This window comes from Bradyrhizobium sp. NBAIM01 (assembly GCF_020194115.1).
Classification (GTDB): domain Bacteria; phylum Pseudomonadota; class Alphaproteobacteria; order Rhizobiales; family Xanthobacteraceae; genus Bradyrhizobium; species Bradyrhizobium yuanmingense.
In genome coordinates this window covers 1-56,689 of record NZ_JADYVU010000010.1, presented here as the reverse complement: position 1 = coordinate 56,689, position 56,689 = coordinate 1, and the positions used below count along the sequence as shown (strand labels likewise).

Here is a 56,689-nt window from a genome sequence, read left to right as displayed (position 1 = left end):
CTCGAGATCACCGAAGTGCACGCGCGCCCCGAAGGGGACACGCGTTTCGACATCGACAAGGCGGAATGGAACGAGGTCGAACGCATCCGCCATCCGGCCGGCCCCGACGACAGCGCCGACCTGTCCTATGTGACATATCGTCGGCGGCGCGGCCATTAACCGCTTTTGCCAATGTTTACATTGACTTTTTCGTGCCCGAGCATAGCTCGGAAGACGGTCAGGGCTGCGTTGTAAGGGACTTGCCTGTCCCCTATAAAGCCGGACCGGACAAAGCGGGCGGTGGCAATTCCACCCTGCCGAGGAGAACGTCGAATGCCGTGGAAGAATCAGGGCGGTGGCCCGTGGGGCTCGGGTCCAAAGGGACCGTGGGGCTCAGGCCCGCAACCGGTCGGGCCGAGGCCGCCGGATCTGGAAGACCTTCTGCGGCGCGGCCAGGACCGCCTCCAACAGATCATGCCGGGCGGTTATTTCTCCGGCATCGGCATCACGCTGATCATCCTGCTGATCGTCGCATTCTGGCTGCTGTCGGGCTTCTTCCGCGTGCAGTCCGAAGAGCTCGGCGTGGTGATGCGTTTCGGCAAGCACGTCCGCACCGTGCAGCCGGGTCTGAACTATCATCTGCCTTATCCGATCGAGACCGTGCTGCTGCCGAAGGCGCTGCGCGTCAACACCACCTCGATCGGCATGACGGTGATCGAGGATCCGGCGCGGCGCGGCCGCTCCATTCGGGACGTGCCGGAAGAGAGCCTGATGCTGACCGGCGACGAGAACATCGTCGACGTTGATTTCACCGTGCTCTGGCGCATCAAGCCGGACGGTGTCGGTGATTTCCTCTTCAACATCCAGAACCCCGAGGGTACCGTGAAGGCGGTCGCCGAGAGTGCGATGCGCGAGGTGATCGGCCGGTCTCAGATCCAGCCGATCCTAACCGGAGCGCGCAACGTCACAGAGCAGAACGTGCACGAGCTGATCCAGAGGACTTTGGACAGCTATGGTGCAGGCATTCAGATCACCCAGGTGCAGATGCAGAAGGTCGATCCGCCCGCGCAGGTGATCGACGCCTTCCGCGACGTCCAGGCGGCCCGCGCCAATCAGGAGCAGCTGCAGAACGAAGCGCAGACCTATGCCAACCAGGTTGTCCCCCAGGCGCGTGGACGCGCGGCCAAGATCCAGCAGGATGCCGAAGGTTACAGGGAACAGGCTGTCGCCGAGGCCAAGGGCCAGAGCGCGCGGTTCCTGAAGGTTTACGAGGAATACAAGAAGGCGCCCGACGTGACGCGTGAACGGATTTACCTGGAGACGATGGAGCGCGTGCTCGGCGGGGCTGACAAGCTCGTCTATGATGGTGGCCCCTCGGGCCAGGGCGTCGTGCCCTATCTGCCGCTTCCCGAACTGGCGCCAAAGCGGACACCTACGACTGGTCCGCAGTCGAGCGGAGGCACCCGATGAAGTCTCCAGTCACAGGTTTTGTCACGCTGCTCGCCCTCCTGTTCGTCGTGATCGTCGGCTATATGTCGTTGTTTACCGTGCAGCAGACCGAGCAGACGATCGTGCTCCAGTTCGGCAGGCCGGTCGACGTCGTCACCGCGCCCGGCCTGCACTTCAAGGCGCCCTGGAACTCGGTGATCAACATCGACAAGCGGATTCTCGATCTGGAGAACCCGTCGCAGGAGGCGATCGCCTCCGACCAGAAGCGGCTCGTGGTCGACGCCTTCGCGCGCTACCGCATCAAGGACGCACTGCGCTTCTATCAGAGCGTCGGCTCGATCCAGGCCGCCAACATCCAGCTCACCACGCTCCTGAACGCGGCGCTGCGCCGCGTGCTCGGCGAGGTGACCTTCATCAACGTGGTGCGCGACGACCGCGAGAAGCTGATGCTGCGCATTCGCGACCAGCTCGACCGCGAGGCCGATGGCTACGGCATTCAGGTCGTCGACGTCCGGATCCGCCGCGCCGACCTGCCGGAGCAGAACAGCCAGGCGGTCTACCTGCGCATGAAGACCGAGCGTGAGCGCGAGGCCGCCGAGTTCCGGGCACAGGGTGGGCAGAAGGCCCAGGAGATCAGGTCCAGGGCCGACCGCGAGGCGACCGTCATCATCGCTGAGGCCAATTCGCAGGCTGAGCAGACCCGTGGTGCGGGCGATGCCGAACGCAACCGCCTGTTTGCAGAAGCCTACGGCAAGGACGCCGACTTCTTCGCCTTCTACCGGTCGATGACGGCCTATGAGAACGGGTTGCGTGCGAACGATACCCGCTTCCTGCTCCGGCCGGAGTCGGATTTCTTCCGGTACTTCGGTAGCCCCTCCGGCAGGACGCCTACCGAGACGCAGGCGAAGCCGTAAGCCAGACGAAGGGCGGCGGATTTCGCCGCCCTTCGTCCAGACAAGAACAGCATAGCGGGAGGTTCCATTCCGATGAGGTCCATTGCGTTCGCCGACTTCCTCATCGGCCTAGGCATCCTGTTCGTCCTCGAAGGCTTGATGTTCGCGGCCAGTCCAAACTGGATGCGCAAAGCCATGAAAAGCGCCATCGCCACGCCGGACAACATCCTGCGGGCGGTCGGGATCGGCTCGGCTGTGGCCGGCCTGGTCCTGATCTGGGTTATGCGGCGCCCGATTTAGGCCTTCGGCCCAACGCCAAAGTGAAGGCGCCAGACTGGTTTTCGCCGTATTATCGGGCTCTTGAGGCCCGTTAAGCTCCGCGCTTGCGCCGCGCCCCCGTTCGAGCGCAGTCTGGCGCCGAATCCCTTTCGCCTGGAGATCACAATGACCGCTGCCACCAATGCCCCGTCCTGCTCGCGCCGCCGCGCGCGATTTGGTGTTCGACTTGGGCTGGTTGCGCTCGCCATCGGTGCTTGCAGCGCGTTCGGCGCGCCGGCCCATGCGCGTGGACCGGATGGCATCGCCGACGTCGCCGAGAAGGTGATCGACGCGGTCGTCAACATCTCGACCTCGCAGAACGTCGAAGCCAAGGGCGGGGGCAGCAACTCGATGCCGCAGCTGCCGCCCGGTTCACCCTTCGAAGAGTTCTTCGACGATTTCTTCAAGAACCGCCGAGGGCCCGGCGGCGGCAGCAAGGGCGGCGAGAACAGCGCGCCGCGCAAGACCAATTCGCTCGGAAGCGGTTTCATCATCGACACCGCGGGCGTCGTCGTCACCAACAACCACGTCATTGCGGACGCCGACGAGATCCACGTCATCCTCAACGACGGCACCAAGATCAAGGCCGAGCTGGTCGGCGTCGACAAGAAGACCGATCTCGCTGTGCTCAGGATCAAGCCGACGAAGCCGCTGGTCGCGGTCAAGTTCGGCGACAGCGACAAGCTGCGCCTCGGCGACTGGGTGGTCGCAATCGGCAATCCCTTCAGCCTGGGAGGCACGGTGACTGCCGGCATCGTCTCGGCCAAGAACCGTGACATCTCCTCCGGGCCGTACGACAGCTACATCCAGACCGACGCATCCATCAACCGCGGCAATTCCGGCGGCCCGCTGTTCAATCTCGACGGCGACGTCATCGGCGTCAACACGCTGATCATCTCGCCGTCCGGCGGCTCCATTGGCATCGGCTTTGCCGTGCCGTCGAAGACGGTGGTGGGCGTCGTCGACCAGCTCCGCCAGTTCGGCGAGCTGCGCCGCGGCTGGCTCGGCGTGCGCATCCAGAGCGTCACCGACGAGATCGCCGAAAGCCTCAACATCAAGCCCGCGCGGGGCGCGCTGGTCGCCGGTGTCGACGACAAGGGCCCGGCCAAGCCCGCCGGCATCGAGCCCGGCGACGTCGTCGTCAAGTTCGACGGCAAGGACGTCAAGGACCCGAAGGATCTGTCCCGCGTCGTCGCCGACACCGCGGTCGGCAAGGAGGTCGACGTCGTCATCATCCGCAAGGGCAAGGAAGAGATCAAGAAGGTCACGCTCGGCCGCCTCCAGGATCCCGACAAGGTGCAGGCCGCGGTGAAGACCGACGAGCCGGCGCCGGAGAAGCCGGTGACGCAGAAAGCGCTGGGCCTCGATCTTGCTACACTGAGCAAGGATCTGCGCACGCGCTACAAGATCAAGGACAGCGTCAAGGGCGTGGTCGTCACCAATGTCGACACCAATTCGGACGCCGCCGATAAGCGTCTGTCCGCCGGCGACGTCATCGTCGAGGTGGCGCAGGAGGCGGTGTCGAGCGGCGCCGACATCCAGAAGCGGGTCGATCAGCTCAAGAAGGACGGCAAGAAATCGGTGCTGCTGCTGGTCTCGAACGGCGAGGGCGAGCTGCGGTTCGTCGCGCTGAGCGTGCAGTAGTGGGCGCTGTTCGCGCCACATTCAACTGTCATGCCCCGCGAAGGCGGGGCATCCAGTACGCCGCGGCTTCTCGGTTCTAGCTTCGCTGTCTCTGGAATACTGGATCGCCCGCCTTCGCGGGCGATGACAGAGAGAGGGGAGGCTTTACCCCTCCACGAACTCGTCCCGCCGATACCCCTGCGCATACAGCAGCGCAGTGAGATCGCCGTGATCGATCCGCGCGGCCGCGGCGGCCGCCACCGCCGGCTTGGCGTGATAGGCGACACCCAGACCCGCGGCCTGGATCATCGCAAGGTCGTTGGCGCCGTCGCCGACCACGACCGAGTCGATGTCGTCGAGATCGAACGATTCCATCAGGTCCACCAAGGTGGCGAGCTTCGCCGCGCGGCCCAGGATCGGCTCCTTCACTTCGCCGGTGAACTTGCCGTCGCGCACGACGAGCTCGTTGGCGCGGTTCTCCTGGAAACCGATCTTGGCGGCGACCGCGCGCGTGAACAATGTAAAGCCGCCGGAGACGAGGCAGGTATAGGCGCCGTTCGCGCGCATGGTGGCGACCAGCTCGCGGCCGCCCGGCGTCAGCGTGATGCGCTTGGCCAGGACCTCGTCGACCGCGCTGGCGGGCAGGTCCTTGAGCAGCGCGACGCGCTCGCGCAGCGCCGGCTCGAACTCGATCTCGCCGCGCATCGCACGCTCGGTGATGGCAGCGACATGCGCCTTGACCCCGACAAAATCGGCGAGCTCGTCGATGCATTCCTGGCCGATCATGGTGGAGTCCATGTCGGCGAGAAAAAGCTTCTTGCGCCGGAAGCCGACAGGCTGCACGACGATGTCGATGGGCAAATCGCCGCGGAGCTCGCGGAGCCGCTGCTCGATGGCGTTGCGGTCGCCTTCGAGGTTACTGTCCGCGCCGAAGGGGATGTCGACCGCAACCCTGTCGAACAGCCAGTGCGCGGGCGCCGCCTGCGGCAGCACGGCGCGGGCGCCATCGACGATGGTCGAGTCGAGCGCGGGATTGTCAGGGTTGCAGATCAGCGTGGCGACGAGGGACATTTGAGGTTTTCGTGAGCGAGGGGTATTCCAGCAAGGCCGTGCTTATCGCAGGCCCGACCGCCAGCGGCAAGTCGGCGCTGGCGCTGGAGCTTGCGCGTGCCGCCGGCGGCGTCGTCATCAATGCCGATTCCATGCAGGTCTATCGTGACCTCCGCATCATCACGGCGCGGCCGACCGCGGCGGACGAGGCGCTCGCGCCGCATCGTCTCTATGGCCACGTCGATGCCGCCGTGAATTTCTCGGCCGGTGCCTGGGTAAGCGATGCGGCGAAGGCGCTCGACGAGGCGAGGGCGCAGCGACAGCTGCCGATCATCATTGGCGGCACCGGGCTCTATTTCAAGGCGCTGACCACAGGTCTCTCCGCGGTGCCGCCGATCCCCGCCGAGCTGCGCGAGGATGTGCGCGCGCGGCTGGAACGGAACGGCGTCGAAGCGCTGCACGCGGAACTCGCAGTCCGCGATCCGCGCGCGGCCGAGCGATTGAACCTGCGCGACCGCACCCGCATTGCCCGCGCGCTCGAGGTGATCGAGGCAACCGGCCGTTCGCTGCTCGATTGGCAGCGGGAGGGACAGCCACCGCTGCTGCCCAAGGACAGATTTCGCGCGGTCTTCCTCGCACCCGAGCGTGACGAGCTCTATGCCCGCATCGATGCCCGTTTCGATGCCATGCTGGGCGCCGGCGCGCTCGAGGAGGTCGAGCGGCTCGCCGCCAGGCATCTCGATCCGCTGCTGCCGGCCATGAAGGCCCATGGCGTGCCATCCTTGATCCGGCACCTGCGCGGCGAGCTCAGCCTGGAGGAGGCCGCCAGCATTGGCCGCGCCGATACGCGCCATTACGCCAAGCGGCAATTCACCTGGTTCCGGCACCAGCTGCCGGACTTCGAATGGGTGAGGCCGGAGCAAGCGAGCGGATGGCTCGCCGCGGCCGTGCCGACGGAACGGCGCACCGACTGACGCGCTTTTGTGCCGGGTTCCCGAATTTACCTCTCGCCGAACCCGGGGAACACCGCTACACTGCCGAAATCGCGCGGGAACGGCCGCATTGCCTTGACATCCAAGGTTTGGCCGCTATGTTTCGCGCAACCTTTGGGAAGCCGAGCGCCGCCATGCGTAACATTATTACCAAACTCCTTATCGCCGTCGTACCCAGGCACACCGCCGGGGGTGGCTAGCTGCCATCCACATGACAGGCGGTGTGCATGGGCCCTCTTCGGGGCCTTTTTTATTTCCCGAACCCGACACGAACGAAGCCGCTGACAACAGCGCATCCGGAGCAAGCCAATGAGCGACAAGAGCCACGATCCGAACCAGATGACGGGCGCCGCGATGATCGTCCGCGCACTCATCGATCACGGCGTGACCGACATTTTCGGCTATCCCGGCGGCGCGGTGCTTCCGATCTATGACGAGATCTTCCAGCAGAGCGAGGTCCAGCACATCCTGGTCCGCCACGAACAGGGCGCGGGCCATGCCGCCGAGGGCTATGCGCGTTCCACCGGCAAGCCGGGCGTTGCGCTCGTGACCTCCGGCCCCGGCGCCACCAACATGGTGACGCCGCTGACGGATGCGCTGATGGACTCCATTCCGCTGGTCTGTATCTCCGGCCAGGTGCCGACGCATCTGATCGGCAACGACGCGTTCCAGGAATGCGACACCGTCGGTATCACGCGTCCCTGCACCAAGCACAATTGGCTGGTGCGCGACGTCAACGATCTCGCCAAGGTGCTGCATGAGGCCTTCTACGTCGCCACCTCGGGCCGTCCGGGCCCGGTGCTGGTCGACGTTCCCAAGGACGTGCAGTTCGCCACCGGCACCTACCATCCCCCGCGCAAGTCCGACGTGCACCGCTCTTACGCGCCGCGCGTGAAGGGCGATGCGACGCAGATCCGCAAGGCGGTATCGCTGCTCGCGAACGCCAAGCGTCCCGTGATCTACAGCGGCGGCGGCGTCATCAATTCCGGCTCCGAGGCGACCCACCTGTTGCGCGAGCTGGTTGAGGTCACCGGCTTCCCGATCACCTCGACGCTGATGGGCCTCGGCGCCTATCCGGCGTCGGGCAAGAACTGGCTCGGCATGCTCGGCATGCACGGCACCTATGAGGCCAACATGACCATGCATGATTGCGACGTCATGCTGTGCGTCGGCGCGCGCTTCGACGACCGCATCACCGGCCGCGTCGATGCGTTTTCACCCGGCTCGAAGAAGATCCACATCGACATCGATCCGTCCTCGATCAACAAGAACATCCGCGTCGACGTGCCGATCATCGGCGATTGCGGCAACGTCCTCGGCGACATCCTCCAGGTGTTCAAGGCGGAGGCGAAGAAGCCCGACATCAAGTCGTGGTGGCAGCAGATTGCGCAATGGCGCGCCCGCAACTCGCTCTATTACAAGAAGAGCAGCGACGTCATCCTGCCGCAACACGCGATCCAGGCCTTGTTCGAGCAGACGCGCGGCAAGGATACCTACATCACGACCGAGGTCGGCCAGCATCAGATGTGGGCGGCGCAGTTCTACGGCTTCGAGGAGCCGCATCGCTGGATGACCTCGGGCGGTCTCGGCACCATGGGCTACGGCCTGCCGGCCGCGGTCGGCGTTCAGGTGGCCCATCCCGACAGCCTCGTCATCGACATTGCCGGCGATGCCTCGGTGCAGATGACGATGCAGGAGATGTCGACGGCGGTTCAGTACGAGCTGCCGATCAAGATCTTCATCCTGAACAACCAGTACATGGGCATGGTGCGCCAGTGGCAGCAGCTGTTGCACGGCAACCGGTTGTCGCATTCCTATTCCGAAGCGCTGCCGGATTTCGTCAAGCTCGCGGAGGCCTACGGCGCCGTCGGGCTTCAGGTGCACAAGCCGGCCGATCTCGATGGCGCCATCAAGGAGATGATCTCGGTCAAGCGCCCGGTGCTGTTCGACTGCCGCGTCGCGGCGCTCGAAAACTGCTTCCCGATGATCCCCTCCGGCAAGGCCCACAACGAGATGCTGCTGCCGGAGCAGGCCAACGACGAGGCGACTGCGAAGGCATTCGCCGGCGGCAAGGCGTTGGTGTGACGCCATGTTCGACCTGAACGAACTCGAGCGCGCACATGCGATCGTGGGGCAGGCGGTGCCGGCGACGCCAGCGCATGCTTGGCCGTTGCTCAGCCGCCGGCTCGGCACCGCGGTAGTGGTCAAGCACGAGAACCACACGCCGACCGGCGCCTTCAAGGTGCGTGGCGGCCTGGTCTATCTCGATCGGCTGAAGCGAGAGCGGCCGAACGTGCCGGGCATCATCTCGGCCACCCGCGGCAATCATGGCCAAAGTCTTGCTTTCGCGGCGCGGCGTCACGGCGTGCCCGCCGTGATCTACGTGCCAAAAGGCAATTCGGTTGAGAAGAACCATGCCATGCGCGCGTTCGGCGCCGATCTGGTCGAGCACGGCGACGATTTCCAGCTGGCGCGCGAAGAAGCCGGGCGCCGCGCGCAGTTCGAAGGCCTGCACATGGTGCCGTCGTTCCACCCTGACCTCGTGCTGGGGGTGGCGACCTACGCACTGGAACTGTTCCGCGCGGTGCCCGATCTCGACGTGCTCTACGTTCCGATCGGGCAGGGCTCCGGTATCAGCGCCTGCATCCTGGTGCGCGACTTGCTGGGCCTGAAGACGGAGATCATCGGTGTGCAATCGACCGAGGCGCCGTCATATGCACTTTCGTTCGCGGCCGGCAAGGTCGTAACGACCGAGACCAGTGACACGCTGGCCGATGGCGTGGCGACACGCTTTCCGGACGCGGAAGCTGTTGCGCTTGTTTGCAAGGGCGCCTCGCGCATCGTCCAGGTTACGGACGGTGAGATCGCGCTCGCGATCCGCGCCTATTGGACCGACACGCACAATCTCGCCGAAGGCGCCGGTGCTGCCGCGCTGGCGGCGGCGCTGCAGGAAAAGAGCAAGCTGAAGGGCAAGCGCGTCGGTCTCGTGCTGTCCGGCGGCAATATCGATTTCGATCTGTTCCGCCGTTGGGTCGGGACGGACGCGCCGGCGACGGCGTGACGGAGAGACAAGAGGGGACGACAATGAACCAGCCCGCATCCGCCTACTTCATCGAGGACCGTCACGATCCCAACGAGACGCATACGCTTGCGGTGCTCGTGCAGAACGAGCCGGGCGTGCTCGCGCGCGTCATCGGCCTGTTCTCGGGGCGCGGCTACAACATCGAGAGCCTCACGGTCTCGGAGACCGAGGCCCAGAAGCATCTGTCGCGGATCACCATCGTCACCACGGGCACGCCGATGGTGATCGCGCAGATCAAGAACCAGCTCGACCGCATGATCCCGGTGTACCAGGTCGTCGACATGACCCAGACCAAGCGCTCGATCGAGCGCGAGTTGGCGATGGTCAAGGTGCGCGGGCAGGGCGAGCATCGGGTCGAGGCGCTCAGGCTGGCGGATGCGTTCCGCGCCCGTGTGATCGACGCCACCACCGAGAGCTTTGTGTTCGAGATCACAGGCAATACGGACAAGATCAATCAATATATCGATCTGATGCGCCCGCTCGGCCTCGTCGAGGTGTCGCGCACGGGTGTTGCCGCGATAGGTCGCGGGCCTGAAGGGATGTGAGCCATGTTGGCGCGCGACTGGTACTACAACGAGCGGAACCGGATGGGGATCGAGCCCGCTGTGGCCTCGATCTACGACAACCATGACGATGCTGATCTGCGCGCGCGCGCCGCGCTGAAGATGCTCGGGGTCCAGCGCGGCTGGCGCATCGCCGATATCGGCTGCGGCAACGGCGTGCTCGCCACCGAAGCGGCGTTGATGGGGGCCGACGTCGACGCCATCGACATTTCCCCGGCCATGCTGGCGCTCGCCGAGATCTACGCCCGCGACCGCAAGGCGCCTGTGCGCACCCAATCCGCCGGCCTGCTGAGCTTCGCCTACCGGCCGGAATCCTACGATCTCATCGTCAGCGAGTTCACGCTGCACCACCTGCCGGATTTCTGGAAGGCGGTGGCGATGTCGCGGATTTTTCGCGCGCTCAAGCCCGGGGCGACATTTTTTCTCCGCGACATCGTTTACTCATCGATGCCCGACGCGATCGAGCGTGACGTCGAGCAATGGGCCGACTTCCAGATCAAGAACCACGATTTCTCCCGCGAGGGCGTGGTGACTCACATGCGCGATGAATATTCCACCTTCGGCTGGGTGATGGAGCGGATGCTGACCGACGTCGGCTTCACCCTGGTCGCGGCCGACTACCACGCGCCGATGCACGGCACGTATCTGCTGCGGAAACCGAAAGCCGGCGAGCAAGGCTAGACCAGAACAACAAACAGGGCTGCGAGACAAAGCAGAACCGGAAACAACAATGAAGCCGGCCGACATCCTCATCGCCGTCATGGTGGCGATCATCTGGGGGCTTGCCTTCGTGGCGAGCCGGATCGCGCTCGACGAGCTGTCGCCGGAGTTGATGACGGCGTTACGCTTCACCATCGCCGCGGTGCCGTGCCTGTTCATTTCCAAGCCGAAGGTCGCCTGGTCACTGCTGATCGCGATCAGCTTCACGCTGTTCCTCGGCCAGTTCCTGTCTCAGGCCTATGGTATCGCCCACGGCGTGCCGGTGGGTTTGACCTCCGTCGTGGTGCAGAGCCAGGCGCTGTTCACGATCGGCTTTGCCGCGCTCGCGTTCGGTGAGCGGCCGACGCCGGTGCAGACTCTGGGGATCGTCGTTGCCGCGGCGGGCCTTTTGATGATCTGCGGCACCGTCGGCTATGATTTCAGCGTCGGCGCCTTCGCGGTTCTGATGGTCTCGCCGCTCAGCTTCGCCATCGGCAATCTGTTGCTGCGCGGCGCCCGCGGCGTGCCGATGTTCGATCTCTTCGCCTGGCTCTGCCTCGCCTCGGCCGTGCCGCTGTTCGTGCTGGCGCTGATCGCCAACGGTCCGGCGCCGACCTGGACGTCGCTGACGCACATGTCGCTCACATCGGCGCTCTGCATGCTGATGCTCGGCGGCATTTCCACCAGCATCGCCTATTGGCTATGGGGCCGCCTCTTGCGCGACTATCCGGCTGCACAAGTGGTGCCGTTCGCACTGCTGGTGCCGTTCGTGGGCTCGGCGGCCTCCAGCATCGTGTTCGGCGAACGGTTCGGGCCGCTGCGCCTCGCCGGCATGCTGACCGTGATCTTTGGGATCGCCGTGATGGTGCTGGCGAAGCGCCCGCAAGTTCTACCGAAGACTGCGTGAGGGTGATGATGACGTACTCGCTGCTCTACGCCTTCCTCGTCTTCATGGTCGTGATGTATTTCACGCCCGGGCCGAACAACATCATGCTGCTGTCCTCCGGCCTGACCTACGGCTTCCGGCGCACCATCCCGCACATCGTCGGCATCGTGCTCGGTTTCGCCTTCATGGTCGCCGCGGTCGGCCTCGGGCTCGGCTCCGTGTTCCTGGCCTATCCGATCCTCCAGACCATCCTGAAATATGCCGGTGCCGCCTATCTGATCTATCTCGCCGCTGTGATCGCCATGGCCGGTCCGGCCAAGCCGGGCGAGGAGAATGGCCGCGGCCCCATGACCTTCTGGGGCGCGGCCATGTTCCAGTGGATCAATGCCAAGGGTTGGGTGATCGTGATCGGCACCATCACTGCCTATGCGGCGATCGCCCAATTCCCGCTCAACATCGCCATTCAGACCGTGATCAGCCTCGTCGTCGGCACGGTCTCGACGGTAGTCTGGGCGCTATTCGGTACCGCATTGCGGCCGGTTCTGACTTCCGAGCGGCTGGTCCGCGCCTTCAACATCCTGATGGCGATCCTGCTGCTGGCCTCCCTCTACCCCGTTTTCATGGATGCATGATGTCGCGGATTTCCATGCAGAAACGGGTTTCCCTCAGGGCTGAAAATGCTCTAGACAGCCCCCGAAATCCGCAAATTTCACCCTTCGGACACTGACCATTGGCCGATTTCGGCCCTGAACGAGGAAACGACCTATGCGTGTTTATTACGATCGCGACGCCGACCTGAACCTGATCAAGGGCAAGAAGGTCGCCATCGTCGGCTACGGCAGCCAGGGTCACGCCCATGCGCTCAACCTGAAGGATTCCGGCGTAAAGGAAGTCGCCATTGCGCTGCGCAAGGGTTCGGCTTCGGCGAAGAAGGCGGAAGCCGCCGGCTTCAAGGTGCTGGAAGTTGCGGAAGCTGCCAAATGGGCCGACCTCGTCATGATGCTGACCCCGGACGAGCTCCAGGGCGACATCTACCGCGAGCACCTGCACGACAACATGAAGAAGGGCGCTGCCCTGGTGTTCGCGCACGGCCTCAACGTTCACTTCAACCTGCTCGATCCGCGTGCCGACCTCGACGTGCTGATGATCGCGCCGAAGGGCCCCGGCCACACCGTGCGCTCGGAATATCAGCGCGGCGGCGGCGTGCCCTGCCTGATCGCAATTGCGAAGGACGTCTCGGGCAACGCCCACGACCTCGGCCTGTCCTACGCCTCCGCCATCGGCGGCGGCCGCGCCGGCATCATCGAGACCACGTTCAAGGAAGAGTGCGAGACCGACCTGTTCGGCGAGCAGGTGGTGCTCTGCGGTGGCCTGGTCGAGCTGATCAAGGGCGGCTACGAGACCCTGGTCGAAGCCGGCTATGCGCCGGAGATGGCCTATTTCGAGTGCCTGCACGAAGTGAAGCTGATCGTCGACCTGATCTATGAAGGCGGCATCGCCAACATGAACTACTCGATCTCCAACACCGCCGAGTACGGCGAGTACGTCACCGGCCCGCGCATCATCACCGACGAGACCAAGAAGGAGATGCGCAAGGTTCTGGCCGACATCCAGGGCGGCAAGTTCGCCCGCGACTGGATGCTCGAGAACAAGGTCAACCAGACCTCGTTCAAGGCGACCCGCGCCAAGCTCGCCGAGCACCCGATCGAGGAAGTCGGCGCGAAGCTGCGCGACATGATGCCCTGGATCAAGAAGGGCGCGCTGGTCGACAAGAGCAAGAACTGACGTCTGCGCCGTCATTCCGGGTTCGCGCTCAGCGCGCGCCCCGGAATGACGAGCGAAATTCAAGCTTCGCTCGCCAAGCCAAATCTTGGACCTTGGCGGCTATGGTCGAGCGAGATCGCAAACAGCGGTCTCGCTCTTTTCGTCTCGGCGAGACATCGCTCTCTCATTCTTTCCCCGGCCTGAAGCGCAGTTGAGCGGCTCGGCTCCTGCCAAATACGGCGTCGCATCAGCCCGCCGGGACGGTCTGCCCACGCGGATCGCGGGCCATCGCGATCATGCGCAGCGCCAGCACGATGAGCAGCGGAAGCAGGAAGGCGGCATAGAGCGGCATCGTCGGCACGCGCTTGCCGAACGAGACCATGAACTGGAGCCAGAGGTAATAGCCGCCCACAAGGTGCAGGGCCCGCCAGGCGCGCGGGCCGATCAGTGCGGCGGTGCGGTCGAACGATGTCGCGCCCATTGCGATGATGAAGCCGTAGCCGATGCCGCCGAAGACGTAGGAGGCTGCCGAGGTGGCCTCGGCAAATCCGGCCGGATCCATCCCGGCAAACGTCATGATCGCCGCCGCGTGGATGGCGTGGGAGGCCGCGAAGCTGAGGCCCAGATAGCGACGGTTGCGCTTCTGCCAGCGCGTCCAGGCATTGGGCCACAGCCGCGCCAGCGCCGCGGCGCTGAACGCGAGGCAGAACAACAGGAGCGAGCTTCGCGCCGTGAAGCGGATCACCGTGCGAACGCCCTCGACCTCGAACTGCCGCATCGAGGCGATCCATAGGCTGAGTGCGACGAGGCTCACGCAGAGAACGGCCAGCAGCCGCCACCCTTCGAGCCAGCTTCGACGTTCGGACATGGCGACCTCCCTCTCTATGTAATCATCGATTACATTCGGCGTGAATGCGCCGTCAACGGTGTAATCATTGCTTACATTCACGTTCGGGTGAGGCTAGAAGGATCCATGCCTGTTCGTCAGCCGTCCAAGCCGCGTGTCCGCCGCCCTGCCACGGAAGCCCGGCCGTACCATCACGGCGACCTCCGCCGCGTGTTGATCGATGCTGCGCTGCAACTCGCAGCGGAAGGCGCCGAAGTCTCGGTGCGGGAGGCCGCGCGCCGGGCCGCGGTGTCGCCGGGGGCGCCGTTCCGACACTTTCCCAACCGCGATGCGCTCATGGCGGCCGCGGCCGAGGAGGCGCAGCGGCGCTTTCGCGCCGAGATCGATGCGGCGCTGCGCGAGGCTCCGGCCGCCGACCCGCTCGCCCGCTTCCGCGCCTTCGGTCTCGCCTATTTGCGTTGGGCCATGCGCAATCCCGCGCATTTCGAGATCATCTCGACCGGGCGCTATTTTGCCCATGGCAGCTCGCCGGACCTGACACGAGACAACGCCGAGCTGATCGCGCTAACGGAGCAGATGCTGGTCGACGCGGCAGAGCAAGGCCTGCTGCGGTCGGCCGACCTCAAGCGTATCCAGGTCGCCGGGCGCGCCCTCGTCTACGGTTTCGCTCGGATGAATCTCGACGGCCATTTCCCGCGCTGGGGCGTCGGGGAGGGCGAGATCGAGCGGATGGCGGAGGGGGTGATCGACCTGTTCATCGCAGGTATCGCAAAGCCCTAGCGGGCCAGCGCTCTGGTCGATGCCGTACGGCGCAGCCCGCTAACATTAAGCGAAGGTCGGACCGCGCCGCGCGTTGCCTCTCCTTGACCATTCCGTTACAGTTTTATGACACGGTGCAGGCTTCCGGCTGCTCCGGACGCCCTGGCTGTTTTTGGGTCGGCCAGCCAGGCTTGGCATCACCGCGCCGGACCAGAAGTTGCGTGTCGTCGATGGCGTCCGCGCCCAATCCAGGTCCTTCTGCCACGACGACCGTGCTGGCGAGCGTCGCCGCGCTCGGCATCTGGCGGCTGCTCGCGGTTGCAGCGCCGCATCTGGCGGCACTCGCCCTGATGTACGAGACCGAGACCGATTTCGGCTCGCGCCTGTCCTTCGCGCTTGCCTGGGGCATCCTCAACTTCTTCTGGATCACGCTGCTGCGTCGCCCCGCGCTGTCGGGTGCGCTGTCGCTGACCATGGTGGTCGTGCTGGTGCTGCTGTCGCGGCTCAAGCACGACGTCGTGCAGATGACGGTCAACTTCATCGACCTGATGATGATCGACCGCGACTCCGTCGCGTTCCTGTTCACGATCTTCCCGAACTTACGCTGGTCGGTGATCCTGGCCGGTCTGGTCACGCTGCCGCTGATGTATGCGCTGTGGTGGCTCGATCCGTTCCGCATCCGCCGCCTGCCGGCGCTCGCCTGCAAGCTCGCCTGCCTTGCCGCCCTGGTCTGCTATTCGCTCTATCACCCGGACGAGGCCTGGCGCGGCTATTACGACGACGGCTATCTCTCGAAATTCTTCCGCTCGGGCGTCACGGCCGTCTCCGATTTTGCGCAATACGGCTTCATGGAGGCGTCTGCTTCGACCGGCGAGCGGCTCAACATGCCGCTGGTCGATGCCTGCCACCCGGCTGGCCGCCGGCCCAACATCATCATGATCCATGATGAATCGAGCTTCGACATCCGCGCCGCCCAGGGCATCAAGGTGCCGCCGCGCTATGGCGACTATTTCAAATCGTGGGACGGCAAGCAGCGCACGTTCCTCGCCGAGAGCAATGGCGGGCCGAGCTGGTTCACCGAGTATAACGTGCTCGCAGGGCTTTCCTCGCGTTCATTCGGCCGCTTCGCCTATTTCGTCACGCGCATCGCCTCGAACCGGGTCGAGCGCGGCCTGCCGCTGGCGCTGCGCCGCTGCGGCTATGACACGCTGTCGCTCTATCCCGCCCATGGCGGCTTCATGGGCGCGCGCAGCTTCCAGATGACGACGGGAATCGAACGCTTCCTCGATTCCAAGGATCTGGGCGCCAAGGGTGTCGAGCCCGACAGCTTCTTCTACGACAAGGCGCTTCAGCTGATCGGCCAGCAGCCGCCGAACAAGCCGCTGTTCGCCTTCATCTATCTCGGTGCCAACCACTTCCCTTGGGAGACCCGCTTCCGTCCCGATCTGCTGCCGAATTGGCGCGCGCCGGGCAATGTGCCGTCCATCGATGAATATCTGCGCCGCCAGACTATGAGCGCCGAACAGTACAAGGCGTTCGTTGCCGGTTTGAAGAAGACCTTTCCCGGCGAGCCATTCCTGATCGTGCGCTACGGCGATCATCAGCCGGAGTTTGCGGCTGCCATCCTCGAGCCCGGGCTCGACGAGGGCGCCATCGGCAAGAAGCTCGACGCCTACGATCCGCGCCTCTACGCGACCTATTATGCCATCGACGCCATCAATTTCGAACCGGTCGGAAGCCAGGCCGTGATGGACACGATTGACGGTCCCTATCTGCCGCTGGTGGTTCAGGAAGCCGCCGGCATCCCGCTCGACCCGTCCTTTGCCGAGCAGAAGGAGATCATGCTCCGCTGCAAAGGCATCTTTTACGGCTGCAAGGATGGCGCCGAGGCGCGGCGGCTGAACCGGCTGCTGATCGACGCGGGGATGATCCGGGGGCTGTAGCCTCTCGCTTGGATCGCGGACGCAACTCTTCGACCGTCACCCCTGAGGTGCTCATCAAGCGGCGGCGGACCTACTGTTTGATCTTCTCCCACAGCCACCTCGCCACCGCATCCGGTGATGAATTCGCATCATTGCCGCTGGCGCGCAGGTTCGCCTCGCGCATGGTGGCGATGTCGATCTTGCCGAGCAATGGCTTGAGCGCCGCCTGCAGTCGCGCGTCACCGGCGCGGTTCGGCGCAAGCAGCAGGATGGCGTCGTAGGGCGGGATCGCGCGTTTGGGATCGTCGAGCGCTGTGAGCTCGTATTTGGCGATCAAGCCGTCGCTGGTGTAGCCAGCGATGACGTCGACCTCGCCGCTGGCGACGGCCGCATACATGAAGTCCGGCTGCATCTGGCGCTGGGCGCGGAACTGCAGCCCATAGGCCTTTTGCAGGGCAGCCCATTCGGGCCGCGAGAAGAACTCGTAGTCGCCGGCAATCGACAGCGTGGCCGAATGTGCGGCGAGATCGGCGACGGTTCGGATGCCGAGCGCATCGGCGCGTCGTCTTGGCATCACCAGCGCATAGGCGTTCTCGAAGCCGAGCTCGCCGAGCAGGGTGATGTCGTCCTTGGCGAGCGCCGTCTTCAATTCCGCCACCAGTTCTGCGCGCGGCTTGATGTCGGTGCGATGCAGCTGGTTGGCCCAGAGCGTGCCGGAATAGTCGACATAGAGATCGATGTCGCCGGCCTTCAGCGCCCCGAAGATCACACTGGAGCCGAGGCCGGAGCGTGCGGCCGCCGAGAGGCCCGCCGCCTCGAGGCGGTCCCTCATCAATGCCGACAGGACATATTGCTCGGCGAAGGTCTTGGCGCCAACCACATAGCCTGACGACGAGCGCCCCATGGTCGGCACCAGCGTTGCTGCAACCAGCGCCGCGATTCCGAGCGCCCCGAGACCGCTGCGCACACGGCTGCGGCGGCGCAGGCCGCTCTCGATCAGCCCAAGCAACTGGTCGACTGCGAGCGCGAGGAGAGCGGAAGCCACGCAGCCGAACAGCACGAAGACCCAGTTCTGGGTCTGGAGGCCGGCAAAGATGTAATTGCCGAGACTGGTCTGCCCGATCGGCGTCGACAGCGTCGCGGTGCCGATCACCCACACCGCCGCGGTGCGGATGCCGGCCATCATCACCGGTAGCGCGAGCGGCAGCTCGACGATCAGCAGCGATTGCCGCGCGGTCATGCCGACGCCCTCGGCAGCCTCGATCAGCGCGGGATCGATGCCGTTGAGGCCGGTGATGCCGTTGCGCAGCACCGGCAGCATCGAATAGAGCGCCAGTGCCAGCATCGCCGGCAGGAAGCCGAACGCGGAGAAAGATACGCCGAACCAGGCCAGCGTGACGGAAGCAGCCAGCAGCAGCAGCGGATAGAACAGCGCGAGCAGCGCCAGCCCGGGTACGGTCTGCACGATGCTGGCCAACGCGAGCAGGATGCCGCGTGGCGCCGGACGGTTGCGCGTCAGGATCGCCAGCGGCAGGCTCACGGCGAGGCCAAGCGCGAGGGCGGCGAGGCTCACCCGCACATGGTTGCCGAGGTAGTCCGGCAGATGCGACAGCGCCTCGCCCCAGCGCGGATCGGTGAAGAGGCTCATGCCGCACCGCCCATCGGCAGCAACGCATTCAGCCGCTCGACCTGGCGCCGCGGGGTACGCAACAGCTCGAGCACGTAATCGTCGCTGCTGCTCGAGAGCTCCGCAGCCGTACCCTGTGCGAGCAATCGTCCCCCGCGCATCACTGCGATGCGGTCGGCGAGCAGGATCGCCTCGGTCATGTCATGGGTGATCATCACGGTGGTCAGGCCGAGCTTGCGGTGCAGCGCGCGATAATCGTCACCGAGCGCATCGCGGGTGAGGGGATCGAGCGCGCCGAACGGCTCGTCCATCAGCACGATGCGGGGCCTTGCCGCGAGCGCCCGCGCCACGCCGACGCGCTGGCGCTCGCCGCCGGAGAGCGCCTCGGGCAGCCGGTCGCGATGCGTTGCGCGGTCGAGCTGCACGAGCTCCAGCAGCTCGTCGACGCGGCCTGCAACGGCCGCAGCCGGCTCGCCGAGCAGCTTCGGCGTGATGCCGATATTGTCGGCGACGCTCAGATGCGGAAACAGCCCGCCGCTCTGGAAGACGTAGCCGACCCGGCGCCGAAGCGCGACCGGATCGACATTCCGCACGTCCTCGCCTTCGACGGTGATGGTGCCGCTATCGGCCTCGATCAGCCGGTTGGCGAGCCGCAGCAGCGTGGTCTTGCCCGAGCCCGAGCCGCCGACGACGGCCACAAACTCACCCTCGGCGATGTCGAGCGACACGTTATCGACGGCTGCAAGGGAGCCGAAGCGCTTGGTGACGTGCTGGTAGCTGATCGCCAGCTTGGAAGACATCGCAGGAGAGCTCTCTTTTCTCTTACCCTCCACTGGAGGGGAAGGGTCGATCGCGCGCAGCGCGAGCGGGGTGGGTGATCTGTCCACGCGGGCACTGCCTCTGTGGAGAGACTGTCACCCCACCCCGTCTCACATTTCGCTGCGCTCATGTGAGCCGACCCTCCCCCTCCAGGGGAGGGTGAGAGCACGGCAAGTACCCATGCGTAGCACGCTTGGCGGCTTGATTGAACTTGGCCGCACGAGCGGCTAAGGCATCGGCCTGAGTTGGAGGAAGCACATGACGACGCCCACGGCAGTGGCGCTGGAAGATGCCAAGGTTGCGTTCCGGCTGGGGGACGGCCGGGTCTATACGGCGGTGGAGAAGGTCCATCTCGCGGTGGCACAGGGCGAGTTTGTCGCCATTGTCGGGCCCACAGGGTGCGGAAAATCGACGCTGCTCAACGTCGCGGCGGGCCTGCTCAAGCCCGCCGCGGGCAGCGTCAGGATTTTCGACCAGCCATTGGCGGGGCTGAATCGGGATGCCGGCTATTTGTTCCAGGCTGATGCGCTGTTCCCCTGGAAGACTGCGCTCGACAATGTCGCGATCGGACTCGAGGTCAAGGGCACGCCGCGCACGGAGGCCTTGTCGCAGGCGCAGAAATGGCTGACCGCCGTCGGCCTCGGCGCCTTCGCGAACCGCTATCCGCACATGCTTTCGGGCGGCCAGCGCAAGCGCGTGGCGCTGGCGCAGGTGCTGATCCGCGATCCGAAGATCCTGTTGATGGATGAGCCGTTCGGGCCGCTCGATGCGCAGACGCGCCAGGTCATGGGCAATCTGCTGCTCGATCTGTGGAGTGCCGACCGCAAGGCCGTGCTGTTCGTCACCCACGATCTCGAAGAGGCCATCGCGCTCGCCGACCGCGTCGTGATCATGTCGGCGGGGCCGTCCTCGCGCATCATCGGCGACTGGCGCGTCGGCCTGGCCCGCCCGCGCGACATTTTCGAGGTGCGCCTCGACAAGGAATTCCATGCTCTCCATCGCGAGATCTGGAGCGTGCTGAAGGACGAGGTGATGAAGGGGTACGCACAGTCCACTCAGGCGGCGGAGGTGGTCTGATGTCGCGCACGACGCTGTTTGCGCTGCAGATCCTGGTCGCTGTCGTCGGCCTGGTGCTGTGGCAGGTGCTGTCGACCGTTCCCGTGTTCGGCAAGATCCTGCTGCCGCCGTTCTTCTTTTCCAACCCGTTGGACGTGTTCAGCCAGATCGTGAAATGGTTCGCCTCCGGCGTGATCTGGAAGCACCTCGGCATCACGCTCGCGGAATCGATCCTCGCCTTCGTGATCGGATCGCTTGGCGGCGTCCTGGTCGGCTTCTGGTTCGCGCGCCAGCCGCTGGTCGCCGCGGTGTTCGACCCCTATGTGAAGATGGTCAACGCCCTGCCGCGTGTCGTGCTGGCGCCGATCTTCGCGCTGTGGCTCGGGCTCGGCATCTGGTCCAAGGTCGCGCTCGGCGTCACCCTGGTGTTCTTCATTGTCTTCTTCAACGTCTATCAGGGCGTCAAGGAGGTCAGCCGGACCGTGCTCGACAACGGCCGCATGCTCGGCATGAGCGAGCGGCAGCTGATGCAGCATGTCTATTGGCCGTCGGCGCTGTCGTGGATGTTCTCGTCGCTTCATACCTCCGTCGGCTTCGCCGTGGTCGGCGCGGTGGTCGGCGAATATCTGGGATCGGCGGCCGGGCTCGGCTATCTGATCCAGCAGGCCGAGGGCATCTTCGATGTCGCCGGCGTGTTCGCCGGCATGTTCGTGCTGTCGGCCTTCGTCATCCTGATCGATTTCGGCGTCACCTTGGTGGAGCGGCGCCTCCTGGTGTGGCGGCCGGCCGCGTCGGACGGGCGGGGGTAGGAAGCAGGTCTATTTGATCGCGTCGATGCGATCGCGGACGTGTGTTGGGCACCGCTATTGCGCCGAGGGGCTGATGGCCAGCCCGCTCAGGCGGAGCTTCTCAAGCTAGCCCCGCTGCTCTATGGTGCCGGCGGCCGAATGGAGGAAACCAATGAAGAACACGATTGCCAGGCTCGCCGGCGCACTGCTCGCGCTGACGCTCACCACCTCGCTTGCCGCGGCGCAAAGCAAGGTCACCATCGCGGTCGGCGGCGGCTCCTGCCTGTGCTATCTGCCGACGGTATTGGCCAAGCAGCTCGGCGAATACGAGAAGGCCGGCGTCAGTGTCGAGCTCGTCGACCTCAAGGGCGGCTCGGATGCGCTCAAAGCCGTGCTCGGCGGCAGCGCCGACGTGGTCTCCGGCTATTTCGACCATTGCGTCAATCTCGCCGCCAAGAAGCAGGAGCTGCAATCCTTCGTGGTCTATGACCGCTATCCCGGCCTCGTCCTGGTGGTCGCGCCCTCGCGCACCAACGACATCAAGTCGGTCAAGGATCTCGCCGGCAAGAAGGTCGGCGTCAGTGCGCCCGGCTCCTCCACCGACTTCTTCCTGAAATACATGCTCAAGAAGAACGGGCTCGATCCCACCAGCGTCGCCGTGATCGGGGTGGGCCTCGGCGCCACTGCGGTGGCCGCAATGGAGCAGGGCCAGATCGACGCGGCAGTGATGCTCGATCCGTCCGTGACCGTGCTGCAGGGCAGCCACAAGGATCTGCGTATCCTCTCGGACACCCGTACCCAGAAGGATACGCTGGAGACGTTCGGCGGCGAATATCCGGGCGGCGCGCTGTATTCGACCGTGGCCTGGATCAACGGCCATGAGAAGGAGGCGCAGGCGCTCACCAATGCGATCCTCGCCACGCTCGCCTGGATCCATTCGCATACGCCGGAGGAGATCATGGCGAAGATGCCCGAGCAAACCGTCGGCAAGAACAAGGACCTCTATCTTGCCGCACTGAAGAATACGATCCCGATGTATTCCGAGACCGGCAAGATGGACCCGAAGGGCGCCGACGCCGTGCTTGCAGTGTTCAGCGTCGGCTCGCCCGAGGTGGCGAACGCCAAGATCGACGTCAGCAAGACCTTCACCAACAAATTCGTCGAGCAGGCCAAGAAGACAACGGGGAGCGCCAAATAGCCGACGCCATGGCGTGGTATCAGGCGTCATGACGTCACCGGTCATACATCGCGTCGCGACGCTCGATCTTGCGGTGCGGCCGATCGTGTGGCCGTTCGCCGAGGAACGGCGCGCCGAGATCGCGGCGCATTTCGCCGAGAAGCAGCGCGAGCGGCCGAAAATCTGGAACGGCCGCGTCCTGCTCGGGCGTGACGCCGTGTTCAACGACGGTCACCTGACCGCGACCTATTTCGAGACGGATTTCGCAAGCTTCCTCGCCTGGCGCGACTGGGGCTTTCCCGACAAGGCCGTGTTCAACGGCTTCGGCATGGGCGCGCTGCGCGCCTCCGACGGCGCCTTCATCATGGGCGAGATGGCGCCCCACACCGCCAATGCGGGCCGCATTTATTTCCCCTCGGGAACGCCGGATCTCGACGATGTCAGGGACGGCGCGCTCGACATTCCCGGCAGCGTCGTCCGCGAGGTCGGCGAGGAGACCGGCCTGACCGCGGCCGACTATCGGATCGAGCCGGGCTGGCATTGCGTGGTCACGGGCCCCACGATCGCGATGTTGCAGGTCATCAACCTGGACATTCCGGGCGATGTGGCTCGCGCCCGGATCGAAACCAACCTTGCGCGCGAGACCGAGCCGGAGCTGTCCGCTATTCACCTCGTGCGCGGGACCAGCGATCTCAGGCCGTCCATGCCGCGATTTGTCACGGCCTTCGTCGAGCAGCAGTTCGCAGCGCGCTGATGCGCGAGGCTTGACATCGCCGCGCGCAGCCCATGTGATGGGCCGAAGAATTGCACCAAGAATGCAATGCACAAATCGTCCAGGGAGGTTTTGATGCGCCTGCGCATGGCTGCCCGCGTGGTACGTGGGCTGTTGGTCGCGATATCAGCGACGGGCTTGGCGGTGTCTGCCGCGGCCCAAGACAAGGCTCAAGAGAAAAAGCTCAAGATCGGCGTCATCTACGACCTGACCGGCCCTCTCGCCGGCGGCGGTTCGGAGCTGCAATATACCGGCGCAAGGATCATGCTGGATCAGTACAGCGCGAAAGACGTCGAAGGCTACAAGATCGAGGCGATCTATGCCGATGCTCAGAGCAAGCCGGATATCGCCATCAATGAAGCGATCCGTTTGATCGAGCAGGAAAAGGTCGACATGCTGCTCGGCTTCTTCTCCTCGGCGCAATGCGTGCCAGTGGCAGCGCGGGTCGAGCAGCTGAAGAAGTTCATGTGGATCACGACCTGCATTTCGTCGGCGGTGCTGGAGAACAAGAACTACAAATACGTGTTTCGCCCGCAGGCCTCCGGCGACCAGTTCGGCATGATGACGATGGACTTCATCGCGCAGAACGCGAAGGAAAAGCTGGGCAAGGACCCGAAGGACCTGCGGGTCGCTATCATCCACGAGGACGGCGCCTACGGCGTCGACGTTGCCAAAGGCAACGAGGCCGGTGCCAAGAAGGCCGGCTTCAACATCGTGCTCAGAGAGGGCTATTCGGCGACGGCCCCGGATCTGTCTGCGCTGGTCACCAAGCTGAAACGGGCCAAGCCGGATGTGGTGTTCCATACCGGCTATAATCCCGACATCACCCTGTTGCTCCGGCAAGCCCGCGAACAAGGGCTGAAGTTCGGCGCATTGGTAGGACATGGCGCCGGCTACGGGGTCTATGAGAAGCTGAAGGAAGGCCTGGGCGCCGACGTAAACTATGTCTTCAACACCGATCCGATCTCGATCTGGCTCGCCAACCAGAAGAGCATGGATCCGAAGCTGCCGCCGATCATCAAGGCGGTCGGCGAGGAGTTCGACAAGCGCAAGCCGGGTGTCGCCATCCGTTCGGCCCATGTCGGCATGGCTGCGTCCAACACCTATTTGTTCCTGAACGACGTGCTGCCGCGAGCGATCAAGAAATATGGCGGCGTAGATCCCGATTCCCTGCGCAAGGCAGCACTGGACACCGACATACCCGAAGGCGGCACCATGCTCGGCTTCGGCGTCAAATTCCACGGCGAGGGCTCGCCAATGGCCGGCCAGAACGAGCGCTCGTTCCCGGTCGTGATCCAATACGTCGACGACAAGTCCTATGTGGTGTGGCCCAAGAGCCAGGCGCAGCGCGAGGCCGTGCTGCCGCTGCCCAAGGGCACCACCTACAGCAACCAATAGCGGGGTTCTGCGGTGTTGGAAGTCAGCGGATTGGTGAAGCGGTTTGGCGGCTTCACCGCCGTGAACAACGTCTCGTTCCGGGTCGATCAGGGCGAGATCCTCGGCCTGATCGGTCCCAACGGCTCGGGCAAGAGCACGATCTTCAACATGCTGTCCGGCACGCTGGCGCCGACCTCCGGATCGATCGTGTTCGCCGGGCACGAGATTGCGGGCCTTGCGCCGCACCGGATCATCAACAGCGGCATCGGGCGAACCTTTCAGATCCCGCGGCCGTTCCGCCGCCTCAGCATTTTCGAGAACGTCGCGCTTGCCGGCTTCTACGGCCAGGGCCGCCACAGCCGCGCCAAGGCGGAGGAGGCGGCCGAGCGGTCGCTGGCGATGGTCGGCCTGCCGACCGATCGCCATGCTAGCGTCGATGGGCTTGGCGCAGCGGGGCTGAAGAAGCTGGAGCTGGCGAAGGCGCTCGCCACCGCGCCAAAGCTATTGCTCGCCGACGAGAGCCTCGGCGGTCTCGACGAGGCCGAGATGGACCAGGCTGCGGACATGCTGCGCAACATCCGCGACGAGCTCGGCATCACCATCATCTGGGTCGAGCACATCATGGGCGTCCTGATGCGCGTGGTCGACCGCGTCATGGTGCTCGATCACGGCGAGAAGATCTCGGAAGGCCTGCCGAGCGCGGTCGCGGGCGATCCGCGCGTCATCGAGGTCTATCTCGGCACCGACGCCGAGACCACGCAGGCCGCGGCCGCCGAAGCGCGCCGCCGCGCAGGGGGCTAGGTGATGCTGGAGCTTCGCGGCCTCAATGCCGGCTATGGCACCTTCCAGGCGCTGTTCGACGTCAACCTCGACGTGAAGGCCGGCGAAGCCGTCGGCGTCATCGGCCCCAACGGCGCCGGCAAGACCACCCTGATGCGCGTCATCTCCGGCCTGATCCGTCCCTCGCGCGGATCGATCAGGATGGAGGGCGTCGACCTCGTCGCGACGCCGTCGCACAAGATCGTCAGCCTCGGCATTGCGCATGTGCCGGAGAACCGGCGGCTGTTTCCGCAGCTCACGGTCGACGACAATCTCAAGATGGGCGCCTTCATGAAGGAGGCGCGGGACCACTACGCCGAGCGGCTGGAGGTGGTGTTCGACCTGTTCCCCCGCCTGAAGGAACGCCGTCACCAGATGGCCGGAACCATGTCCGGCGGCGAGCAGCAGATGTGCGCCATCGGCCGCGCGATGATGTCCAATCCGAAACTGTTGCTGCTCGACGAACCCTCGGCGGGGCTCGCGCCGGTGGTGGTGCAGCAGGTGTTCGAGTTGGTGAAGCGGATCCGTGCCAGCGGGCTGACGGTGCTGATCGTCGAGCAGAACGTGCAGCAGGTGCTGAAGGTGGTCGACCGCGCCTATCTTATCGAGGCGGGCACGATCCGCGCCTCCGGCACCTCGGCCGAGATGCTGGCGAGCGACACGGTCAAGGAAGCTTATCTCGGGGTGTGATGGGCATGCAGGCGTTCCTGGACGTATTCGACATCTACCTGCTGGAGGCCGTCATCAACGGCATCCTGCTCGGCGGCGTGCTGGCGCTGCTTGCGCTGGGGCTCAACCTGATCTTCGGCGTCATCGACGTGACCTGGATCTGCTACGCCGAGCTCGTCATGATCGGCATGTACGGCATGTATTTCATGGTGCAGTATTACGGCGTCAGCTATTTCGTCGCTGCCCCGCTCACTATCCTGCTGGTCGCCGTGCTTGGTGCGGCGCTGCACTACCTCGTCATTGCGCCGCTGCTGACCGCGCCACCGATCAACCAACTGCTCGCGACCGGCGGGGTGCTGTTCGTGCTGCAGAGCTTTGCCACCGTGGCCTTCGGCATCGACTTCCGCAATCTCGGCATCCGCCTGCCGGTGCTCGCCTTCGGCGACATGAATTTCAGCTACGCACGACTGCTTTCGTTCGCCGCCGCGCTGGTCGGCATGGTCGCGGTCTATCTGTTCATGACGCGCACCTTCACCGGCACTGCGATCCGCGCCATCTCACAGGACCGGCAGATCATGGCGCTGATGGGCGTCGACACCAAGCGGATCTACTTGATCACGTCGGCGCTCGGCGGCGCGCTCGCCGGCCTCGCCGCCTGCCTCCTGGTGCTGCAATACGACGTGCATCCCTTCGTCGGTCTGTCCTTCGGGCCGATCACCTTCCTGATCTGCGTGCTCGGCGGCCTCGGCAATTTCATCGGCGGGTTCATCGCCGCCTTCGTGTTCGCCGAGATCATCTCGCTCGGGGGCCTGTTCTCCGACCTCGAATGGGGCTATGTGCTGGCCTTCGCGTTCTTCATCGTCATGATGTTCATCCGGCCCGCGGGCCTGCTTGCGAGGCGCCGATGATGGGGCAGGGGCGGCTTGCTGCATGGGGCGTGGGGCTGGCGGCGCTGGTCGCGCTGCCCTTCGTCTATCGCGATCCCTATCATCTGCACATCCTGGTGCTGATCCTGATCTGGTCGTTCGCCTATACGTCCTGGTCGATGATGGGGAGGTTCGGCCTCGTCTCGCTCGGCCATGGCGGCTTCATGGGGATCGGCGCTTACGTTACGGCGCTGTTGTGGAATCACGCAGGATTGTCGCCCTGGATCGGCATTCCCATCAGCATGGCGGCGGCCGGCGCGCTGGCGATGATCGTCGGCTATCCCTGCTTCCGCTTTCGTATCACAGGGCATTATTTCGTGCTGGTGACGCTGGCGCTGTCAGGCATCGTGCTCCAGGTCATCACCGCGACGCGCGACTATACCGGCGGCTCGCTCGGCTACACCCCGAACCGCGCGTCCGGCAACAGGCTGCTGGCGCTGCAATTCGACGACAAGACCACCTGGTACTTGATCGCGCTTGCGGTCTGGCTGTTCGGCATCGTGGTCTGGCACTGGGTCGACCGCAGCATGGCGCGTTATGCGCTGGAGGCGATCTCCGAGGACGAGGATGCCGCCGCCGCGGCCGGCGTCGACGTCACCGCCGAGAAGCTGAAGATCACGCTGCTCAGCGCGCTGATGACGGCGCTGGCGGGCGCGATCTACTGCCAGTACCAGATGTTCATCACGCCCGACACGGTCAGCGGCATCGCGGTCTCGCTGCAGATGGTGTTCGCCGCGATCGTCGGCGGGCTGTTCGTCTCGCTCGGTCCGACCGTCGGCGCCATCATCACCATCCTGCTGGCGGAAACGCTGCGCATCGGTTTCGGCACCAAGGCGGTCGGCTGGGACAATCTCGTCTACGGCGTGCTGCTCGTGCTTTTCATCATATTCCTTCCCAAGGGCATCCTTGGTAGCTTGCTCGACCGATTGAAGTTGCAACGCAAGGTGCCCCGCGCTCATGAGCAAAAAGTCGTCCCAGTCGCTCGCCCAGGAGCTTGACCGCTACATCACGCCGTTTCGCTACGATGGCTCGGGCAAGTTTCACCTCAAGGACCACAAGACCGACGAGAAGGGCGATCTCGACAAGGAGAAGGCGCAGGCGATCCTCGATGCCAACAAGAAGCGGCTGATCGCGTTTCAGGAGAAGCTCTACGCGCAGGACCGCTGGTCGCTCCTGATCGTATTCCAGGCGATGGACGCCGGCGGCAAGGATTCTGCGATCAAGGCGATCTTCGAGGGCATCAATCCGCAGGGCTGCGAGGTCACGGCCTTCAAGGCGCCGAGCAGCAAGGAGCTCGACCACGACTTCCTCTGGCGTCATGCGGTCGCGCTGCCCGAGCGCGGCCATATCGGCATCTTCAACCGCTCGCATTACGAGGAATGCCTGGTGACGCGCGTGCATCCCGAGATTCTCGCCAAGCAGAAGCTGCCGCCGAAGCTCGTCACCAAGAACATCTGGAAGGAGCGGTTCGAGGACATCTCCGCCTTCGAGCGCTATCTCTGCCGCAACGGCACCGTGGTGCTGAAGTTCTTTCTCAACCTGTCCAAGGAAGAGCAGCGCGAGCGTTTCCTCGCGCGGCTGGACGATCCGGCCAAGCAGTGGAAGTTCTCCATGGACGACATCAGGGAGCGCGCGCTGTGGCCGCGCTACCAGGCGGTCTACCAGGACATCGTCCGGCACACGGCGACGTCCCATGCGCCCTGGTATGTCGTGCCCGCCGACCACAAATGGTTCGCCCGCGTCGTGATCGGCTCGGTGATCAATGCCGAGCTGGAAAAGCTCGACCTGCGCTTCCCCCGCGCCGACAGGGCCTCGCTGGAGGAGTTCAAGCAGGTGCGCAAGGCGCTGGAGAAAGAAGGCACGGGAGGCAAGAGGCAAGCAAAGTGACAGCCGGCGGGACCACGAACTGCAAGAACGTCAACTTCGCGCTCCAGGGCGGCGGTGCGCACGGCGCCTTCGTGTGGGGCGTGCTCGACCAGGTGCTCGAGGACGGCAGGCTCGCGATCGAGGCGATCAGCGCGACCAGTGCCGGCGCGATGAATGCGGTGGCGATGGCCTCCGGCATGGCGCATGGAGGCGCGGAGGCCGCGCGGGAGAGCCTGCACGCGTTCTGGTACGAAGTGTCGCGCATGGACATGGCGTACGATCTGATGTCGCCGCTGAACCAGTGGATCCAGGCCCTGAAGCTGCCGCCGGAATATCATCCGGTCCATGCCTTCATCCATACGCTGACGCATACGCTGCCGCCGAACCTGCTCAATCCCTTTCATTTCAATCCGCTCCGCGCGCTGCTGCAGCGCGTGATCGATTTCGACCGGCTCAATTCCTCGCCGGAGGCGCCGCAGCTGTTTCTGAACGCCACCAACGTCCGCACCGGCAAGATCAAGGTATTCCAGAGCCCGCTGCTGACGGCGGAAACCGTGCTCGCCTCGGCATGCCTGCCGCCCTATTTTCAGGCTGTCGAGATCGATGGCGAGCATTACTGGGACGGCGGCTATCTCGGCAATCCCGCGATCTATCCGTTGATCTACCGCAAGGGCAGCCACGACGTCGTCATCGTGCAGGTGACGGCGATCCGGCGTGACGAGCTGCCGGCCAGTGCCGCCGATGTCCTGCACCGCATCAACGAGATCAGCTTCAATTCGTCCTTGATGCGCGAGATGCGCGCGATCGCCTTCGCCACCCGGCTGATCGACGACGGCGAGCTCGACAGCAACAGGCACAGCCGCATGTACATGCATTGGATCGGCAACGACGCGCTGATGTCGCAGCTCGGCACGGCCACGCAGTTCCACCCCGAATGGAGCCTGTTGTGCCGCCTGCGCGATGAGGGCCGCGCGGCGGCGCGCAACTGGCTGGCGCGAAACTTCGACCAGATCGGAAAGGCCTCGACGGTCGACCTCGCGGAGATGTTTCTCTAGATGGCCGGGCGGCCATCGACCAAAAGTGCGAAAACAACCCCATGCACAGTAGCCGGGCATAGCGGAATCAATGGCTTATCGGCCTTCATCATCCGCGATGCGGATTTTACGAAATTCGTTTGCATCGTCGGGCAAAACAGGGGCATGATGTCACCATACCGGCTGCCTTCGGAAATCCCTCACTTCGCGCGGAAGCGATTTGCACGGCGGAACTCGGATCGTCAAATGTGATCGTCAGATCATTGATCCCGCTTGACAGTTTTGCGACGCAGGAGGAGCATCATAGCGGTCGCAAACAAGCGACGCGCAACGTCCACCTCATGAGCAAGGGGAGGTCTATGACACCACCTCCGCAAATCCAGCCGCGGTAATTGCGATGGAGCTCGTTCGGACTATCGCATAGCGGCGGAAACCGCGAACGGCACGCCGGGACAAGGTTTAGCGGGCTGCATCAGTGAGGCAAAGCCCCTACCTTCCCGGCGCTGTATTTTAGTCGTGTCGGATGGCCGTGAAGGCCGCCGCACCAATTTTTTTGACACCCCGCTCGTCTCAATCCTGCTGGTTGATCCGCAAACGGTCTTTGCGCGCGCTGACGGGACGTCAGCTCCCGATCCTGCGCTGCGGCAAATGCCAAGAGAATGTCGTCCCAAAGGCCAACTTCCGACACAGGCGGGGGGCGAATAGCGCCGATCCGACATGACGGATGTGCTTCGGCGGGGGCGGTCACGCTACCTGCGAGCACATTCACTTTTCCAGGGAATCTGCGTGTCGCAAAAGCTTGTCCCGGCGCTTCTCGCCGCTCTTTTCCTTGCAATCTCTTCTCTCTCCTGCGCCCGCGCCGATGCGCCGTCCGCGAACGGTGCCGCGGCGCTATCGCCTGACGAGGCGAAGCGTGCGTTGGACACGCTTCAGGACGACAAGAAGCGCGCGCAGATGATCGATACGCTCCGTGCAATCGCCAACGCGTCTGGTCCGCAACAGGCCGCGCCGCAGCCGAATTCGCCGATCCCGCTTTCGGCCGACGGCCTCGGTGCGCAGCTCATGCTGACGGTCTCGGAGGAGATCGGCGAAATCTCGCGTGAGATCGCCGGCATCGCGCGGACGCTCACGCACTTTCCGGCGTTCTACTACTGGATCGTGCGCACCGCGAACGATCCCGCGGCTTACAATCTTCTGATCGAGATCGCCTGGAAGCTGGCGCTGGTGCTCGGCTGCGCCCTCTTGGCCGAATGGGTGATCTTCCGCCTGATCCGCCGGCCGGTCGCGTTCCTGGAGGGACGCGTGCCGCAAACCGCGCGCCTGCCGGCACCCGCGTGCCCGCTTGCCGATCCGCCATCGTCAGTCGCCGACGTTACGCCTGCACCTGAAATGCAGGAGCGACGCCACAGCCTTGCGCGGGTCTGGCAGATCATGCTGCGCCTGCCCTTCGTGCTCGGGCGTTTCGTGCTCGAGCTGCTTCCCGTGCTCGTCTTCGTCGGCGTCGCCACCGCGCTGCTCGGGACGGAGATTGGAGAACCGACAACCGTCCGCCTCGTGATCCTCGCCGTCGTCAACGCCTATGCGTTCTCGCGCGGGCTCATCTGCCTGGTCCGGGCGCTGGCGGGGCCGTTCGGCTTGTTTCCGGTGCGCGCGGAGACCGCCGCCTATGTCGAGATCTGGGCACGCCGCATCGTCGGCGTCGGCGTCTCCGGCATCGCCTTTGCCAATGTGGCGCTGCTGCTCGGCCTGCACCGCGCCGGCTACGCCGCGCTGCTGCGCATGGTGATGCTGGTCGTGCACCTCTTCATCGCCGTCATCGTCCTGCAATGCCGCCGCCAGGTCGCCGATGCCATCCGCGCCCCGGCCGAGCGGCAGGGGATCGCGGCTCGTTTGCGCAACCGCGTCGCCGGCGGCTGGCACTATCTTGCCATCGCGCTCGACCTCGCGCTCTGGGCGGTGTGGGCGCTCAACATCCGCAACGGCTATTCGCTGCTGCTGCAATATTTCGTCGGCACCATCGCAGTGGCGCTGGTCGCACGTGTCGTCATCATGCTGACGCTGAGCCTGATCGATCGCGGTTTCCGCATCAAGCCGGAGATCCTCCAGCGCTTTCCCGGCCTCGAGATCCGTGCCAACCGCTATCTGCCGCTGCTCCGCAGGATCGTATCCGGCGTGATCGCCTTCATCGGTTTCGTGGCGGTGCTCGAGGTCTGGGGCGTGGACGCGATCGTCTGGTTCTATGGCGGCCAGATCGGCAGCCGGCTGATCTCGGCCGTGGTGACCATTGGCCTTGCCGTGCTCATCGCCGCGGCGATCTGGGAAGCCAGCAATGCGCTCCTAGACCGCCAGATCAATACGCTGTCGCGGGACGGGCACTATGCCCGCGCCGCGCGGTTGCGCACCTTCCAGCCGATGCTGCGCACAGCGCTGCTCTGCCTGATCGCGACAATCGTCGGCCTCACCGCGCTCAGCGAGATCGGCGTCAACGTCGCGCCGCTGCTGGCGGGCGCCGGCATCGTCGGCATTGCGATCGGCTTCGGCTCGCAGAAGCTGGTGCAGGATCTCATCACCGGCCTGTTCCTGCTGCTGGAGAATACGGTGCAGGTCGGCGACAGCGTCAGCGTGTCGGGGTTGTCGGGCGTCGTCGAGAACGTCTCGATCCGCACCATCCGTCTGCGCGCGGGCGACGGCGCCGTGCACATCGTGCCGTTCAGCGCAGTCACGACCATCACCAATGCCAGCCGCGGCGCCGGCAACGCTTCGGTCAGCGTCAACGTCGCCTACAAGGAAGACACCGACCGCGCCGGCCAGATCCTCAAGGATATCGTCGATGAGATGCGCCGTGAAGCGGACTTCCGCGCGCTCATCCGCGGCGACCTCGAGCTGTGGGGCGTCGACAAGGTCGATGGCGCGATGGTGTCGATCGTCGGGCAGATCCGCTGCACCGAGGCCGGCCGCTGGCCGGTCCAGCGCGAATTCAACCGCCGCATGAAGCTGCGCTTCCAGCAGAACGGGATCGAGGTCGCATCGCCGGTGCAGACCATCCTGATGCACATCGCGCCGCCGGCGGACAGCGCTGCCAATCTGACGCCCCGGCGGGCGGCGGGATAAGCAGTCCCAAATTCCGGCCTGCCTTTATTTGCGGGTCCGCCAACGCGCGCCCCGGTTGGCGCGTTAAACCTTTTCGCGCGCAAGTGCCAGGCGTTTGCAAAATCTGCTGCGGTGCGAGATCACGATCGCGGCCGGAGTCTCCTTGATCTCGACTGAACGCTGGCCGACAATGGCTGTGGTTCAATAAGAAACTCCTTGGGGGAATCGTGAATAGACCTGCTCGGGTCAGCGCCCATTCGACATCATCCGACACCGCGCACGGCATGACGCTGCTGCGCGACCCCCTGCTCAACAAGGGCACGGCCTTCACGGAAGCAGAGCGCGCCGCACTCGGCTTGCGCGGCCTGTTGCCGCCCTGCGTGCTGACGATGGAGACCCAGGCTCAGCGCGTGCTCACCAATCTGCGCACGCTGCCGACGGACCTGGAAAAATATGTTGCCCTGAACGCGCTGCATGACCGCAACGAGGCGCTGTTCTTCCGCGTCGTCGTCGACAATATCGACGAGATCCAGCCGATCATCTACACCCCGACGGTCGGGCTTGCCTGCCAGAAATACGGCCTGATCTTCCAGCGGCCGCGTGGCATGTTCATCTCCTCGCGCGACCGCGGCCAGATCGCGGAGATCCTGAAGAACTGGCCCTACCAGGCCAGGCTGATCGTCGTCACCGACGGCGAGCGCATTTTGGGACTTGGCGATCTCGGTGCCAACGGGATGGGCATCCCGGTCGGCAAGCTATCGCTCTATTCGGCCTGCGCCGGCGTGCATCCGGAAGCGTGCTTGCCGATCGTGCTCGATGTCGGCACCAACAACGAAGAGCTGTTGAACGATCCCTATTATCTCGGCCTGCGCGAGCGGCGGTTGACGGGCGAGGCCTATGACAGCTTCGTCGACGAGTTCATGCAAGCCGCGCGCAAGACGTTCCCGGGCGTGCTGATCCAGTTCGAGGACTTCGCCAATCATTCGGCGTTCAAGCTGCTGCACAAATATCGCGACGAGGCTTGCGTCTTCAACGACGACATCCAGGGCACCGCGGCGGTGGCGCTCGCCGGCCTGTTCTCGGCTCTGCGCATCTCCGGCGGCAAGCTGAAGGATCAGAAGATCCTGTTCCTCGGCGCGGGCGAGGCGGCGACCGGCATCGCCGACCTCGTGGTCTCCGCCATGATGGCGGAAGGCGCGTCCGAGGCGGACGCGCTTCGCCGCAACTGGCTGGTGGATTCCCGCGGTCTCGTCGTCAGCGGCCGTGAAGGCCTTTCTGGCCATAAGCTCCGCTATGCCCATGCCAGTCAGGCGCCGATCGCCGACTTCCTCACCGCCATCAAGACGCTGAAGCCGACGGCGATCATCGGCGTCGCCGCGGTCGGCGGCGCCTTCACGCCCGACGTGCTCAAGGCGATGGCCGAGCTCAACGAGCAGCCGATCGTGTTCGCGCTCTCCAACCCCACCTCGAAAGCCGAGTGCTCGGCGGAGGATGCCTATCGCTACACGGAGGGACGCGCGCTGTTCGCCTGCGGCAGTCCGTATGATCCGGTCAAGCTCAACGGCCGCAGCTTCGTGCCGCGCCAGGGCAACAATTCCTACATCTTCCCGGGCGTCGGCCTCGGCGTCATCGCCAGCCGCTCGCGCCTCGTGACCGACGAGATGTTCATGGCGGCGGCCCACGCGCTCGCCGATTGCGTCGGCAAGGAGGACCTCGCTCAGGGCAGCCTCTATCCGGCACTGCCGCGCATCCGCGAGGTCTCCGTGCGCATCGCGGCGGCGGTTGCGGATGTGGCCTATCAACGCGCGCTCGCCGACGGACCCGCGCCCAACGACGTGAAGGCTCTGGTCCAGTCGCAGATGTACGAGCCGAAGTACTAGGGATGGGGCCGCGCCGAAACGCGCGGCTCGCGGGCCGTATCGGGCTGCATCCTTCACCGATCTGTCCCGATTCTGAACAGGTCACTGTGGTGGAATCGCCACAGCTGGCGCGAAACGAAGGCGGCCCCAGAGCCGCTTTTGTTCCGACAAGGTTCTGCCCTCATTGCCCACCGAAACTTGGGGTTGTTCGGAGGGCGCATCATGTCTCGCATTGCAAGTGCCGAAACTGCCCGGATGTCGCTGGCGAGCTCGAGCCGGTTATTGCTCGCGGTCTTGGGCGCCGCATCGCTCGCTGCCTGCTCGCAATCGCCGGTCGGCCGTCAGAAAGCCGATCTCGCCGGAACGACCCGGCAAGCCGCGGTCGAGCGCCCGCACCGGGTGGCGGCGCTGCATCCACGCCCGATCAGCCGGGCGCGCGTCCCCGCCCGCGACGCAAAGCAAACCGCTTCGCACGGCATCGCCAGCTTCTATTCGGATACGCAGACCGCGAGCGGCGAGAAGTTCGACAGGAACGAATTGACCGCGGCGCATCCCACCCTGCCGTTCGGCACCAAGCTGCGCGTTACCGAGACCTCCTCCGGCCGTTTCGTTACGGTCAGGGTCAACGATCGCGGGCCCTTCGTGCGCGGACGCGTGGTCGACATCTCGCCGTCGGCCGCCGAGGCGCTCGGCATGGTCGACAAGGGCATTACCAATGTCAGGCTTGAAGTCGTGCAATAGGGCGCCACGCGTCGCGACCGTGCGGGCGCGCTTAACCGGCTGTTAGCGGCTTCTCAAGCACCATGGCTGTCCGCACAATTCGGGGCTTTGGGGGAGGCGACGCTTGAACACGATCCAGCATCTCGAAGATCAGGCTGCGCGTGCCGAGCGGCTCGCCAAACGGATCACGGATACGCTGACGATCGAAAAGCTGCTGACCTTCGCGGGCGAACGCCGCCGCGAGATCGAGGTCATCGCCGGCAAACGCCGCCGCAACTAAAGCACGATGCGATCAGGTTCGATTGCTACAAGGGAGGTGCACTCCCTCTCCCGCAAGCGCAGGGCTATCGGATATGACTTGTGGCGGCGGCCTGCGCGCACGCCTCGTCCTTCGAGACGGCGCTGACGCGCCTCCTCAGGATGAGGCTAATCAGCATCAGTGCTCGTTGGAACTGCTGCCGCGCACTCCGCCCTCATCCTGAGGAGCCCGCCCAAAGCGGGCGTCTCGAAGGATGGCCGCAGAGAAAAACTCCCAAATGCGATAGTCATTCCCGCAAGCAGGGAGGGAGCGCACCTCCGTCCTTTTCGGCAAGTGAGCTTCATTTCATCGCGCTTTGGGAATGGCTTTCGATGAAGTCGCTGAGATAATCGGGGAGCTCTATTCCATAGATGTCGCAGCGTGCGCGGATCTCGCCGGCGACGTCGCACGAGATATCCTTCATCCAGTGCTCGAGCGTGTTGAACGAGATCACCTTGATCGGGTCATTGAAGCAGCCGGCGACGAGCTCGCCGATCGTGGTGTCGAGATCGCTGCGCTCGATGCGGATTTCGGTCGCCTCGTCACGGCGATCAACCACCACGAACAGGGTCTGGTCCGCTCCGTAAGGCACGATCGGTGATGATACGCCGGCGTCAAACATCTCGAGGCGCTCACGTCATTGCTTTGATCCCTGACAACGGGAAGAACCGGAAGAAGGTTCCTGCTCGCACGCTTGTGAAGGGCGTCAGAGAAATTCTCTCAAGCGCGACAGCTCGAGGACGTGTTCGGGGGAGAGGATCTCGGTGACGAGCGGCGGCTGCGCTACGGTGCGGATCTCGTAGAGGTGCCGGGTCGTCGCCGGTTTCTGCATGAAAGCCGAGATGCAATCGTCGAGCGTGCCTTCGATGAGCTGGTAGGGCTCCCGGTCAGGCTGGCGCTGATTGGCAAGTGATGGCCATTTATGCAGCACCGCAAGCGCGCCGAAATTGACCTTTGAATCCCCGACCACGTCCCCCATCGCCCTGCCTCACGCAAAACACGACCCCAGCACACGTGCTCGCGTGCCGGGGCCCATACATCTGTCGCTGCATCTCAATGCCACAGGTCAGCCAACGCGGCAGCCGGGAAAAGGTTCCCGGCCGCCTCGTGGCTGAGTCAGCTCGCCGCCGCCGCGATCTCGTGCCGCGGGCTGGGGTGACCATCTCCTTGACCGTCACTGCTGCCGACCTTGGGCGGCAGTCCGGCGAAGCGCCGCAAGGCCTCCGCCATCTGCACCCGTCCCGACACGCCTGTGATCACCACGTCCACCATCGCAAAGGACGAGTGGAAGTGGCCGCGCGCCTTCAATTGCTCGACCGGCACGCCCGCTGCGGCCATTGCCTCGGCATAGGCGATGCCCTCGTCGCGCAGCGGATCGAACTCGCAGGTGACCACGAGGGCCGGCGGCAGGCCGGCAACCTTGCCGCGCAGCGGGGCGACCCGCGGGTCGGTGCGGTCCGCCGGCGAGCAATAGAGGTCCCAGAACCAGTACATCAGAGAGCGCGTCAGGAAGTAGGCGGTCCCGTTTTCGTTGTAGGAGGGCCGATCGAAGCTGCAGTCGGTGACCGGGCAGACCAGAAGCTGGCCGGCGATCGAGGGCCCGCCGCGGTCGCGCGCGAGCTGGCAGGTGACGGCCGCAATGTTGCCGCCGGCGCTCCAGCCGGCGACCAGCACCGGGCCCGGCCTGCCGCCGAGCTCGGCGGCGTGCTCGGCGATCCAGCGCGTGGCCGCATAGCCGTCTTCGGCGGCGGTCGGGAAGCGATGCTCCGGTGCGTGACGATAGCCGACGCTGACGAACATCATGCCGGTCCGCCGCACCATGTCGCGGCAGAACGGCTCGTCCGATTGCTCGTCGCCGAGCACCCAGCCGCCGCCATGGAAATAGACCACGACCGGGTGCGGTCCCGGCGTCGCCGGCTTGTAGACGCGGTAGGGCAGCGCGCCGTCGGCGACGGGCAGGGTGCCGTCGACGATCTCGCCGATCGGCCGACCCGCGGGGCGGCCCTTGTTGAACTCGTTGACGAAGGCGCGGGCGCCGAGCGCGCCCATCGACTCGATCGGCGGCAGGTTGAGCGAGGCGAGCAGGTTCAGCACCAGCCGCACGTCCGGCTGCAGGCGCACCACCTCGCCGTCGTTGCATTGGACGGCGCCATCGGGGCCGGTGAGCTTGAAGCCGAGCATGCCGCGGCTGACCACCTCGTCGCAGATGCTGCGATAAGGGCCGACGCCGCCGGTATAGGGCATCAGCCCCTGCACCTTGCCGGGCACGTTGGCGCCGGTGTACCAGGTGTTGGCGAGCCGGTGCAGCGTCAGCATCGAGCAGTCGGCCATGTGCCTGTTCCAGCCGGCCTGCGCCGTCTCGGTCGGCTCGATCGTGGTGAAGCCGGCATCGCGCAGCGACGCAAGGCGATCGACCACCCAGTCGACATGCTGCTCGATCGACACCGCCATGTTCGACAGCACCGACGGGCTTCCGGGTCCGGTGATCATGAAGAAGTTCGGGAAGCCCTCGACCGTGAGGCCGAGATAGGTCTGCGGCCCCTGCGCCCAGACATCGGACAGCGACTTGCCACCGCGCCCGGTGATCGGATGCACGGCACGGATCGCGCCGGTCATGGCGTCGAAGCCGGTTGCGAAGACGATGACGTCGACGTCGAAGCTGCGGCCGTTCGTGGAAATGCCGCTCGCGGTGATCGCCTTGATCGGCTCCTTGCGCAGATTGACCAGCGTGACGTTCGGCCGGTTGTAGGTTGCGTAATAATTGGTCTCGAGGCAGGGGCGCTTTGCGCCGAACGGATGGTCGTCCGGCATCAGCGCCGCGGCGGTCTCAGGATCGTTGACGGCGGCGCGGATCTTCTCGCGGATCAGATCCTGGACGATCTTGTTGCCGTCGACGTCGACGGCCTGGTCGGCCCAGAGCTGCGTCAGGATGTGGACGAGGTCGCCGGCGGCCCAGGCGCGCTCGAACCGCTCGCGGCGCTCGGCATCGCTGAGCTGCCAGCTCACGACCGTCTGCTGCGGATAGGGCACGCCGGCCATCGACTGCCGCGCCTGCTCGCGATAGGCCGCGCGGTCGCTCTGCAACAGGCTCATGCGGTCCGCGGGCGCAGGGCCGTTGTGCGCCGGCAACGCGAAATTCGGTGTGCGCTGGAACACCGTCAGATGCGCAGCCTGCTCGGCGATCACAGGGATCGACTGGATCGCCGAGGAGCCCGTGCCGATCACGGCGACGCGTTTTCCGGTGAGATCGACGCCGTCATGCGGCCAGCGCCCGGTGAAATAGACCTCGCCCTTGAAGTCCTTGACGCCGTCGATCTCCGGCGGCTTTGGCGCGGAGAGGCAACCGGTCGCCATGATGTAATGGCGGCAGGAGACGGGTGGCCCATTGTCCGTGGTGATGAGCCAGCGCCCGGACGCTTCGTCCCATCTGGCTTCGGTGACCTTGGTCTTGAAACGGATATCGCGGCGCAGATCGTAGCGATCGGCGACGAAGCCGAGGTAACGCAGGATCTCGGGCTGGGTCGCGTATTTCTCCGACCAGGTCCAGGCGGTCTCGAGCTCCGGATCGAACGTGTAGCTGTAGTCGATGGTCTGGATGTCGCAGCGCGCGCCAGGATAGCGGTTCCAATACCAGGTGCCGCCGACATCGCCGGCCTCGTCGAGCCCGACTGCCGAGAACCCCGTCTTGCGCAGGCGATGGAGAAGGTAGAGGCCGGCAAATCCGGCGCCGACCACGGCAACATCGACCTGCTGAGCGGTTCCGCGCCCATCGGAGGCACGTGTGGCAACCATTGCGTCAGGCATGGTATTCCTCCCGGATGTCTTGTTTTGGCGGCAGGCTATCGCCGCAGGCTCAGCTTGTCATTAGAGCAAGTGCAATCTTAGGGTGGTCGTTTGCGGCGGCTTCGTGACCGCGCGAATCTTGCGGCACCACACGCACCGCGATGCACAATGGCCGTGATCGCCCGGGGTAATCAGCCATCGTCCTTCTGTGTATGCTTGCGCTTACAAGCCACGCGTACCGCCCGGGCGTCATGACAGAGTTGAGTGAACGCACCAAAGCGAACATGGACGTCGTCCTCGAGCAGACGTGCCGGCAACTGCCGCATGGCGGCGATCACGACAGCCGCAGGTTCATCGCCGAGCGCCTGATCGAGGCGGCGCGGGCGGGACACTCCACGCTCGGCGAGCTCGGCATCGTCGCGCGCCACGCGCTCGCGGAGCTGATTGGCAAAGGCGGTTAGGCTCAAGGCGCGCGAGGGTTGCCTCGCCGACGGCTTCGGACATAACCTGCCAAAACCCTTCATCGAGATCGTTGCGAAGATGCGGGCCCTGCTTGCATTCGTTGCGGCTATTGCAGTCTTGTGTGGCGCCGGCTCGGCCGTCGCCCAGCCGGTCGGGCAGTTTCCATTCGCGCTGACCCGTGAAGGGCAGATGCTCGGTGCCGTGGAAGGCGAGGTGGCCTCGTTCAAGGGGCTGGCTTACGCGGCGCCGCCGCTCGGCGCGTTGCGCTGGCAACCGCCGCAGCCGACGACCGAAAGCTCGGAGATGCGCACCGCCTACGATTACGGCGCGCCGTGCCTTCAGCCGGCGCTGCCGGCGGCGAGCGAGGATTGCCTGACGCTGAACGTGTTTCGTCCTTTCGGGGTCGACGGCCCGTTGCCGGTGATGGTGTTCATCCATGGCGGCGCGTTCGTCACGGGCACCGCGAACGATGCGCTGTTCGTTGGCGCCAAGCTGGCGCAGGCGGGCCTCATCGTGGTCACCGTGAATTATCGCCTCGGCGTGCTCGGCTGGCTCTCGCATCCCGCGCTGTCGGACGCCGGCTCCGGCAATTTCGGCCTGATGGACCAGATCGCCGCGCTGCACTGGGTGCACGACAACATCGCGGCCTTCGGCGGCGATCCTGATAACGTCACGCTGTTCGGCAGCGATGCAGGCGCGACATCGATTGCACTGCTGATGCTGTCCGCGCAAGCGCGCAATCTGTTCCACAAGGCCATTCTGCAATCGGTGCCCGGCCGCGCGCGCCTGCGTTCGGCGGAAGAGGCGGAGGCCATCGGCCGGCTCTTCGTGGCCGCGCTTTCGCCGAAGACGGATCTGCGCGCGGTCGAGCCGCGGCGCCTGCTGGCCGCCGAGAAACAATTGCTGGAGACATCGCCGCACAGCTTTGCACCGATGATGGATGGACGTCTCGCGACCGAGGACCTCGCCGCGGGCTTTGCGGCCGGACGCCAGAGCCGCATTCCCCTAATCATCGGCTCGAACGAGGACGAGACCGGCCTGGAGAACGAGACCGCGATCAAGGGGGAGCTTGCGCCGCCGGGCGCGGGCGACGGCGAATTGCGCAAGCTCTATCCCGATCTCGCCAGTCCTTCGGATCTCGCGGCAAGAATTTACACCGACAAGGTCTTTTCCGAGCCGGTGCGGCTGCTGGCACGTCTGCACGCGGCAGGCGGCGCGCCGACCTTTCGCTACCGCTTCGCCTATGTGCCGGAGGCCAGGCGCGCCAATCCGGACGTCGGCCACGGGCGCGAGCTGCAGTTCATCTTCGGTGCGGAAGGCGTGCCCGGTGCGGGCATCCTGTCGCGGCGCGACCGCGAGGTCGCAGGCCGCATGCGCGCCTATTGGACAAACTTCGCCCGAAGTGGCGATCCCAATGGTCCCGACCTACATGGTCCCGACCTGCCACGCTGGGACGCAGCCAGCGGCGATCGCCTGCTGCTGATCACGAACGACGGCATCGCGAGCGGCGACGATCCGATCGCGGATCGTCTCGACCGGCTCGCAAATGAGGGCAGGAGATGAAGCGGATTTAAGCCGCGAGCTCGACGCGCGGCGCCGGGCTGAGCCGGTCTTCCTCCAGATAATCCATCGCGCCGTCCTTCTCGACGGCATAGAACTGCTGGCCATCCCGCGACTTGAAGGCGGCGCGGACGACACCGCGGCGGCCCTTGTCACTGTTGACGACGTCCCCCAGCGCAAACTTCCTCATCGTACGTCTCACTTGTCTTCAGGCCGACTGCTTCGGCCCAGCGGGGATTCTGGGCGGCAAATCGTTAACGACTTGCTAACCATGCCGCTTTGCCTATGCTCATCGCCGATCGTGCGGACCGCTCGCACGTGCCTGTTGTCAACGAGACGAGCCGATGACGCGACTTCCGACCCTGTTCCTGTCGCATGGCGGCGGCCCCTGGCCCTTCATGGAGGACAGGCGGGTGCAATATGCCAAGACCGCCGAGGCGTTCGCGAACTTGCCGCAGCTTCTGCCCGAGAGGCCGAAGGCCGTGCTGGTCATCACCGGGCATTGGGAAGCCGACGCCTTCACGGTGTCGACCTCGCCGCATCCACCGATGGTCTACGATTATTACGGTTTCCCCGAGCATACCTACCACATCAAATATCCGGCGCCGGGCAAGCCCGAGCTTGCCGCGCAAGTGAAGGCGCTGCTCACGCATGCCGGCCTCGATTGCCGCGAAGATCCCGACCAGGGTTTCGATCACGGCACGTTCGTTCCGCTCGGGCTGATGTATCCGAATGCCGACATGCCGATCGTGCTGCTGTCGCTGAAGTCCAGCTATGACGCGGCCGAGCACGTCAAGGTGGGGCAGGCGATCGCATCCTTGCGCGACGAAGGCATCCTGATCGTCGGCAGCGGCCTGACCTATCACAACATGCGCGGCTTCAACCGTCCGGAGTCCAAGCCCGTCTCGTATGATTTCGAGGCCTATCTGAACGAGGCGATCAGCAACCCCGATGCGGCGCGCCGCAATGCCATGCTGGTCGATTGGGAGAACGCGCCGAGCGCACGCCTTGCGCATCCGCGCGAGGATCATCTGCTGCCGCTGATGGTGGCGGCCGGTGCTGCGGGAAGCGACGTCGGACGGCGCGTCTTCGTCGACGAGGTCGCGCATGTGGCGATGGCCTCGTATGTGTTTGGGTAATGATCTCTTCTCCGTCGTCCCGCAAGCGGGGAGAGGCGAAGAAAGCCTCACCCATATCTCAGCTTCATCACCAGAATGCCGCCGGCGAGAACCATGGTGACGGCGTTCGCCGCGACCAGGGGGGCATCGCCTGAAAGCAGGCCGTAGATGAGCCAGAGCGCGAGGCCCAGCATCATGACCAGAAACATGCCGAGAGAAATGTCGCGCGCCGAGCGGGTCTTCCAGACCTTGATGAACTGCGGCGCGTAGGCGACGGTGGTGCAGGTGGCGGCGGCAAAGCCGAGCAGCTTGATCGCGAAGGGGTCCATGTCGGCTCTATAGCATGGATTCGGCTCTGCCTCACGCGCGCGCCGCCATGAGGCTGCGGTACAGCGCGGCATAGTCGCCGGCGCGGTTGCGCCAGGAGACGTCGGTCGCAAGGCCGCTGCGTTGCAGGCGGCGCCAGGTCAGCTTGTCGTGGAAGGCGGTGTTGGCCTTGCGCAGCGTGCCGGCGAGGGCATCCGCCGTCACGGGGGCGAATTTGAAGCCGGTGGCATCGTGGCCGGACGCGTCGGCCTCGCCGATATCGACGATGGTGTCTTCGAGGCCGCCGACGCGCGAGACGATCGGCACGGCGCCATAGCGCAGCGCGCAGAGCTGGGTTAGGCCGCACGGCTCGAAGCGGGACGGCACAATCAGCGCGTCCGAGCCGGCCTGGATCAAATGCGCGAGAATCTCGTCATAGCCGATCACGACGCCGATCCGGCCCGGATTGGCGCGGGCCGCGGCCTGGTAGCCATCCTGCAGATCGCGGTCGCCGCTGCCGAGCAGCGCGAGCTGCATGCCTTCGCGCAGGATGGTCGGGATGGCCTCCATCAGGAGATCGAGCCCCTTCTGCCACGACAGCCGGCTGATGACGCCGAGCAGTGGCGCTTCGTCCGAGGAATCGAGATTGAACTGCTGCTGCAGCACCGCCTTGTTCGCGGCCCGGAAGGTCAGGTCTTCCGCGCCGAAGCGGTAGGCGATGTGCGGATCGGTTTGCGGATTCCAGACCTCGGTGTCGATGCCGTTGAGGATGCCGCTCAGCACGTTGGATCGTTCACGAAGCAGGCCGCCGAGGCCCATGCCGCCTTCGTCGCTCTGGATTTCCTTCGCGTAGGTCGGCGATACCGTGGTGATACGATCGGCAAGGCTCAAGCCGGCCTTCAAGAAGCTGATGCCGCCGAAATATTCCAGTTCGTTGACGTTGAAGGCATGCCAGGGCAGGCCGATCGATCCGATCAGCTCAGGGGCGAACTTGCCCTGGTAGGCCATGTTGTGGATGGTCATCACGGTGCCGGGCCGTGGACGATTGTCGTAGTGCAGATAGGCCGGCGCGAGCCCCGCCTGCCAATCGTGGGCGTGCACGACATCGGGCACGAAGGCCGGCACGAGGCCGTGGCCGATATCGGCCGCCACGCGCGACAGCGCGGCGAAGCGCACGCCGTTGTCTGCCCAGTCGACGCCGTCAGTGGTGACATAGGGGTTGCCTGGCCGCGCATAGAGATGCGGCACGTCCAGCACGAACAGATCGAGCCCGGCATGCGAACCCGCCAGCAGCCGGCCGGGACCGCCGAAATAATCGGGCCAGCGCCGCAGTTCCTCTGTGCCGGACAAAAGGCGCATCACGTCGGGATAGCCCGGCAGCAAGGTGCGCATCTCGACGCCATGCGCCTTCAGCGCAACCGGCAGCGCGCCCGCAACATCTGCGAGGCCGCCGGTCTTGACGAGGGGATAGACTTCAGAGGCGACCGCGAGGACGCGAACAGGCGTCATGTATTGAGCCTGTCGATCATCGGCTGGGTGATCAGCGAGATGCCCTGCTCGGTGGTGCGGAAGCGCTTTCCGTCGAACTCGGGATCCTCGCCGACGACGAGCCCTTCCGGGATCTCGACGCCGCGGTCGATCACGACGTTCCTCAAGCGGGCGCCGCGGCCGACACTCACGTAAGGCATGATCACGGCATTCTCGACATTGGCGTAGGAGTTGATGCGCACGCCGGTGAACAGCAGCGAGCGGCGCAGCGAGGCGCCGGAGATGATGCAGCCGCCGGAGACCAGCGAACTCACCGCCTGGCCGCGCCGGCTCTCCTCGTCATGGACGAATTTCGCCGGCGGCGTGATCTCAGCATAGGACCAGATCGGCCAGGCGCGGTCGAACAGGTCGAGCTCGGGCACCACGTCGGTAAGGTCGATATTGGCGGCCCAATAGGCGTCGACCGTGCCGACGTCGCGCCAATAGGCGCGAGTGTCGCTGCCCGAGCGGACGCAGGAGGTCGAGTACTGGTGCGCCATCGCGCGGCCGTTCTTGACCAGGTAGGGAATGATGTCCTTGCCGAAATCGTGGTTCGAGTTCGGGTCCTCGGCATCGCGCTTGAGCTGGTCGAACAGGAATTTCGCGTCGAACACGTAGATGCCCATGCTGGCGAGCGAGACGTCCGGCTTGCCCGGCATCGGCGGCGGATCCTTCGGCTTCTCCAGGAACTCCTGGATCCAGCCGTTCTCGTCGATATGCATGATGCCGAAACCGGAAGATTCGGTCCGCGGCATTTCCAGGCAGCCGACGGTGACGTCGGCGCCGCTCTCGACGTGCTGGCGCAGCATCACCTCGTAGTCCATTTTGTAGATGTGGTCTCCGGCCAGCACGACGATGAAGCGGCAGGCGTGGGATTCGATGATGTCGATGTTCTGGTACACCGCGTCCGCCGTGCCGACATACCACATGCTCTCGGAGACGCGCTGGCTGGCGGGCAGGATGTCAAAACTCTCGTTGCGTTCGGGGCGGAAGAAGTTCCAGCCCATCTGAAGGTGCCGGATCAGGCTGTGCGCCTTGTATTGGGTCGCCACCGCGATACGGCGGATGCCGGAGTTCACCGCGTTCGACAGCGCGAAATCGATGATGCGGGACTTTCCGCCGAAATAGACCGCCGGCTTGGCGCGGCGGTCGGTCAGCTCCAGCAGGCGGCTGCCGCGTCCTCCGGCCAGGACAAACGCCAGCGCCTGACGGGCAAGCGGCTCGGGTCTCGCGGCACTCATGTGATCCTCCCACAACTCTGGCGCTCGCGAGAAGCCTCCCGGCCGCGCACATTGGAACCGATAGTAATGGCACGAATAGTAAATCGTGAAGGTGGTTGTTGGTTGCGAATGCACGGGAAGCTTAATGCCTTGCCGGGGTGATCGGGCCTCAGCCACCGTCGCGCGGCTGTCACAGGCGATGACGTCGCCGGGCACCGGTTGATCAGAACGGAGGCAAGCGTCTTGTGCGGTGCACGCAAACTCCAGGCTTTGAAATTCAATGCTTTGACTTGGCGCAAGGATGTCCGATCATGACGCTGCGATCCTTTTTCCAAGCGAAAGGTCAGACAGGGAGTAGGACGATGAGGATCTGGAAGACGGCGATTGCCTGTTCATTGGCCGGGGTGGTCATGGTGGCCCAGATCGGGCAGGCCACGGCGGCCCCGATGACGACCAACGTTGCGACGATGAAGGCTGCGGCCGGTGACAATGTCACACCGGTCCATTGGCGCGGCAGCGGCTGGGGCTTTGCCCTCGGCGGTCTCGCAGCCGGCGCGCTCATCGGCGGCGCCATCGCCGCGGGGTCTCCTTACGGCTACGGCTATTATGGCCGGCCCTATTATGGCGGCTACGGCTATGGATATCCGGGCTACGGCTATGGTTACGCCCCCGCCTATTACGGCGGCTACGGCTACGCACCGGTCTATCCGCGATATTATCGGCCGTACCGTCCGTATTACAGCTATGGCTATTACCGGCCGTACCGGGTTTATCACCGCCCGTTTGGTGTCTACCGTCCCTACTACCGCGGCTACTGGTGAGACCGCGCGGCTAGAATGACAGCCACACGATCAGGCTCATGCATGCAACATGCATGAGCAGGTTCGCGGCGAGATGCAATGGGCCTGGCCTGAGGCGAAGCCTGCGCCTCCCGCCGTCGCCTAATTCGATCCCACGGCCGCAGCCGTGAAGCTGCGCTCGACGGCTTTGCTGACGTCGAGCTTCTTCGGCAGGATGCCGTAGCGCGTCGCGCGGTCGGAGGCTTCCTGCACCTCCTTGACCACGTTCTCGTCGATCACGATCGGGCCGGTGCGCTGCGCGGTGTAGGCCGACAGCAGCACGTCCTCGGGCAGCTTGGTCAATTCGGCCGTGTTCTTGGCGTATTCGGCGACATGGTCCAGCGACCACAGTCGCGCCTTGTTCAAGCGCTGCACCAGATCCTGCACCGCCGCGCGCTTGGTGGCGATGGCGTTGTCGGAGGCGACGATGAAGGTGATGGTCGGCGTCAGCCCTTCGCCGTTGGCGATGACGCGAGCCTTGTCCTTCAACGTCGCGAACGAGACGTAGGGCTCCCACACCGCCCAGGCATCGATCGAGCCGGCGAGCAGCGCGATCTTGGCGTCGACCGGGCCGAGCGGCGCGAAGGTCGCATCCTCCAGCTTGATCGCTGCATTCTCCAGTGTCGCATCGATCAGGAACTGGCCCCAGCCGCCGCGTGTGCCGGCGAGCCGCTTGCCCTTGAGGTCGGCCGCCGATTTGATCGGCGAATCCTGACGCACCAGGATAGCCTGCGTCTTCGCATCCGAGCGCGTGCCGCCGATCGCCTTGATCGGCGCGCCCGCGGCATAGACCGAGAGGAACGAGAGATCGCCGGTGTAGCCGACGTCGAGCGCGCCGGCATTGAGCGCTTCGAGGATCGGCGCGGCCGCGGGGAATTCCGACCATTCGATTCTGTAAGGCAGGTCCTTCGCATAGCCGGAGATTTCGAGCAGCGAGCGATTGCCGCCCTTCTGGTCGCCGACGCGCAGCACGACAATGTCGGCGGCGAGCGATGCGGCAGCGGTCGATAGCGTGATGGCGGCGGCGAGCAGCGAGGTGGCGAGCCGGCGTGTGATGGAATGGTCGTGAGAGTTGATGCTCATTGGATCCGTCTTGTTGCGTTGCTCACGATGCGTGAGCGAACGGTGCAGCGAGACGATCAAGTCTATGAGCGCGCGGTGCGCCGTCAATGAAATGGCCAACCGTATTGTGCGTGCTTCAGGCAATGACGTTTCAGCGGGCCGGCGCTTTCGAGAATGCGCAGCGTGCGCGGCAGACGCTGCACAGGGATGCAGCAGGCGATGGAGTCGCGGTTGACCCTGCGTGCCTATGCATCTGCGAAAATCCTTTCATCGCTTGCCCATGCGCGGATGGAGAGAATGTCTTCCCTTCGCGCAACATTCGAAAATCCATTTCATTGACGATGCCGCGAACGCGCCGCATGATTTGCGCATCGCATCAACACGGCGCGCCAAGCGCCGACGGAACAATTTTCTCTTAGACGCAGCTCCGCACGGAACATGCGCAACGCGACCCGTTGCGTACACGGCGGAGCCGTGCCAGCGCAGGAGCCAGGCCGATGAACAACGATAACCAGCGCAGCGGGTCGAAACTCGACCGGCGCCACCTGCTTCAGGCAGGGCTTGCGGCGGCCTTCGCAGCGCCGCTCGGCGCGCTGGGTGCGCAGGCCTTCGCACCGCGCGCCATCGCGCCGGGTGTCGACTTCCCCGAGTTTCCGCTGTGCCGCACGGCCTCTGACGCACCCGCGCTCACTGGCGCGCCGCGCAAGCTGAAGCTGTCGTGGAATGCCGGCGCCGTCTGCCTCGCGCCGGTGCCGGTCGCGATCGAGCACGGCTTCTTCAAGAAGCATAATCTCGACGTCGAGCTCGTCAACTATTCCGGCTCGACCGACCAGCTGCTCGAGGCCATCGCGACAGGCAAAAGCGATGCCGGTCTCGGCATGGCACTGCGCTGGCTGAAGCCGCTGGAGCAGGGTTTTGACGTCAAGATCGCCGCGGGCACCCATGGCGGCTGCATGCGGGTGCTGTCGCGCACCGATTCCGGCGTCTCGAAGCTGACCGACCTCAAGGGCAAGATCGTCGCGGTCGGCGATCTCGCCGGTCCCGACAAGAACTTCTTCTCGATCCAATTGGCCAAACTCGGCATCGATCCGGTGAAGGACGTCGACTGGCGCGCCTATCCCGGCAATCTGCTCAACGTTGCCGTGGAGAAGGGCGAGGTGCAGGCGTTCCTGTCGTCCGATCCGCTCGCCTATCTCTGGCTCAAGGACACACAGTACAAGGAGGTCGCCTCAAATCTCGATGGGGAGTACCGCGAGAAGAGCTGCTGCATCCTCGGCCTGCGCGGCTCGCTCGTGCGCGAAGAGCCTCAAGTCGCGCGCGCCATCACCCAGGCGCTGCTCGATGCTGCGATGTTCACCGCGCAGAATGCGACGCTCGCGGCGAAATCGTTCCAGCCCTATGCGCCGAAGGCGGCGACGCTCGCCGATATCGAGGGCATGGTGCGCTACCACACCCACCATCATCATCCCGTCGGCGAGATCTTGAAGCGCGAGCTCAAGGCCTACGCCGACGACCTCAAGAGCGTGCAGGTCTTCAAGCAGAGCACCGACACCGCCAAATTCGCGGAGCGCATCTATGTCGACGTATTCGCTGTCTGACGGCCTTGCCTCGGGCGCGCCGCGCACCTCGCGCGTGCCGCTGCTGGCGAGCTGGGTCCGAGAATCCGGCGCCGGCGTTCTCGCCAGCATCGCCTGGATCGCCTTCGGCCTGTCCTGCCTGTGGTGGCAGGATGTCGGCGATTGGTCGCGCACGCATTCACTTGGCATTGCGGCTTTCATCATCGCGGCGATCGCGCTGTTCGGCACTGTCGGTGCCGACTATCTGGGAGCGGCGGGACAGGCGCTGCACAAGCGGGCGCCGTGGCTGGTCGCGCTCGGGGTGTTCCTGACGGTGTGGGAGGTTGCAACGGCAAAATTCGCCTGGCTGCCGCTGCCGTTCTTCCCGCCGCCGCAGGCGATCATCGAGGTCTATACCGACGATCTGCCGAAGCTGCTCGACAGCGTCCTTGCCTCGATCAAGCTCCAGCTCGGCGGCTATCTGATCGGCGCCACGATTGGCTTTCTAACCGGCGTCTCGATCGGCTGGTCGCGCGCGGTCGGTTATTGGGTGCATCCGGTGCTGCGCTTCATCGGCCCACTGCCGGCGACCGCCTGGCTGCCGATCGCCTTCTTCACCTTTCCGTCGAGCTGGAGCGCCTCGACCTTCCTGATCGCGCTGGCAACGGGCTTCCCGGTTACCGTGCTGACCTGGTCGGGCGTCGCGAGCGTCAGCAACGCCTATTACGACGTCGCGCGCACGCTGGGGGCAAAGCCTTCGTTCCTGGTGCTGAAGGTCGCGATCCCGGCCGCGTTGCCGCACGTCTTCGTCGGCCTGTTCATGGGGCTCGGCTCGTCCTTTGCCGTGCTCGTCGTCGCCGAGATGATCGGCGTTAAGGCCGGGCTCGGCTGGTACCTGCAATGGGCGCAGGGCTGGGCCGCCTACGCCAACATGTATGCAGCGCTGATCGTGATGTCGCTGCTCTGCTCCGGCGCAATCACGCTGCTGTTTGCGATCCGCGATCGCCTCCTGGTCTGGCAGAAGGGGACCGTCAAATGGTAGCCACAGCTCTCGCCGAAGCGGTCACGCATCCGGCCACCGGCGCCGCGCTCGATATCGAGCAGGTCAGCCACGCCTTCGACATCGACGGGACCGAGCTGCCGGTGCTGAGCGACGTCAGCATCTCGGTCGAGCCCGGCGAGTTCGTCGCGCTGCTCGGCCCGTCCGGCTGCGGCAAGTCGACCTTGCTGCGGCTGATCGCCGGCCTCGACAAGCCGAAGGCGGGAAGGCTGCGGGAGGACGAGGAGCGCATCAGGAACCCGCATCCCTCGCGCGTCGTCGTGTTCCAGGATCCGACCCTGTTTCCCTGGCGGTCGGTCTGGGACAACGTCGCCCTGGGCCTTGAGGCCCAGGGCATTTTGAGGAGCCAGCGCCAGCGCGTCGATGACGCGCTTGACCTCGTCGGGCTTTCGCCGTTCCGCAACGCCTATCCGCACCAGCTCTCCGGCGGCATGGCGCAGCGCGTCGCGCTGGCGCGGGCGCTGGTCAACGATCCCAAGATCCTGATCCTGGATGAGCCCCTGGGGAAACTGGACTCGCTGACCCGCATCACCATGCAGGCCGAGCTCGTCGCGCTCTGGCAGCGCAAGGGGTTCACCACGCTGCTGGTGACGCATGATGCGGAGGAGGCGCTGGTGCTCGCCAACCGCGTCATCGTGTTCAGCGATCGTCCCGCGCGGGTGAAGGCCGATATCCGCGTCGACCGTCCGTATCCGCGCCATCGCGGCGATCCGTATCTGGCCGACCTGCGTCGTCAGATCCTCGGGCTGTTGGGGTTAGATGCCACATGGTGACCTCCATAGCCAAGGGCCGCACGGCTCACAGCGAGCCCGACTACATCGCCCGCGCAGCGACGCTTGCCACAAGCTTTGCGGCGCGCGCGGCCGAGCACGACCGGCTCGGCAGCTTTCCTTTCGAGAATTTTCGCGAGCTCTCGGAGGCAGGCTTGCTGTCTCTGACGGTGCCGGCGGTTCATGGCGGCGCCGGTGCCGGCGCGCGCTATGCCGCGCGCGTGCTCGGCATTCTCGGCAAGGCCGATCCGTCGACCGCGCTGGTGCTGTCGATGCACTACATCAATCATCTCGTGATGGCGCGCAGTCCGAACTGGCCGGCGCGACTGTCGCGCAAGCTCGCGCGCGAAAGTGTTGAGGGCATCGCGCTCATCAACGCCCTGCGCGTGGAGCCGGAGCTCGGCTCGCCTGCGCGCGGAGGGTTGCCGGCGACGATCGCGCGGCGCACCGAAACCGGCTGGCGCCTCTCCGGCCACAAGATCTACTCGACGGGATCGCCGATCCTGAAATGGTACCTGCTCTGGGCGCGCACCGACGAGGCGGAGCCGCGCGTCGGCCAGTTCCTGGTGCCGGCGGGCCTGCCGGGCACGCGCATCGTCCAGACCTGGGACCATCACGGCCTGCGCGCCAGCGGCAGCCACGACGTCATCTTCGACGACGTCGTGGTCCCGCTCGACGCCGAGGTCGATTTGCGCAAGCCGGCGGACTGGCGCACGCTCGACGTTACGCAGCAGACTGTGCACACCGTTTTCATCGCCGCGATCTACGACGGCGTTGCCCGCGCCGCGCGCGACTGGCTGATCAATTTCCTGAAGCAGCGCGTGCCTGCCAGCCTCGGCGCGCCGCTGGCGACCTTAGCCCGCGCGCAGGAGATCGTCGGGGCCATCGAGGCGCGGCTTGCGGTCAACGCACGTTTGATCGACACGGCTGCCCGCGACTTCGACGATGGCGTCGATCTCTCTGCCGGTGAATCCAACGTCATCAAGCTGACCGTGACCAACAACGCCGTTGCCGTCGTCGAGGACGCGCTGTCGTTGACCGGTAACCACGGGCTCAGCCGCGCCAATCCGCTGGAGCGGCATTATCGCGACGTGCTGTGCGGCCGCGTGCACACGCCGCAGGATGATTCCACGCGCATCGGCCTCGGCCGCCTCGCACTCGGCCTCTAGGGATCAACAGGGAGACGATCATGTCGATCGAGTTCATCGGCTTCATCAGCAACAACAATTCGTCCGAGACCGTCGTCCGGGAAGGACCGGTGCTCAATCCGACCCATATCGAGACGGTGGCGAAGGCGCATGAGAATGCCGGCTTCGACCGCGCGCTGCTGGCGTTTCATTCGACCTCGCCCGATGCGCTCCAGGTCGCCCAGCACGTGCTCAATCACACCGAGAGGCTCAACGTGCTCATCGCGCAGCGGCCCGGCTTTACTGCCCCGACATTGCTGGCGCGGCAGTTCGCCGTGCTCGACCAGTTTTCCCGCGGCCGCGTCGCGCTCCATGTCATCACCGGCGGCAACGCCACCGAACTGCGGCAAGACGGCAACACGCTCGACGACAAGGACGAGCGCTATGCCCGCACCTCTGAATTCCTCGACGTGCTCAAGCTGCAATGGAGCAGCGACAAGCCGTTCAGCTACAAGGGCAGGTACTACCAGGTCGAGAACGCCTTCTCGCAGGTGAAGCCGTATCGCCCCGAAGGCATCCGCGTCTATTTCGGCGGCGCCTCGGATGCGGCGATCGACGTCGCTGGCAAGCATGCCGACACCTTTGCGCTGTGGGGCGAATCCTACGCGCAGGTGCGCGATATCACCTCGCGCGTGCACAACGCCGCGGTGCGGCAGGGGCGGCCGACGCCGCGCTTCAGCCTGTCGGTGCGGCCGATCATTGCACCGACCGAGAAGCAGGCCTGGGAGAAGGCGGAGGAAATTCTCGCGCGCGCCACCGCGCTCCAGGACAAGACCGGCTATCGCAAGCCCGCTGACGGGCATGCCACCGCCGGCGCACGGCGCCTGCTCGCGCTCGCCGATCAGGGCAGCCGCATCGACAAGCGGCTCTGGACCGAGATCGCAAAGCTGACCGGCGCCAATAGCAACACCACCGCACTTGTCGGCACGCCCGAGCAGGTCGCGGAGGTCTTCGGCGATTATTACGATCTCGGCATCAGCCATTTCCTGATCCGCGGCTTCGATCCGCTGATCGATAGCATCGAATACGGCCGGGAGCTGATCCCGCTGACACGCGAGCTGGTCGCCAAGCGCCAGGCCGTTCGCGGCGAGGCCGCAGAATGATCCGCCTCATGTTGGCCGGCGCGCTGCTGTTCGCTTCGTTCGAAGTCGCAGCTGCGCAAACCACCTTGCGCGTCGGGGACCAGAAGGGCAATGCGCAGGCCGTAATGGAAGCGGCTGGCGTGCTCAAGGACGTCCCCTACAAGATCGAGTGGAGGGAGTTTCCGGCGGCGGCACCGCTTCTGGAGGCGCTCAGCGCCGGTGCGATCGAGACCGGCCTCGTTGGCGACGCGCCCTTCACCTTCGCGGCCGCCTCCGGTGCGCCGGTCAAGGCGATAGCCGCCATCAGGCAGACACGCGAGGGCCTCGCGATCCTCGTGCCAGAGAACTCCGCGATCAAGAGCTTTGCCGATCTCCGCGGCAAGAAAATCGCAACCGGCCGCGGCTCGATCGGCCATCAGCTGATCCTCGCCGCGCTGGAGAAGAACGGCTGGAGCGCGAGTGACGTGCAGATCGCGTTCCTGGCGCCCTCCGACGCCAAGATCGCCTACACGCAAGGCTCGGTCGATGCATGGTCGACCTGGGAGCCGTATGTCAGCCAGGAGGAGGTGCTGTTCAAATCGCGCCGTATCATCACCTCGGAAGGCCTGACGCCGGGGCTGAGCTTCCAGGTGGCGCGGCCCGACGCGATCAGGGACAAGCGCGCCGAGCTGACCGACTTCATCCGCCGCCTCACCGCGGCGCGGGCGTGGTCGCTGAACAATATCGACAGCTACGCCGCGACCTGGGGCAGGCTGATGAACATCCCCACCGCCGTCCCGCAGAACTGGCTGTCGCGCGCAAAAATCCGGATCGCGCCGATCGATGACGGCGTTGTCGCCGACGAGCAGGCGACGATCGACCTCTACTTCCGCTGGGGCTTGATCAAACAGAGGCTCGACGCCGCCGAGATCGTCGATCGCTCGTTCACGGATGCGATTGCCAAGGCGGGGTTGTAGGCACAGGGGCATAGCCGCGTGTTCCGGGCGCGGTGCGGCTCCGTCGTCATTCCGGGGCGCGACGAAGTCGCGAGCCCGGAATCCATTCATCGACAGACATTGCGGCTCGATGGATTCCGGGCTCGCCCTCCGGGCGCCTCGGAATGACGACTGTGGGTGTAAGAGCTCACGAGTAATTCAAGCATCCGTGAGGCGGGACGAGCACGTTCCAGCGCAATCGCCTTCTGCGCAATATTCCTTCTGCATTCTCTCCGCCCGACAGCACTCCCGTTGCTATTTGCACCGCAGCTCTTGCGCCACGCCGCACGCCCGCAAAAATCAATCCGACGACCACATCGGGAGACCGGCCATGGGCCTGCAAGAAACAAAAATCGAATCGCTTCCCTTCGTCACTGCCGAACTCAACTATCTCGCGCCAGTCGACGGCAAGCCGCGCACCTACGCGTTCGATCCGCCGCCGGGTGAGCCGAAAAGCACTTCGCTGCCGGAGCCGCATCAGGTGCCGATCTTCGATGCGCGGCTGATCGCGCAGAACTTCTCGCTGGATCGCGAGGGCTTTGCGCTGGTGCGTCATCCGACCCAGGTGAAGGATTTCTACAACGAGGACGAGGTGAGGGCGGTCTATTATCCCGCGGTGGAGGCCTTTCTGCGCGCGACGCTGAAGGCCGACCGCGTCTTCATCTTCGACCACACCGTGCGCAAGCGTGTCGAAGGCGCGCCTGACATCCGCGACGGCGGCCCGCGCCAGCCGGCCACGCGCGTCCATGTCGACCAGACGGCAATCTCCGGCGCCAACCGTGTCCGCGAGCATCTGCCTGATGAAGCCGAAGAGCTGCTCAAGGGGCGCGTGCAGGTGATCAATCTGTGGCGGCCGATCCGCGGGCCCTTGCGGGATTCACCGCTCGCCATGGCCGACGGCACGACGGTGGCGCCCGACGATCTCGTCGCTTCCGATCTGATCTATCCCAACCGCCGCGGCGAGACCTATTCGGTGAAATACAATCCGAACCACCGCTGGTTCTATTTCCCGGAGATGACGCCGGACGAGGCGTTGCTGCTGAAGTGCTACGATTCCGCAACCGACGGCCGCACCCGCTTCGGGCCGCACACCGCCTTCGTCGATCCGACCACGCCGGCCGATGCCGCGCCCCGCGAAAGCATCGAGGTCCGCACGCTGGTGTTCCACCGGCAGTAACGAAGTGTGATGGCCCTGCCGGGCATTTCCCGGCAGGGTTCCAGCCGCCCGCGCGCTCGGCATGATGAGCGCCGGCGTGGTGCGGGTCTCGGTGGATTAGGCGCACGAGCGCGCTATAGTGCCGCCCAACGCAAAGGGGGCGCCATGGCCAGGATCAGGGTGGGACTCGTCGGCTGCGGCTTCGTGTCGGAGCTGCACATGTATGCGTTCCGGCGCGTCTATGGCGTTGACGTCGAGGTCGCGGCGGTCGCCGCGCGCGGCGACAAGGTCGTCGCATTTGCCGGGCATCACAATATCCCGCGAGTTTACCGGAGCTTCGCCGAGCTGATCGCTGACCGCGATCTCGACGTCGTCGATATCTGCACCCCGCCCAATCTTCATGCCGAGATGATCGTCGGCGCCATGCAGGCCGGCAAACATGTCATCTGCGAAAAGCCGTTCGCCGGCTATTTCGGCCGCGAGGGCGATCAGCAGCCGATCGGCAAGCACGTGCCGAAGGCGCTGATGTATGAGCGCGTGATCGAAGAGATGGACAGGACGCGGGCCGCGATCGAGCGCACCGGAAAACTCTTCATGTATGCAGAGGACTGGATCTACGCGCCGGCGGTGACCAAGACCGCCGAGATCATCAGGGCGACCAAGGACAAGATCCTGTTCATGAAGGGCGAGGAGAGCCATTCCGGCTCGCACGCTGCGCATGCCGCGCAATGGGCGATGACCGGCGGCGGCTCGCTGATCCGCATGGGCTGCCATCCGCTTTCGGCCGTTCTGTATCTGAAGCAGGTCGAGGCCAGGGCGCGCGGCGAGCGCATCCGCGTCGCCAGCGTCACCGGCGATGTCGGCAACGTCACCGCCGGGCTCAAGCCGGAGGAGCGCAGCTACATCAAGGCCAATCCCGTCGACGTCGAGGACTGGGGTACACTCACCGCCACCTTCTCCGACGGCACCAAGGCGACGGTTTTCTCCGGCGACATGATCATGGGCGGGGTGCGCAATCTGATCGAGACCTATACCAGCGGCGGCTCCCTGTTCGCCAACATCACGCCGAACAATCATCTGATGAGCTATCAGACCAGCGAGGAGAAGCTCGCGGGCGTCTACATCACCGAGAAGGTCGATCGCAAGACCGGCTGGCAATATGTCTGCCTCGAGGAGGAATGGACGCGCGGCTATCTGCAGGAGATCCAGGACTTCATGGAATGCGTCGCGACCGGACGCCAGCCTCTGTCGGACCTCGCGCTTGCCTATGAGACGATCAAGGTGAACTACGCAGGGTATTGGGC

Annotated in this window: 54 protein-coding genes (1 of these 54 cut by a window edge); 42 read left to right on the top strand and 12 right to left on the bottom strand. The window is 65.0% G+C overall.

The window, feature by feature from the left end:
- The 5 genes from I6F31_RS27180 to I6F31_RS27160 form a co-directional block, all read left to right on the top strand.
- Positions 1–159, top strand: partial view of a dihydrofolate reductase gene (locus I6F31_RS27180; protein WP_225150308.1) — the end only. It extends 351 nt beyond the left edge of the window; 159 of the gene's 510 nt are visible here — the last part of the coding sequence; the start codon falls outside the window, past its left edge; it ends in the stop codon at positions 157–159.
- A 153-nt stretch (positions 160–312) separates the two neighbouring features.
- Positions 313–1,449: an FtsH protease activity modulator HflK gene (gene hflK / locus I6F31_RS27175; protein WP_036024980.1), complete on the top strand. Its 1,137-nt coding sequence runs from the start codon at positions 313–315 to the stop codon at positions 1,447–1,449.
- Entirely contained in the window at positions 1,446–2,342 is an 897-nt protein-coding gene (locus I6F31_RS27170; protein ID WP_036037453.1) for a protease modulator HflC, read from the top strand. Before hflK ends, I6F31_RS27170 begins: the two co-directional genes overlap by 4 nt.
- 72 nt (positions 2,343–2,414) lie before the next feature.
- A complete protein-coding gene (locus I6F31_RS27165; protein ID WP_025038031.1) occupies positions 2,415–2,621 on the top strand; it encodes a DUF2065 domain-containing protein in 207 nt (68 codons plus the stop codon).
- Positions 2,622–2,765: 144 nt separating this feature from the next.
- Positions 2,766–4,283, top strand: a complete 1,518-nt coding sequence (locus I6F31_RS27160) for a Do family serine endopeptidase (RefSeq protein ID WP_225147803.1) — start codon at positions 2,766–2,768, stop codon at positions 4,281–4,283.
- 144 nt (positions 4,284–4,427) lie between these two features.
- Here the strand turns inward: I6F31_RS27160 and serB are convergent, their stop codons facing one another.
- Positions 4,428–5,333, bottom strand: a complete 906-nt coding sequence (gene serB, locus I6F31_RS27155; RefSeq protein ID WP_225141602.1) for a phosphoserine phosphatase SerB — start codon at positions 5,331–5,333, stop codon at positions 4,428–4,430.
- Between the two features lie 11 nt (positions 5,334–5,344).
- Between serB and miaA the strand changes: the two genes are divergently transcribed.
- The 8 genes from miaA (at position 5,345) to ilvC (ending at position 13,319) form a co-directional block, all read left to right on the top strand.
- Positions 5,345–6,286, top strand: a complete 942-nt coding sequence (gene miaA / locus I6F31_RS27150) for a tRNA (adenosine(37)-N6)-dimethylallyltransferase MiaA (protein ID WP_225141603.1) — start codon at positions 5,345–5,347, stop codon at positions 6,284–6,286.
- Positions 6,287–6,613: 327 nt separating this feature from the next.
- Entirely contained in the window at positions 6,614–8,389 is a 1,776-nt protein-coding gene (locus I6F31_RS27145) for an acetolactate synthase 3 large subunit (RefSeq protein WP_036025002.1), read from the top strand.
- Positions 8,390–8,393: 4 nt separating this feature from the next.
- The gene (locus tag I6F31_RS27140; RefSeq protein WP_225141604.1) at positions 8,394–9,365 is read left to right on the top strand and encodes a threonine dehydratase; all 972 of its coding nucleotides are present in this window, start codon (positions 8,394–8,396) and stop codon (positions 9,363–9,365) included.
- A 23-nt stretch (positions 9,366–9,388) separates the two neighbouring features.
- Positions 9,389–9,931: an acetolactate synthase small subunit gene (gene ilvN / locus I6F31_RS27135; RefSeq protein ID WP_018640841.1), complete on the top strand. Its 543-nt coding sequence runs from the start codon at positions 9,389–9,391 to the stop codon at positions 9,929–9,931.
- Between the two features lie 3 nt (positions 9,932–9,934).
- On the top strand, positions 9,935–10,630 hold the full coding sequence (locus I6F31_RS27130) for a class I SAM-dependent methyltransferase (protein ID WP_225141605.1): 696 nt from the start codon (positions 9,935–9,937) through the stop codon (positions 10,628–10,630).
- A gap of 49 nt (positions 10,631–10,679) precedes the next feature.
- A complete protein-coding gene (locus I6F31_RS27125; protein ID WP_225137977.1) occupies positions 10,680–11,555 on the top strand; it encodes an EamA family transporter in 876 nt (291 codons plus the stop codon).
- Between the two features lie 8 nt (positions 11,556–11,563).
- Positions 11,564–12,166 carry a LysE family translocator gene (locus tag I6F31_RS27120; protein ID WP_036006650.1) on the top strand — a complete coding sequence of 201 codons (603 nt, stop codon included), beginning with the start codon at positions 11,564–11,566 and terminating at the stop codon, positions 12,164–12,166.
- 133 nt (positions 12,167–12,299) lie between these two features.
- Complete coding sequence (ilvC, locus tag I6F31_RS27115; RefSeq protein WP_036006621.1) at positions 12,300–13,319, top strand: ketol-acid reductoisomerase; 1,020 nt, start codon at positions 12,300–12,302, stop codon at positions 13,317–13,319.
- A gap of 226 nt (positions 13,320–13,545) precedes the next feature.
- On the opposite strand, the gene I6F31_RS27110 is transcribed toward ilvC, so the two are convergent.
- Positions 13,546–14,166, bottom strand: a complete 621-nt coding sequence (locus I6F31_RS27110) for a hypothetical protein (protein ID WP_128263130.1) — start codon at positions 14,164–14,166, stop codon at positions 13,546–13,548.
- A 105-nt stretch (positions 14,167–14,271) separates the two neighbouring features.
- On the opposite strand from I6F31_RS27110, the gene I6F31_RS27105 reads away from it, so the two are divergent.
- Together I6F31_RS27105 and I6F31_RS27100 are read left to right on the top strand one after the other, a co-directional pair.
- On the top strand, positions 14,272–14,925 hold the full coding sequence (locus I6F31_RS27105; protein WP_225141606.1) for a TetR/AcrR family transcriptional regulator: 654 nt from the start codon (positions 14,272–14,274) through the stop codon (positions 14,923–14,925).
- Between the two features lie 209 nt (positions 14,926–15,134).
- A complete protein-coding gene (locus tag I6F31_RS27100) occupies positions 15,135–16,847 on the top strand; it encodes a sulfatase-like hydrolase/transferase (RefSeq protein ID WP_225186393.1) in 1,713 nt (570 codons plus the stop codon).
- Between the two features lie 70 nt (positions 16,848–16,917).
- Here I6F31_RS27100 and I6F31_RS27095 read toward each other — a convergent pair whose 3' ends face one another.
- Entirely contained in the window at positions 16,918–18,474 is a 1,557-nt protein-coding gene (locus I6F31_RS27095) for an ABC transporter permease/substrate-binding protein (RefSeq protein ID WP_225186392.1), read from the bottom strand.
- Positions 18,471–19,253 (bottom strand): ABC transporter ATP-binding protein, encoded by a 783-nt coding sequence (locus tag I6F31_RS27090; RefSeq protein WP_036025013.1) that lies wholly within the window; start codon positions 19,251–19,253, stop codon positions 18,471–18,473. Before I6F31_RS27090 ends, I6F31_RS27095 begins: the two co-directional genes overlap by 4 nt.
- 277 nt (positions 19,254–19,530) lie before the next feature.
- Here I6F31_RS27090 and I6F31_RS27085 point away from each other — a divergent pair, with 277 nt between their 5' ends.
- From I6F31_RS27085 to I6F31_RS27015, 15 genes are all read left to right on the top strand, one after another.
- Complete coding sequence (locus I6F31_RS27085; RefSeq protein ID WP_225137986.1) at positions 19,531–20,349, top strand: ABC transporter ATP-binding protein; 819 nt, start codon at positions 19,531–19,533, stop codon at positions 20,347–20,349.
- A complete protein-coding gene (locus tag I6F31_RS27080; protein ID WP_036006641.1) occupies positions 20,349–21,137 on the top strand; it encodes an ABC transporter permease in 789 nt (262 codons plus the stop codon). The genes I6F31_RS27085 and I6F31_RS27080 overlap by 1 nt, the downstream gene beginning before the upstream one ends.
- Positions 21,138–21,288: 151 nt before the next feature.
- A complete protein-coding gene (locus tag I6F31_RS27075) occupies positions 21,289–22,314 on the top strand; it encodes an ABC transporter substrate-binding protein (protein ID WP_036037483.1) in 1,026 nt (341 codons plus the stop codon).
- 28 nt (positions 22,315–22,342) lie between these two features.
- A complete protein-coding gene (locus I6F31_RS27070) occupies positions 22,343–23,047 on the top strand; it encodes an NUDIX hydrolase (protein ID WP_225143047.1) in 705 nt (234 codons plus the stop codon).
- A gap of 93 nt (positions 23,048–23,140) precedes the next feature.
- On the top strand, positions 23,141–24,463 hold the full coding sequence (locus I6F31_RS27065) for an ABC transporter substrate-binding protein (protein WP_225186391.1): 1,323 nt from the start codon (positions 23,141–23,143) through the stop codon (positions 24,461–24,463).
- Between the two features lie 12 nt (positions 24,464–24,475).
- Entirely contained in the window at positions 24,476–25,243 is a 768-nt protein-coding gene (locus tag I6F31_RS27060) for an ABC transporter ATP-binding protein (RefSeq protein WP_225141612.1), read from the top strand.
- A 3-nt stretch (positions 25,244–25,246) separates the two neighbouring features.
- The gene (locus tag I6F31_RS27055; RefSeq protein WP_036025019.1) at positions 25,247–25,951 is read left to right on the top strand and encodes an ABC transporter ATP-binding protein; all 705 of its coding nucleotides are present in this window, start codon (positions 25,247–25,249) and stop codon (positions 25,949–25,951) included.
- 5 nt (positions 25,952–25,956) lie between these two features.
- Positions 25,957–26,838, top strand: a complete 882-nt coding sequence (locus I6F31_RS27050; RefSeq protein ID WP_109145936.1) for a branched-chain amino acid ABC transporter permease — start codon at positions 25,957–25,959, stop codon at positions 26,836–26,838.
- The gene (locus I6F31_RS27045; RefSeq protein ID WP_225172897.1) at positions 26,835–27,854 is read left to right on the top strand and encodes a branched-chain amino acid ABC transporter permease; all 1,020 of its coding nucleotides are present in this window, start codon (positions 26,835–26,837) and stop codon (positions 27,852–27,854) included. The genes I6F31_RS27050 and I6F31_RS27045 overlap by 4 nt, the downstream gene beginning before the upstream one ends.
- The gene (locus tag I6F31_RS27040; RefSeq protein ID WP_225172898.1) at positions 27,814–28,743 is read left to right on the top strand and encodes a polyphosphate kinase 2 family protein; all 930 of its coding nucleotides are present in this window, start codon (positions 27,814–27,816) and stop codon (positions 28,741–28,743) included. The genes I6F31_RS27045 and I6F31_RS27040 overlap by 41 nt, the downstream gene beginning before the upstream one ends.
- Positions 28,740–29,777, top strand: a complete 1,038-nt coding sequence (locus I6F31_RS27035; protein ID WP_225183977.1) for a patatin-like phospholipase family protein — start codon at positions 28,740–28,742, stop codon at positions 29,775–29,777. Before I6F31_RS27040 ends, I6F31_RS27035 begins: the two co-directional genes overlap by 4 nt.
- Before the next feature lie 765 nt (positions 29,778–30,542).
- Positions 30,543–32,867, top strand: a complete 2,325-nt coding sequence (locus I6F31_RS27030; RefSeq protein ID WP_225186390.1) for a mechanosensitive ion channel domain-containing protein — start codon at positions 30,543–30,545, stop codon at positions 32,865–32,867.
- Between the two features lie 206 nt (positions 32,868–33,073).
- Positions 33,074–34,726, top strand: coding sequence for an NAD-dependent malic enzyme (locus I6F31_RS27025; RefSeq protein ID WP_081493707.1), 1,653 nt, complete (start codon positions 33,074–33,076; stop codon positions 34,724–34,726).
- 201 nt (positions 34,727–34,927) lie between these two features.
- Complete coding sequence (locus tag I6F31_RS27020) at positions 34,928–35,446, top strand: septal ring lytic transglycosylase RlpA family protein (protein WP_036025042.1); 519 nt, start codon at positions 34,928–34,930, stop codon at positions 35,444–35,446.
- A gap of 103 nt (positions 35,447–35,549) precedes the next feature.
- Entirely contained in the window at positions 35,550–35,705 is a 156-nt protein-coding gene (locus I6F31_RS27015) for a hypothetical protein (RefSeq protein ID WP_167361678.1), read from the top strand.
- A gap of 319 nt (positions 35,706–36,024) precedes the next feature.
- Here the strand turns inward: I6F31_RS27015 and I6F31_RS27010 are convergent, their stop codons facing one another.
- From I6F31_RS27010 to I6F31_RS27000, 3 genes are all read right to left on the bottom strand, one after another.
- On the bottom strand, positions 36,025–36,345 hold the full coding sequence (locus I6F31_RS27010; protein WP_036006679.1) for a hypothetical protein: 321 nt from the start codon (positions 36,343–36,345) through the stop codon (positions 36,025–36,027).
- Positions 36,346–36,429: 84 nt separating this feature from the next.
- Positions 36,430–36,702 (bottom strand): hypothetical protein, encoded by a 273-nt coding sequence (locus I6F31_RS27005; protein ID WP_036006682.1) that lies wholly within the window; start codon positions 36,700–36,702, stop codon positions 36,430–36,432.
- Positions 36,703–36,839: 137 nt separating this feature from the next.
- Positions 36,840–39,527, bottom strand: a complete 2,688-nt coding sequence (locus I6F31_RS27000) for an alpha/beta hydrolase fold domain-containing protein (protein ID WP_225183979.1) — start codon at positions 39,525–39,527, stop codon at positions 36,840–36,842.
- Positions 39,528–39,718: 191 nt separating this feature from the next.
- On the opposite strand from I6F31_RS27000, the gene I6F31_RS26995 reads away from it, so the two are divergent.
- Together I6F31_RS26995 and I6F31_RS26990 are read left to right on the top strand one after the other, a co-directional pair.
- The gene (locus I6F31_RS26995) at positions 39,719–39,967 is read left to right on the top strand and encodes a hypothetical protein (RefSeq protein WP_036006688.1); all 249 of its coding nucleotides are present in this window, start codon (positions 39,719–39,721) and stop codon (positions 39,965–39,967) included.
- A gap of 79 nt (positions 39,968–40,046) precedes the next feature.
- On the top strand, positions 40,047–41,531 hold the full coding sequence (locus I6F31_RS26990) for a carboxylesterase family protein (protein WP_225183988.1): 1,485 nt from the start codon (positions 40,047–40,049) through the stop codon (positions 41,529–41,531).
- 7 nt (positions 41,532–41,538) lie between these two features.
- On the opposite strand, the gene I6F31_RS26985 is transcribed toward I6F31_RS26990, so the two are convergent.
- Positions 41,539–41,718, bottom strand: coding sequence for a hypothetical protein (locus I6F31_RS26985; RefSeq protein WP_036006694.1), 180 nt, complete (start codon positions 41,716–41,718; stop codon positions 41,539–41,541).
- A 154-nt stretch (positions 41,719–41,872) separates the two neighbouring features.
- On the opposite strand from I6F31_RS26985, the gene I6F31_RS26980 reads away from it, so the two are divergent.
- On the top strand, positions 41,873–42,667 hold the full coding sequence (locus tag I6F31_RS26980) for a class III extradiol ring-cleavage dioxygenase (protein WP_036006697.1): 795 nt from the start codon (positions 41,873–41,875) through the stop codon (positions 42,665–42,667).
- Between the two features lie 47 nt (positions 42,668–42,714).
- On the opposite strand, the gene I6F31_RS26975 is transcribed toward I6F31_RS26980, so the two are convergent.
- The 3 genes from I6F31_RS26975 to glgC are packed head-to-tail and all read right to left on the bottom strand — an operon-like array spanning position 42,715 to position 45,720.
- Entirely contained in the window at positions 42,715–42,975 is a 261-nt protein-coding gene (locus I6F31_RS26975) for a SemiSWEET transporter (protein WP_225183980.1), read from the bottom strand.
- A gap of 31 nt (positions 42,976–43,006) precedes the next feature.
- Positions 43,007–44,461 carry a glycogen synthase GlgA gene (glgA, locus tag I6F31_RS26970; RefSeq protein WP_036006703.1) on the bottom strand — a complete coding sequence of 485 codons (1,455 nt, stop codon included), beginning with the start codon at positions 44,459–44,461 and terminating at the stop codon, positions 43,007–43,009.
- On the bottom strand, positions 44,458–45,720 hold the full coding sequence (gene glgC, locus I6F31_RS26965; protein WP_036006706.1) for a glucose-1-phosphate adenylyltransferase: 1,263 nt from the start codon (positions 45,718–45,720) through the stop codon (positions 44,458–44,460). The genes glgA and glgC overlap by 4 nt, the downstream gene beginning before the upstream one ends.
- A 341-nt stretch (positions 45,721–46,061) precedes the next feature.
- On the opposite strand from glgC, the gene I6F31_RS26960 reads away from it, so the two are divergent.
- Entirely contained in the window at positions 46,062–46,520 is a 459-nt protein-coding gene (locus tag I6F31_RS26960; RefSeq protein ID WP_225186389.1) for a hypothetical protein, read from the top strand.
- A 120-nt stretch (positions 46,521–46,640) separates the two neighbouring features.
- Here the strand turns inward: I6F31_RS26960 and I6F31_RS26955 are convergent, their stop codons facing one another.
- Positions 46,641–47,621 carry an ABC transporter substrate-binding protein gene (locus I6F31_RS26955; protein ID WP_036006726.1) on the bottom strand — a complete coding sequence of 327 codons (981 nt, stop codon included), beginning with the start codon at positions 47,619–47,621 and terminating at the stop codon, positions 46,641–46,643.
- A gap of 476 nt (positions 47,622–48,097) precedes the next feature.
- Between I6F31_RS26955 and I6F31_RS26950 the strand changes: the two genes are divergently transcribed.
- The 8 genes from I6F31_RS26950 to I6F31_RS26915 form a co-directional block, all read left to right on the top strand.
- A complete protein-coding gene (locus I6F31_RS26950; RefSeq protein ID WP_036006711.1) occupies positions 48,098–49,198 on the top strand; it encodes an ABC transporter substrate-binding protein in 1,101 nt (366 codons plus the stop codon).
- The gene (locus tag I6F31_RS26945) at positions 49,176–50,198 is read left to right on the top strand and encodes an ABC transporter permease subunit (RefSeq protein WP_036006713.1); all 1,023 of its coding nucleotides are present in this window, start codon (positions 49,176–49,178) and stop codon (positions 50,196–50,198) included. The genes I6F31_RS26950 and I6F31_RS26945 overlap by 23 nt, the downstream gene beginning before the upstream one ends.
- Entirely contained in the window at positions 50,192–50,989 is a 798-nt protein-coding gene (locus I6F31_RS26940; RefSeq protein ID WP_036006715.1) for an ABC transporter ATP-binding protein, read from the top strand. Before I6F31_RS26945 ends, I6F31_RS26940 begins: the two co-directional genes overlap by 7 nt.
- Complete coding sequence (locus I6F31_RS26935) at positions 50,983–52,155, top strand: acyl-CoA dehydrogenase family protein (protein WP_225152274.1); 1,173 nt, start codon at positions 50,983–50,985, stop codon at positions 52,153–52,155. Before I6F31_RS26940 ends, I6F31_RS26935 begins: the two co-directional genes overlap by 7 nt.
- Positions 52,156–52,175: 20 nt before the next feature.
- The gene (locus tag I6F31_RS26930; protein ID WP_036006737.1) at positions 52,176–53,276 is read left to right on the top strand and encodes an LLM class flavin-dependent oxidoreductase; all 1,101 of its coding nucleotides are present in this window, start codon (positions 52,176–52,178) and stop codon (positions 53,274–53,276) included.
- The gene (locus tag I6F31_RS26925) at positions 53,273–54,211 is read left to right on the top strand and encodes an ABC transporter substrate-binding protein (protein ID WP_225186388.1); all 939 of its coding nucleotides are present in this window, start codon (positions 53,273–53,275) and stop codon (positions 54,209–54,211) included. Before I6F31_RS26930 ends, I6F31_RS26925 begins: the two co-directional genes overlap by 4 nt.
- Positions 54,212–54,560: 349 nt before the next feature.
- Positions 54,561–55,406 (top strand): CmcJ/NvfI family oxidoreductase, encoded by an 846-nt coding sequence (locus tag I6F31_RS26920; RefSeq protein WP_225186387.1) that lies wholly within the window; start codon positions 54,561–54,563, stop codon positions 55,404–55,406.
- A 144-nt stretch (positions 55,407–55,550) separates the two neighbouring features.
- The coding region (locus tag I6F31_RS26915) for a Gfo/Idh/MocA family oxidoreductase (protein WP_225186386.1) at positions 55,551–56,689 on the top strand (1,139 nt) is incomplete at its 3' end.

Coding starts and splice junctions, on each gene's coding strand:
- I6F31_RS27085 (WP_225137986.1), top strand. CDS start 19,531: ATGACGACGCCCACGGCAGTGGCGCTGGAAGATGCCAAGGTTGCGTTC.
- I6F31_RS26985 (WP_036006694.1), bottom strand. CDS start 41,718: ATGAGGAAGTTTGCGCTGGGGGACGTCGTCAACAGTGACAAGGGCCGC.
- I6F31_RS27145 (WP_036025002.1), top strand. CDS start 6,614: ATGAGCGACAAGAGCCACGATCCGAACCAGATGACGGGCGCCGCGATG.
- I6F31_RS26945 (WP_036006713.1), top strand. CDS start 49,176: ATGTCGACGTATTCGCTGTCTGACGGCCTTGCCTCGGGCGCGCCGCGC.
- I6F31_RS26950 (WP_036006711.1), top strand. CDS start 48,098: ATGAACAACGATAACCAGCGCAGCGGGTCGAAACTCGACCGGCGCCAC.
- I6F31_RS26980 (WP_036006697.1), top strand. CDS start 41,873: ATGACGCGACTTCCGACCCTGTTCCTGTCGCATGGCGGCGGCCCCTGG.
- I6F31_RS27120 (WP_036006650.1), top strand. CDS start 11,564: ATGACGTACTCGCTGCTCTACGCCTTCCTCGTCTTCATGGTCGTGATG.
- I6F31_RS27165 (WP_025038031.1), top strand. CDS start 2,415: ATGAGGTCCATTGCGTTCGCCGACTTCCTCATCGGCCTAGGCATCCTG.
- I6F31_RS27070 (WP_225143047.1), top strand. CDS start 22,343: ATGACGTCACCGGTCATACATCGCGTCGCGACGCTCGATCTTGCGGTG.
- I6F31_RS27080 (WP_036006641.1), top strand. CDS start 20,349: ATGTCGCGCACGACGCTGTTTGCGCTGCAGATCCTGGTCGCTGTCGTC.
- I6F31_RS26925 (WP_225186388.1), top strand. CDS start 53,273: ATGATCCGCCTCATGTTGGCCGGCGCGCTGCTGTTCGCTTCGTTCGAA.
- I6F31_RS27090 (WP_036025013.1), bottom strand. CDS start 19,253: ATGTCTTCCAAGCTGGCGATCAGCTACCAGCACGTCACCAAGCGCTTC.
- I6F31_RS26930 (WP_036006737.1), top strand. CDS start 52,176: ATGTCGATCGAGTTCATCGGCTTCATCAGCAACAACAATTCGTCCGAG.
- I6F31_RS27010 (WP_036006679.1), bottom strand. CDS start 36,345: ATGTTTGACGCCGGCGTATCATCACCGATCGTGCCTTACGGAGCGGAC.
- ilvN (WP_018640841.1), top strand. CDS start 9,389: ATGAACCAGCCCGCATCCGCCTACTTCATCGAGGACCGTCACGATCCC.
- I6F31_RS27040 (WP_225172898.1), top strand. CDS start 27,814: ATGAGCAAAAAGTCGTCCCAGTCGCTCGCCCAGGAGCTTGACCGCTAC.
- I6F31_RS27140 (WP_225141604.1), top strand. CDS start 8,394: ATGTTCGACCTGAACGAACTCGAGCGCGCACATGCGATCGTGGGGCAG.
- serB (WP_225141602.1), bottom strand. CDS start 5,333: ATGTCCCTCGTCGCCACGCTGATCTGCAACCCTGACAATCCCGCGCTC.
- I6F31_RS27125 (WP_225137977.1), top strand. CDS start 10,680: ATGAAGCCGGCCGACATCCTCATCGCCGTCATGGTGGCGATCATCTGG.
- ilvC (WP_036006621.1), top strand. CDS start 12,300: ATGCGTGTTTATTACGATCGCGACGCCGACCTGAACCTGATCAAGGGC.
- I6F31_RS27065 (WP_225186391.1), top strand. CDS start 23,141: ATGCGCCTGCGCATGGCTGCCCGCGTGGTACGTGGGCTGTTGGTCGCG.
- I6F31_RS26940 (WP_036006715.1), top strand. CDS start 50,192: ATGGTAGCCACAGCTCTCGCCGAAGCGGTCACGCATCCGGCCACCGGC.
- I6F31_RS27075 (WP_036037483.1), top strand. CDS start 21,289: ATGAAGAACACGATTGCCAGGCTCGCCGGCGCACTGCTCGCGCTGACG.
- I6F31_RS27005 (WP_036006682.1), bottom strand. CDS start 36,702: ATGGGGGACGTGGTCGGGGATTCAAAGGTCAATTTCGGCGCGCTTGCG.
- I6F31_RS26960 (WP_225186389.1), top strand. CDS start 46,062: ATGAGGATCTGGAAGACGGCGATTGCCTGTTCATTGGCCGGGGTGGTC.
- I6F31_RS26990 (WP_225183988.1), top strand. CDS start 40,047: ATGCGGGCCCTGCTTGCATTCGTTGCGGCTATTGCAGTCTTGTGTGGC.
- I6F31_RS27055 (WP_036025019.1), top strand. CDS start 25,247: ATGCTGGAGCTTCGCGGCCTCAATGCCGGCTATGGCACCTTCCAGGCG.
- I6F31_RS27170 (WP_036037453.1), top strand. CDS start 1,446: ATGAAGTCTCCAGTCACAGGTTTTGTCACGCTGCTCGCCCTCCTGTTC.
- I6F31_RS27110 (WP_128263130.1), bottom strand. CDS start 14,166: ATGTCCGAACGTCGAAGCTGGCTCGAAGGGTGGCGGCTGCTGGCCGTT.
- I6F31_RS27020 (WP_036025042.1), top strand. CDS start 34,928: ATGTCTCGCATTGCAAGTGCCGAAACTGCCCGGATGTCGCTGGCGAGC.
- I6F31_RS27130 (WP_225141605.1), top strand. CDS start 9,935: ATGTTGGCGCGCGACTGGTACTACAACGAGCGGAACCGGATGGGGATC.
- I6F31_RS27000 (WP_225183979.1), bottom strand. CDS start 39,527: ATGCCTGACGCAATGGTTGCCACACGTGCCTCCGATGGGCGCGGAACC.
- I6F31_RS27050 (WP_109145936.1), top strand. CDS start 25,957: ATGCAGGCGTTCCTGGACGTATTCGACATCTACCTGCTGGAGGCCGTC.
- glgA (WP_036006703.1), bottom strand. CDS start 44,461: ATGACGCCTGTTCGCGTCCTCGCGGTCGCCTCTGAAGTCTATCCCCTC.
- I6F31_RS26975 (WP_225183980.1), bottom strand. CDS start 42,975: ATGGACCCCTTCGCGATCAAGCTGCTCGGCTTTGCCGCCGCCACCTGC.
- I6F31_RS26955 (WP_036006726.1), bottom strand. CDS start 47,621: ATGAGCATCAACTCTCACGACCATTCCATCACACGCCGGCTCGCCACC.
- I6F31_RS27045 (WP_225172897.1), top strand. CDS start 26,835: ATGATGGGGCAGGGGCGGCTTGCTGCATGGGGCGTGGGGCTGGCGGCG.
- glgC (WP_036006706.1), bottom strand. CDS start 45,720: ATGAGTGCCGCGAGACCCGAGCCGCTTGCCCGTCAGGCGCTGGCGTTT.
- I6F31_RS27100 (WP_225186393.1), top strand. CDS start 15,135: ATGGCGTCCGCGCCCAATCCAGGTCCTTCTGCCACGACGACCGTGCTG.
- I6F31_RS26995 (WP_036006688.1), top strand. CDS start 39,719: ATGCTTGCGCTTACAAGCCACGCGTACCGCCCGGGCGTCATGACAGAG.
- I6F31_RS27095 (WP_225186392.1), bottom strand. CDS start 18,474: ATGAGCCTCTTCACCGATCCGCGCTGGGGCGAGGCGCTGTCGCATCTG.
- I6F31_RS27160 (WP_225147803.1), top strand. CDS start 2,766: ATGACCGCTGCCACCAATGCCCCGTCCTGCTCGCGCCGCCGCGCGCGA.
- I6F31_RS27105 (WP_225141606.1), top strand. CDS start 14,272: ATGCCTGTTCGTCAGCCGTCCAAGCCGCGTGTCCGCCGCCCTGCCACG.
- I6F31_RS26920 (WP_225186387.1), top strand. CDS start 54,561: ATGGGCCTGCAAGAAACAAAAATCGAATCGCTTCCCTTCGTCACTGCC.
- hflK (WP_036024980.1), top strand. CDS start 313: ATGCCGTGGAAGAATCAGGGCGGTGGCCCGTGGGGCTCGGGTCCAAAG.
- I6F31_RS26935 (WP_225152274.1), top strand. CDS start 50,983: ATGGTGACCTCCATAGCCAAGGGCCGCACGGCTCACAGCGAGCCCGAC.